We start from the raw sequence: 56,518 nt of genomic DNA on the forward strand, positions 1-56,518 counted from the left end.
AGCAATCACCTGAACGGGTCAAAAGTTACTTTCAGGATATCCACGTAAAATATGCCGCATGAAAAATTCAAACTTCATCTGGCCGGATCAATAGTACATGTAAAAGAATTTGCAGATTTATGTTTGATATAATGATTTGTCTGGACTTCCCATAGTTTCGTAGACGTTTTTCAACTTCGCGTATTCAAAACTGCCGGGAATGAGTTGCCGGTCACAATCGACCCTAACTGGATTTTTCCGCTACCTACGGTGGCCGTCTCTCGGCCTTTGTGGGTATTCACGATAAGACAAAAATGCGGACATGCTCCGAACTGGCCCGGTAGCCATTTAGACTTTCATTCGATTTTTTACGGTTTTCTACATACACGAAATTTCCTTAAAATACAGGGTTACAGCCTGTTTTTTACAGCTAAACATGTTGATAATTTATATTAAAACATGTAAATTAATCTTACTAAAACATGGAGAATATGCGATGGCGCGCCCAAGAATCAGCGCAAGACAACGTCTGGCTCGGGCTCTGAAAGAGTTGCACGATGTCTTGGGGGCAGACCGAGGAGTGGTCCGTGGTCCCCAGATCAGCAATGATACCCGGGTGCTGTTGCTGAAGACAGGCTACTTGAGGGAAATCCTCAAAGGTTGGTATTTCGTATCTGATCCGACGTCAGATGCCGGGGATACGACGCCTTTTTATGCTAACTTCTGGGAATACCTGGCACGCTACCTGAGTGATCGTTTTGGGGCTGACTACTGCCTCACAGCGGAACAATCCTTATTGCGTCACGCGCAGTACAATGTGATCCCGCCTACGGTCAACGTGATGCTGGCTGTCAACCAGAGCCAGGTGCAGGATCTGGCCTTTGGCCATACAGTGGCCCTGTATCCAGGCAAAGGTGGCTTCCCTGCGCCGGCGCATCAATACATGCTGCAGGGCCTGCGATGTATGTCTTTGCCATATTGCCTGGTGAACCTGCCACCCAGGTATTTCACCGCGCACGCACGGGAGGTGCAGATTGCCATGGCACAGATGAATGATCCCGGTGTGCTGGCGGTTTTGGTCGACGTAAATCGCGCCGGCCTCGCCCGGCTGCTATCGGGTTATCGCCAAGTTGGCAGAATTGATTTTGTGGATGCAGTGCTCAACCAGCTGAAAGGGCTGAATATCCAGATCCGCACAGATGATCACCCCTTTGATGCAGAGTCAGTGTATTCACTTGGACGTCCGGGACGGACACCGCTTTACGCTCGTATCCATATGCTATGGATGCAACATCGGGAGGCGGTGCTGACCTGCCGGCCGACAACTGCAATCATCACAGCCTCTCCGGACGAGTACCTTACGCAGGTGCAAGCCGTTCGAGTAGAGGATGCCTATCATAGCTTGTCGATTGAGCGGTATCGTGTAACCCTGGAGCTGATCCGCAAGATTGCCGAGGAGGGCTGGGATCCCCTTAACAACGAGGATGATATGAAGCAAGTGGCCGCCATGGCCGCCAAAGGTTATCTCGACGCCTTCGATCTAGTGAAAGACGATGTGGTGCAGGCTTACACCTCCCGGGAGACCGATACCCTGTTGGGTAGTCGTCTCTTCTCCGAACAGCACCAGGTTTGGTACCAAAAACTGTTTGGTCCTTCAGTGAATGCAGGCATCCTTGAGCGTGCTGACCTAGTGGGGTATCGCCGGCATATGGTGTTTCTACGGGGGTCGCTCCATTCGCCACCCCATTACGACTACGTGCTTGATGGCATGGAAGCCTTGCGTGAATGCTTCAGCCAGGAGCCAGATGCGTACGTACGTGCAGTGCTCGGGCATTGGCTGTTTGGTTTTATCCATCCTTACATGGACGGCAATGGCCGTATGGCTCGTTTCACCATGAATCTGATGCTGGCCTCTGGCGGCTATCCGTGGACCATCATCCGGGTTGAGGATCGGGATCGGTATATGGGTGCGTTGGAATCGGCAAGCGCCTCGGACGACATCACGCCTTTTGCAAAGTTTTTGTCTGAATGTGTGGTTCGGGGCTCAAATTCGACGGCAAATCTCTGAGCGTTGTTGATTGATTAAGGCGTATCTCAGTCTTGAGGAGAGCGTGTCCGCAGTTTAGACGCCCAACGTTCTGCATAACCGGAAAAATAAATCCGCAAAGCGAAGCGGCTTTATTTTGTCCGTGTTTATGAAATGTTAAGCTTTAATCGGTCCAAGTACTCATCCCCAAGTCTACCGCCAAGGGTTCAAGCAATTCACGCTGAAATGGCCAATTTTCGAGAAGTCTCCGTTTTCTATATATGAGCATCCAGTAAATAAATAAGATGGTGCTTTGTTGATAAAAAACATTTTCAGGGTATCGATTTTTGATTGTATCTGGCAAGTAACTGTATTTAGGGTTAGTCAATAGGATTTGTATGTTATCAAAAAGTTTATCATCTATAAACTGTTCATATTCATCCCATATAACTATGGATGATTTTTGAAGGTGGGACTTAATGCCGGTAAGACTTAAATAAAGACCATCGAGCCTTTCAATAACACCATATTCTTGAAGAGGCCCGTAGTTCAGCTGTTTTGTTACAGAAGTAAAAAATTCATCAGTTGTTTCAATTAGCGCCATACTTTTAGCAACAGTACGATGCACTTCAGGTCGTACAGTTTTTTTTGTTTTATAAATTGCATCATGAGTTAACTCGGCATGAGCATGCTGCAAAAGTGTTCTAACTTGAAGTTCACAGGCCGTTGTCGCGGGGACATTAATGCCATGTGTAATTAAATTATCTTTCGGCCTTAAAATGTAGTGAACTGACTGATAGGTAAAAAGAAGGGGGTCCCTCTTTTTATCATCTTCAAAATGTTTGCACTCATCAAAGGTCCATTCGCTATTTCCTTTTACAATTTCGCATATTTCTTTTATGTCCTCCAATAGAAGAACTACAAATCGAGCACCAACTTTATCTTCTATTTGATTATAAGGATCTGAATACTGCTTTCCTGGGCGATAGAATGCTTTATCTACTAAAGAAGAGTCCTCTTTCAAGCGACACTTTGAAGGTATCTTCAAAAAAGTATCGGAATTCTTACCCATTTTTTCTAGTTCATAACATATCGAGTTTACGACATAATTACCCCACGCCTCATAAATAGGCTTATCTAATTTCCACTGATTTATAAATTCTAATTCATTCATTCTTGCTTAATAATTCTGTCCTTGATTATCACCTTCGTCCATTCTGCAGGAGAGCCAGACGCATCAATATCACCATCTATAGATTCAATAATAACAAGATCCTTGAAAACATCGGAAGGAGCGGTAATCTTTACATTGCTACGAAAGTTCACTTTTCTGAATTGCAATTGTTTTTCTATATGTTCTATGTCTTTAGTAAACGCATTATCGGGCAAGCCTGTACTCTTCATATACGCCGTGAACGTGTCTTGAAGATCGATATCATCTAGGTATTTTTCAGCAAAATCAGATGAACTAATTGTAGAAGACGTTTCAACTTTTAGATATGTCGTTAGCGCATTCAAAAGACTGCTCTTCCTTTCCTCTGTAGCGTTCATTTCAGATATAAATAGGCGCGTAGATTCGTAAAATTGTTTTGTAGTTCTAGCACTTGTTTCTGGATAGCCACACCCTAAAAAATCTGAGTAGAAATAATGAGCAGCAGCTTTCCCTTCTGCTTTACTTATTTGGTAGTCAGAAACCATAACTATCCATTTGTCATTTAAATTTTCACTTATTCCATTGTGATCAAATTTCTCAAAAAATCCTGCAGTTTTATACAGCCTGGTCCCAGGAGTTAGTAACAGCTCTTCTACAAACTTTAATGAAATTTCATTTGTTTTTGGATTTATCTCTTTTTCGTATCCGCTATGTACTTCTGCCTTGATAATCCCAAGAAAGCGCTTTGAATGGCTTCCTTGTGTTCCTGAAAAAATAACGACTATTCCACCTGGAATTGATTTTGTTTGCTGCGCCTCAGTAAGTTTTTTTGCTATGTCATAGGAAGATACAGCAAAACCCACGTTATCTTTATCTATAAGTTGATCAACAAGTGTAGGTAAATCATTCGTTTCTTGATTTACAATTTCCATTTGAACCGCTTTCGATCCTTCACCAATCGCATCTTTAACACGTGACTTAAACTCTTGCATCGCACTTTGCTCAAAATTCGTGAACTCATGACTTTGAGTGGGTACTATTTTATTACCATCTGGGTCTCTGCGATATACCTGATGAATTATAATACGATCAACATTAAAGTTAAGTAGATGCATGTGCAATCCTATGTAATTTATATCTATTATTCAAGTTTGCTTTGAGCAGATAAGAGTTTTCTGAACTTGTCGCCTAACGAATAGCGTTTATCTGTCGCCCACCCCAACACAGCAGTAGCCGTGCCGAACTTGCGGCGGATAAACCTTGAACGTAAAGTTAGACTTTTTAGCACATCTCATTTACTTTCCTTGAGCCCGCGCAATAAGTTCTTTTAGATTTACACCAAAACCGAAGAAATTAGGCTTGAGCTCAAGAACAGACCAAGTTTTACTACCAAAAGATTCTTGGGTCTCAAATTTCTGGAGAAATTCAGGATTTCTTGTGCGCGCAAAATCGCTCAAGGCCTCAAAGAAGGCGGCTGTACCGCCAAAACGCTTGTGTGCATCCCGCAACGAGATAAGCAAGCGCATGCTTTTTTCGGTCAAGTTTTCAGGGTGAGAGTCCGTTATGAGTAAAGCTGGAAAAACGTCGTAAAGGGTTTTCACATTTTTGCCAAGGTATCTGTCGCATATTTGCGATGACCATGCTTCTGGCTCAAAACCTTTCGCAATTACAGCTTTTGGCCCAATTCGCCTAGCAAGCTCCATGAAGTTGGTTTCGATTGCTTCGTAGGTCTCATCTTTCCACGAAGAACCGACTACGAAAATATATAGATCGATCTCGTCCTGAATTGGAAGATTGCCGAGATTTGAAAGCGCATAACCCATAGCGAGCCTTTAATGTCTAACGAATAGGATTTTTTCCGTCGTGCGACAGCATGGCGTAAAAAATCTGTTGAACTGAATCGCTGTATTTAAGGCACTGTGCTATGGAAATTGAATGGTGCCGACGGTGCGTGGTGACGGTAAATTCCCTGTTTGGTAAGCGTTGGGCGCACATTTTTTTGATATTTTCCTGGCAAAACGCTCACAGCGAGCTGGCATGAGACTATGGCACAAGCATTATTTTGGGTCAACTTGATCTTGGTCGCAGCCGTACCGGCGAGCGGTGTCTGGCCGTTCGGTAGGACGTAGAATGCTGTAACAGGATAATTGTTCATGGTGGGCTGCGGGATCTCGGGTAAAAGGTTTCCATGAGGCGAAGCCGCTGCTCCCCGCAATGCGGACAGCGTGTGATATCGATGTGGCACACCCTCAGCAGAAAGGTGACTACGCTCTCTGGTTCCAGCTTGGGCGGAGCTGGTTGATCGAGCAGTTGCCGTAACCTGGGGAGCCGGTCGCCCTTATTGCGATTGGCAAGCCAGCCGTAATGGCGGATGCGCATGAAACCTGTCGGCAGCACATGCAGCAGGAAGCGGCGGATGAACTCTTCGGGAGCGAGTGTCATCACTTTGGTTGCGTTATCGTGGGCGTAGTCGCGCCAGCGAAAGCGCACCGCGGTCTCCGAGAGGCTCACCAGCCGCTGATTGCTGATCGCCACCCGGTGCGTATAGCGACCCAGATAGGCAAGCACCTGACGCGGTCCTGCGAATGGGCGCTTGGCATAGACCACCCAGTCAGACTGGCGCAGTTGCGCGACGAATGCAGCAAATGCCCGAGGCGCCTGCAACGCCTGTGTACCACCACCAAAGCGCAGTTGCTCATGAGCGAATGCGTATTCCAGTGCGGCGAGATACTTGCCACGGAACACGCGCGACAGAGCCTTTACCGGAAACAGGAAGCCTGGCCTGGCGAGTCTGAGTGCACCATCGGCGGCGAGTGCGGCGCCTGCCGCCAGCGCATGCACATGCAGGTGTTGTCCGAGATTCTGCCCCCAGGTATGCAGTACCAGCGTGGCGCCCAGTTCCCCACCTAGCCAGCGCGCGTTGTGTCCAAACGCCATCAGCGTCTCGGAGGCAGCCTGGAACAGCGCCGCGTAGATCGTGCGTGGATTCGCCTGTGCCAAGGAGTTCAGTGCATGCGGCAAAGTGAACACCAGGTGGAAGTACGGCACCGGCATTAATTCCGCTGCGCGTGCCGCAACCCAGCGCTCTTTTGCCAGCGTCTGGCATTTCGGGCAATGGCGATTGCGGCAGGAGTTGTAGCTGATGGTTATCGCCCCACAAGCGTCGCACTGGCGCGCGTGCCCACCCAAAGCTGCGGTACGGCACGTCTCAATGGCAGTAATCGCACGCCGCTGTACGGTGGCCATCGGGTGCGATTGCATATAGGTCGCCCCGTGGGCGCGTAACACCTGTGCTAATTCCAGACGCGCATGCGCCTGGCGGCCGTGGGCACAGCCGGCTGACATGATAGGTGGCTCCTAGCGACGGGTTGCTACACGTGCGGCCAACGACTCCAGTGGCGACTGGGTCTGCATAAGGTTACTCTGTGCCAGATGGAAATAACGCATTGTCGTGGACAGTTGGCCATGGCCGAGCAAACGCTGGATGCGATGGAGATCTGTTCCCTCTTCCAGCAGATGTGTGGCAAAGGCATGGCGCAAGCTGTGAATGCCACAGCGCTTGGTGATGCCGGCACGCTGCTTGCAGCGATAGAAGATCTTCTGTGCTGTTTCCGCATTCATCGGCTCGTCTGGTGTGTGCGTGGCAGGGAAGAGCCATATTGCTGGACGCTCGCGCTTCCAATACTTGCGCAACTCGACCAGCAGTTGTTTTGACAGGACCGTGTACCGATCCTTCGCCCCCTTGCCCTGTTCGACACGGATCGTCATCTGATTGGGATCGATATCTGTAATTCTCAAGCGCACCAGTTCGGATACCCGCAGACCAGCAGAGTAGGCAGTCATCAGTAGTAAGCGATGTTTGGGGTGTGTCGCAGCCTCGAACAGGGCAATAATCTCCTCACGCGAGAGCATTTCAGGTAACTTGGATGGTGCGCGGCGGCGCGGAATGATCAATGCCATGCGGTCACGTCGTAGCGTGGTGTAATAAAAGAACTTCAGTCCCTGCACGACGATGTTGCAACTGCTCCAGGCGAGCTTGCGCTCTTCAATCAGATACAGCAGGTAATTTTGGATATCCTGCTCACTCAAGGTGTCAGGACTCTTATGATAGTGCTTCGCCAAACCCTTTACTACATAAAGATAAGACTCGCGCGTACGTGGCGACATTCCACGCAACACCATGTCTTTGTCCATTTGTTCACGTAGTGCACCCATGACTGTCTCCTTGGCTCAATACGGGGAACATACCCCGCATAAACCGTATGACAACCACGGATTGTTGAGTTCCAGCAAAGAGGTCGACGATCATACCCATCAAAGAAAACGCGACGAGCGTCGCGCTTGTACCACCACCGCGAAGCGGTTTAGTTCGAACAGTTATTCATATGACAGATTCGTCCGGACATGTATTGATAATACGGAAACCGGAATCTCTTATTAACCTATTGATGACAAGTAGATTAACCATTTATTATTTAATATTCAAGCACAATCATACGGACAGGCAACCACTGTATATTATCCAGCGGTATCTTTCTCAATTTTCACTTTAAAAGGGAGTAACCTCACGGGGTACACAGACCACAGCAGCACCTGAATCCTCCCGCCTACTTGAACGTGTCACAATCGCTTGTCGGCGACGTCATTTCAGCCCGCGCACAGAAGAGAGTTATCGCTACTGGATCAAGCAGTATATTTATTTTCACGGTAACCGCCATCCTGACACCCTCGGCCAACCGTAAGTCGTTTTGTTTCTGAATCATCTTGCTGTCAAACGCCAAGTAGCCGCTTCAACCCAATCTCAAGCGGGTGCAGCACAGGCACCTTGTGCCAGTGGTATTGACCCGAGATGAAGTTAGAGCAGTTCTGGGCCAGATGCAGGGCACGCCAAAACTGATGGCAGAAATTCTATACGGCGCAGGTTTGAGGGTTACAGAATATCAGTCAATTGGAGTTACCTGACATGGAATAATAAAATCTAAGCAATTTATCACCACTACAATAATCAATAAAAAAGTAGCTCATGGCTGAAATAAAAGAGCTGATAATGGGATGTTCTTGGGTTCTTTGGGTAGATTCGGTAAGCTAGCTCTAGCTTGAGTTTCTTCGCATTCTATTAGATCGCGGTATTTCAGGTATTTTCCACATGTGCTACAGTGTCGGCGTTTAACCTACTTTATATTTACCGGGATACTGGATTTTACTGTGGGTGGTGGTCTTAGAGTGACAGCAAAGTAGTCCTCTATCCCAACGAGGCCTCACTACTTGCAAATGGCTGCTATGTGGAAAGGCTAACTGATAAGCTCAAGGTGTGCATGCCGAGCCTCATTTTGGCCATTTTAGCCGGTCGCCACCTTGCTAACCACGGTCCGCTCAATGCCATGTAATGGACGATCATTCTCAATGAATGCGCAGCTGATACAGATTTTGTTCAAAGGCATGTGTCGTTTGTAGCATATTAAAGGGGCAGCATTAATTTAATGCAAGTCTGTCCACTTGATTAACTCAGTAAAATGGCTGCCCAGCATGAAAAACATGCCAGGTCAAATAGGGTAGTGTGCCGAAATCGCCTTATGTTGTTAATTTAGACAGAATCGGTATAAAGGTGATACCTTCATGCTAGATAACTACAAGAAAAGATTAGCCCCCCTCAAATGGCCAGACTAGAAGACGCAATCAACGAAATACGGAACCAGGACCTTCGAAACCGGGTGCAGGAAGAAGTCAGGAAACTCAAATCCGACAAGAAGTTCGGTCTTGTATTCGAAGAGCACACGCCTGAAGTCGTTCCGCTCTATTCCGCTCCTATCAAGAAAGGGGCGCGGGTTGCTTTGAAGTCTGGCCCCCTCAGCGAAGTCTATCGGGTGGTAAAAGTCGGCCGGGAAAAAGTCACATGCATCCGCGATGGTGAGCAAACAGACGAGGAACAGACCTTCGGCAAATCCGAGGTAATAGCCGTCAAGCGCTTCGGGGAGCCCATATATCCAACTCTTGTTCCGGTGGACCGAGTCGAGCGTGCACCAGGTAAAGCAAGCCACACACTTATCGAGGCCGACAACTACCACGCCCTCCAGTTGCTGGAATATCTGTATGCCGGCCAGGTAGATTGCATCTACATTGACCCGCCTTACAACACGGGAGCAAGGGACTGGAAATACAACAACGACTATGTGGACAGTAATGATGGCTGGCGGCATAGCAAGTGGCTGGCCTTCATGGAAAAGCGAATTTCGCTATGTATGAGGTTACTAAAATCTACTGGCATTCTCGTTATCACTATTGATGACTATGAATTCCATCACCTCAGGTGCTTACTTGAATCACCCCAGTTCGGTGAAATAGTTGATTTAGGCATCGCCTGCATCAGGAACAACCCCGGTGGCCGTGCAACACAAAATGGCATGGCGGTTAACCACGAATATGCCCTTTTTATGGGCCGAAGTGGAGAGGCAAGCATAGGTCGTCTGCCAAGAACTGCAGAGCAACTTTCGAGATACAACTTGGGCGATAATGAGGGCCCGTTTGAATGGGTCAATTTTAGAAAACATGGTGCTGACTCAGAAAGAGAAGATAGGCCAAAACAGTTTTATCCAATCTATGTATCTGGATGTTCCATTCGGATACCCAAGATGGTCTGGGATGAGAAATGCAAATCTTGGGTAAATATAGAAGCACCTCGAAAATCTGAAATTGCCGTTTGGCCTATTGGCCAGCGAGGTGAAGAAAAAGCGTGGAGTTGGGGCTCTGAGCGTGTCAGTTCAGATGTAAGCCAATTAGAAGCACGGGCTACCAAAAGCAAGGGTGTTCAAGTTTACGTTAAATCCAGAGTTCCCATCGACGAGGGGCGACTTCCAGGAACTTGGTGGGACAGTACGCTATATTCGTCTAACGAAAGTGGGACTAAGGTTCTGCAAAAAATATTTGACGCCACAAACCCATTTGATTTTCCGAAAAGTCTATATGCAGTGAAGGACTGCTTACGCGCGGCAGGTCTTGACCGCAAGAAAAATGCGCTTATCCTAGACTTCTTTGCTGGCAGCGGCACCACTCTCAACGCCGTCAACCTACTCAACGCCGCCGATGGTGGCCAGCGGCGTTGCATCCTCGTCACCAACAACGAGGCGTCCGACAAAGAAACGCTAGCTCTCACCACTCAAGGCTTCCAACCGGGGCAGGACGAATGGGAGCGGCATGGTATTTGCCGCTCGGTGACCTGGCCCCGCAATAAATTCACCATTAACGGCCAACGCGATGACGGCACCCCGCTTCCCGGCGAGTATCTAACTGGACGCCCCATTACCAAAGAGAAGACTAGGAACATCCATCAGTTGAGTTTTGCAAATGGACAATCTCTTACTGTGGCCCAGCGCAAGCATGTCGCCAAACTGGTTTCCGGCGTCACGCAGTCAAGAATTACTGCCAATGCCTGGTTCCTAGACGACGACACTCCAGCGTCCATCCTTTGGGACATTACCCAGGCTGATACCTATTTGGAAGTCATCGAAGAGACCGTGCACCTTACCGATTTCTACGTGGTTACCACAGACACCCGGGGATTCAACGCCCTCAAGCCCAAAATAACCGCCGCCCTGCCGCCGATATTGGTCGAGGAAGAAGAGAAGCGTCCCCTAGCAGATGGTTTCGAGGCCAATTTGCAATATTTCAAGCTGGATTTTCTCGACCCGTTATCAGTTGAACTTGGGCGCGAGTTTTCCCGGCTTTTGCCTACACTTTGGATGATGGCCGGATGCCAGGGGCCACTCCCCTCTGCGACCGGCGAAGGGCCATACATCCTACCGACAGGAAATCCCTTTGCTGTGCTGCTGGAAGAAACCCAATTTGCAGATTTTGAGCAGGCATTGGCCCAACGGAGCGACATCACGCATGTTTTTCTGGTGACTGACAGCGCAGACGCCTTTTACGCCATGAAAGCCGAGTTGCCACATGCCCATGTGGTGCAGCTCTACAAAAACTATCTGGACAACTTCCGGATTAACACGGGAGAACGACAGTCATGAATCTGGCCCTGATTGATTTCCAGAAGGAATACGTCGCCGAGCTGCTGACGAAACTTCTCAAAGCCAAGCGCAACGTGCGGGAAGGAGACTTGGAAGCCGTTCTACTTTCTGCTCCTACCGGGTCCGGAAAAACCGTGATGATGACCGCCGTTGCTGAGCACATTTTATTTGGAGCGAAGGACTTTGAGCCGGAACCCGAGGCCGTGTTGCTTTGGTTGTCCGACCAGCCGGAACTGAACGAGCAATCCCGGAACCGCATTCTCTCAGCTTCCTCCATGCTGCGAGCCCACCAGCTTGTGGTGGTTGGACCGGACTTTGACCGGGAGACCCTGGAAGGCGGTAAGGTGTATTTCCTGAACACCCAGAAACTGGGCCGTGACAAGAACCTGACGACCAAAGGGGATAAGCGCACCTGGACGATGTGGGAAACCATCCGAAACACCGCCAAGAAGCTTGGCGGCCAATTCTATGTGGTGATTGATGAGGCCCATCGCGGCATGAACCAAGGCCCTATCCAGGAGCGGGACGCCCAAACCGTCATGCAAAAGTTCTTGCTGGGCTCGCCGGGGGAGCTGGAGCCCATGCCTATCGTGCTGGGCGTTACCGCAACCCCCGAGCGCTTTGAACGGCTAATCGGACGCAGCGACCGGCGCATGTATAAGGTCCTAGTGGACGTGGACAAGGTGCGTAATTCCGGCCTGCTGAAAGACCGGCTCGCCGTGCGCATCCCCGAGGACGACCAACCAAATGACTGGTCCCTGTTGGCAGCAGCAGTTCAGCGCTGGAAGGTCATGCGAGACGCTTGGAGGGATTATTGCCTGGCGCAGCAACTGGAAGTGGTGTCCCCCATCATGGTGATTCAAGTTGCCGATGGCAGCGGTGAACGTCTAACGGCCACGGACTTGGAAATTGCCGTTCGGACCATTGAAAGCGAAGTGGGTGCCTTAGACGATTTGGACCTGGCGCACGCTTTTATGGAGGAAAAGGAAATCTCAACGTCAGGGCATCGGATTCGGCGGCTGGACGCTTCCAAAATTAGCGCCGACCCGGACGTGAAGTTCGTCTTTTTCAAAATGGCCTTAACCACCGGCTGGGACTGTCCAAGGGCAGAGGTCATGATGTCGTTCCGGCCGGCCCAGGATGCCACATACATTGCCCAGCTTATCGGCCGCATGGTGCGCACACCGTTGGCGCGTCGCATCGAAGGCAGCGAAACGCTGAATGAGGTTCACCTTTATCTGCCCTATTTCGACCGGGAAAACCTGGACCGCGTCATCCAGAAGCTAAAAGGCGATCCGGAAACAGTCCCTGCCACCGAAGTCACCTTGGGGTCCGACCTGGTGGAACTGGGGCTTCCGCCGGCCCCAGTGGTAATAACCGAGGTGGATTCTGGAACAGTGCCGAGCACTACGGCAGCACCATCCGAACCCCCTGTACCAGCAATCCCCCTTGCTCCTTCTACGACAGCTACCAGCACAGAAGAACCACCTGCCGATGAATCGGCCGCTCCCTCCCTAGAAACGTCGGAAGCCGTTACCACGGCAGAAGTTGAAACGGCCGCCGAGCTCGAGCCTCCGGCTCCATCTCCACTCTTGGCGGCCCATCTTGCCATTCATGGTCTACCAACCTACACCTTCAGCCAAGGGAAGAAGCTTCCAGATTTCCGTCGGTTGCTGAAGTTCGCTCAGCTTCTGTCCATCCTGCATGGTGTCGATGCAGAAGCCCTGCCAGGGGTGAAAAAACTCGTCGTTGACACCCTGACGGCCCAGCGGGATGCCCTGCTGATATCCGATGCCGACTTCAAATCCGCCCTGGAAGGCTTGGCCGTCATTACTATCAAGCCAATAGTGGTGGACCACAGAACCTTCGAAATCACCGCCGGAGAGGAAGAATCTATCGAGGTTACAGAACAAAACGTGGAAGACCTGTTCCGGCAGTGCAAACAGCGCTTGAGTGACGACCTTTGTTTGGCCTACCTGAAGCAGAACCACCACGACGAAGAGCCACACCGCGCCAAACTGGAACTGTATCTACTGCTCCAGCAGGCGTCCATATGGCAGGCACTCGACACTGCGGCTAAAGACCGCCTTCAGTCACTTAAGACCAAGAACATGAGTGCCATACGAGGTTTGCCAAGCAATAAACGTCAACGCTATGATGAAGTGTGGGCGACGGCCCGTGTGCCTGAGGCTGGCTATCTGGAACTCCCTGATGTGGTCAATTTGCCTGTCTGCAAAGAATGCTCTGCGTATGACAAACACCTATTTCAAGAAGCTGACGGCAAGTTCCGCGCAGATTTTAACGGGTGGGAAAAACCTATAATTAACTCCGAGATTCCCGATTGTGTAGCGTGGCTTCGCAATGTGCCTAAAAAGCCATGGGCGCTTTGTTACCCCTACCGGATGGGCGGCGAATGGAAACCCGGCTACCCAGATTTCCTGGTTGTGCGCAAGGATGGAGATGGGCTGGTGGTGGATATTTTGGAGCCGCACGCCGGGAACCAGGCAGATGCCTGGTATAAGGCCCAAGGCTTGGCAGAGTTTGCCGACAGGCACGGCACGCACTTCGGCCGCATCGAAATGGAACGTGTGGATGGAACGAAGATTACCCGTCTGGACTTTAACGACCCTTCAATTCGAGCCCGAGGAATGACACTCGCCAACCATCAGGAACTCGACAATCTATTTCGGGACGCGGGTGTTTCGTCTTAGCCCACCGCAGTAGGCCTGAAAGGCCAGAATGCATGAGGGAACGAGACGAACCACAATACAGTTCGGAAGGTGAATTGTTTTCCGCTATTCTTTCGTCATAAGCTTGCAAATATTTCGCAATGCCTCCTTCACGCCATCATTCAAAATGTGGGTATAGCGCTCAAGCATCTGCACCAAGGGTAAGCTTTTCATACGTGCCACCAACCGTGAAGCGGCTTCATGTTGCAAGTCGTGAAAGTTGAAACCATTAAATCCAAGGGTTAGGTCCGTGGACTTGTTTCTCACAATTTTCCTCAAAAGTTTGCAAAATCCTGGGGCATGTCTAGATATGTACCCATCTTGTTCACATAATCAAAGAAACAAAGGATCGGATTGATTTGTTAGACTACTTTAAAGTTAGAATTATTTCTTAATATTCTCTGATGAATGACCGTTGTTATCCATCATGCGCGTTGCCTCCAAATGCAGACGTGAGCAAAATTAAACATTTGAGAATTAATTGCCAATTCGTAATCACACAATTCACATCATGATCTTTGATGAAATATGTTTGGTTCATGGTTGATTTCATCTCTCTTTCCCTTATGTATTTTATTTTACATTTTCTGAGGTTACCCCTGCATTGAGTTTTACTAATATTCATACAAACACTTACCTTCAGACAAAAATGCCCTGAAATGTATATTTCAGGGCATTTGTTATTTAATTTTGTTTCCTAAGGGTTTATACTGGCCACCATGAAACAAGGGAAAGCACCATACATTCCAGTCGAGGTACTTGAACGCACGCTGGCAGCCCAGTCTGGCTACCATGCGCCACGCAATCGAGCGGTCCTGCTCCTCTCCCATTACCTTGGTCTTCGTGCTAAAGAATTATCATTGCTGACAATTGGTGATGTTTTTGATCCGCATTCTGGTTCGGTCAAGGAAACGATTAGATTACTGGCTAGCATGACAAAGGGAGAGCGCTTCCGCGAAGTGTTCCTGGTCAATGAACAATCTCGTGAAAATGTACGTTTGTATTTACTCAGTAGAGGGATTCGTCACCTTGCTGCTCCCCTCTTTTTATCACAAAAAGGAGGCCAGTTTTCAGCCAATACTATGCAGCGACTTATTGCAAATATTTATAAAACAGCCAATGTAAAAGCATCTTCACATTCCGGAAGACGATCTTTTGCTACACGATTAATTGAAAGTGGCGCTGACATTTATTCGGTCAAAGAGCTGTTAGGACATTCCTCTATTGTCACCACCCAAGCTTATTTTGCCACCTCGCCTGAACGTCTGAAACGTATAGCTGGCGTGCTACGCTGATTATTTAATTCCTTTTAAACCTGCTTTATTTGCTAGCATGATAGCTTGATATCAATATATCATGACAGCTAGCTTGCTAGCTATAAAGCTATAATGCTTTGTAGTTTGATATGCAGCTATAAAGAAATAATGCAAGCAAGCTTACTAGTTTGCTTTAATGCAAACTATATAACTTGCTTACTTGTCTTAATGAAGGCTTGCATGCTATAAAGCTAAATAGCTTGTTTTATAGTTGGATTACGAACAGAGGTAAACCATGATTTACTTGGTTGGAAATACGAAAGGTGGGGTAGGTAAATCTACGCTTGCCGTTAATTTAGCTGCGTGGTTGTCAAAGACTGGCAAAACATTACTTGTTGATGCAGATCCTCAAATCACATCGTATTCATGGTCAGTTTGGAGAAAAGAGCAGGATGTTTCTGGCGATTTGACCGTTGAACGATTCCTGAATGAAGATGTTCCTGTCGAGGTTGCTGCAAGACTGTCCGAGTACCAGGATATCGTGATAGATGCAGGCGGAAAGGACAATCCAGGCCTACGTTACGCCATGCAAATGGCAGAGCGCCTTATCATACCTTTGTCCGATTCGAGCTTCGATAGTGCCGCATTTACGTTTATGAAGGCACTTATTGATGCCACACAAGTCACCAACAAAAATCTCGATGTAATCGCGGTCATTGCGAGAGTGGATACCCGAAGAAAGGCGCCCAAGGATTTACGTGAATTCATCCTGGGCAAAGGCATACGCGTCGCTGAGACGCAGATTCCAGAGCGCGTTGCCATCAAGGACGCATGTGACAATGGACTTGCAGCATTTGAACGCAGGCTATCAAGCCCAGAAGCGCGGGTATTTGAAAATCTGTTTGCTGAGATAATAGGGGATTGATATGGCTATTCGTGACACACCAAAACTTGAAGATGTACTCCCACCAGAAGCAATTGCCTTTGCTGAAGCTGCGAGCTTAAGAAAAGAGAAACCGCCAACACAGACAGCATCCATCGATGTATCAGAAAAGTACACGCCACAAGAGGGTAAAGTGGCAGCACCATTGCGACTCGCGCCGTCAGTCCAACAACGCATTCGCCGGCTTATCTTTATTCAGTCGGAAAGGGGAGGGCGCAGAGTAACCGCGCAAGACTTTATGGAGTCGGCTATTCTGGATCGCCTAGAACGCGAAGAAAAGAAGTTGTGATAAGTGACAAAAAGGTGGTGAAGTTAGTATGCACTAACCCAATAGTGACAAATAGGTGGTGGAGTTAGTAGGTACTGACGCAGAAGTGACAAAAAGGTGGTGAGGTTAGTGGTCGCTTACTTAAAGGTGACAAAAAGGTGGCATCAAAACCTACAATGTCAGTGGCTGCAGGCGGTCAGACTATAAATCTAACTTACCTTGAGCCGCTTCTTTAAATTTAAACTCTAAGGTCTTGACGCTACGGCCTTCTGTGATTGCCCGCCACTCTATCTCAAGGTTTGACTTCAATCTTAACTCTTCTACCGCCGGCCTGATTACCCTTCTTGCCATATCCGTATAGCGTGTATAAGGCGCTTCAAGCATATTGGTTAAATCCTCCAGATGAATACGTAAAATTCCCGTATCCTGGAACTGTGCAAACAACTCAAATAGCCGAATGCTATAAACGCTTCTAAGTCCTGACACCATACTTAATTTATACGACGTAAACTTGTCACGCAGCAGCGTGATAAACGGCAATACGTCGAGTGAAAAGGTCAAACTAACCCAGCCTTCACCATCGTGATATTCCGATTTTGATACCCATCGCATTTTTGAGACTTTTTTACCATCAATCTCAGTGATCTTGCGCTCAAATAACTCATTGGACGCTTCTCTAAGCTCTTCATAAGCCTTTTTAGGACTGATTCCCCACACTTCAGCAAAGTCTATAGCAGATATTCTCACTTTCATCTGATCATGTTTTGGATTAGGATGGGAGCCAATCTTACGTGAATCAAGCTTTGAGATAGCCAGTAGAACAAGGCGTTGTTCTTGCAGTGTTAATTTGTAACTGGCACGAACTAAGGAATTGGATTTACTAACTAGATTATCTAGCTGTTTAGATTTGCTGACAATATCTTCAGCAAGAGTTGGGATATTCAATTCCTGGGTCATAAGTGACTGCCATAATGAAGTGTCACCCATTATAGAGGTGGTTTATCTGTTGCCGCAATAACCACCTTTTTGTCACCTTTGGGGCATCACAACTAATGACCACCTTTTTGTCACCATGTGACACAAACCATTTTACCCAACAATAGCAAGCATTACGCCATATCTGGCTATAATGAAAAGCAATTCAAAATAACAAACAGTCCAAAAATTGAAAATTTGCAGATCAATTACACAACCCAATTGTATCTATAAACTAAACACATCGTCACAACGACTGTGGATAAATACCACCTTTTTGTCACTCAAACCTGTGGATTACACCACCCATCAGTCACCGTTAGCATCCTGGTTGTCACCATTGACCACCTTTTTGTACACCTAAACCACCTTTTTGTCCCTTGTGTGAATTTCAAAACCGTTCTAAACCCGCACCAGCAGTAGGATTCAAAAAAATAGTTTGTCGCTATAAACAAGTATTAAAAACAGGTATAAACAATATAAAAATACAAACCACCTTTTTGTCACCCATGCGATTTTTAAAACGTATAACCCAAATATTTAAATATGACGGGGCAACCTACGGTTTCCCCCACCTACGGCGGCTCCCCTTTCCCTTAAACTAATGAACCGGCTTGCCGGTTATATTTTTATTAAAACCACCAAAGATTTAAACAATAGCAATATAACCAGTCTAGGCTGCTATGCCGATAAAACTGGCATAACAACCAAGACCCGCACAAATCACCCTCAGTGCGCCGCTACGCGACACCCTGACGGCTCAGGCGGGCACGTGTGCGTGCTGGTTAATAACATTATTCTATAAATTAACCATCCAATTCGTTTTTAATATAAGGGGGTTTTCTTCAATGACTTCAAATAACCAACAGACGCGGTTTTAACAGGCCGTTAAGGCTTAATTTAATTATTCCTATGAATGGGCATACTGAATATGAAAAGAAGAGCCGTAAGTGGCATTTAAACAAGCCTGTTTTATAGAACGCATACCCCGTTTACCTATGTGCCAGATGAAACAGGGCTATCGTGCATTATATAAAATACGCAATACAGAGAAAAACTATTTTCTATACACTGACGGGCAGGCCATAAAGCGCAACTTTTCGGCTTCTTGGAGGCGGGTTAATCAGCTAGTTAAGGTGTGTTACGTGAGGTAACAAAAGTTAAGGTGTGTATATGACATCTTCACGGCGGCAGCTAAGTGTTATATGTACCAAGCGGTAGATACAGGGTCATCGGATTATCACGACATGCCGTAAATCCATAATGCTCGTAGAACGCCTTAGCTTTCTCTCCCTTCGCGTCGACCACAAGCGCATACGCGGCCACATGATTGCGGGCCTCCAGGCACCGCGCTACCGCACAGCCAACCAGGATCCGCCCCAGTCCTTGGCCATGATGAGCCGAATGTGCCGCCAAACGCCCCATACGAAAGCAAGGAACCGGATAGCGTGGTAATTTTTGCTGTGTATGCTCATCCAGCTGGATAGCATCGATTTGAGCAGCACTCAAACAGTAGTAACCCAATATGGTACCGGGGTTGTCGGTGTCGACCAATACCCGAACGACGGTAACGCCTTTCTTACTCTGCTGAACCGCAAAGCGCCGAAGATACTCATCTAGATCGCCAACACCAGAGGTGAATGCCTGTCGGTCATGGCGGCTTGGATCGAGAAATTGTTCTTCAAGCACGCTTTACACCGTGTGCGGCATTCATCGCGTTTTGCAAAGCTTCATTGGGCGTAAATGTCCCATTGAGTGCGGCTGTGAATGCGTGGAAATCCAGTGCTGTCATCGTGACGCGAGACTCACGATCCAATAGTTCGTGCGCTTTTTCTTTAACTGCCGTGCGAACGAACGCAGCCATCGTAGTACCCATTAAGGCAGCGGCACGAGAAACAAGTTCTTTTTCTTCTGCGTCCATTTTTAAATCAAATCGGGCAACGGCTGACATGATAATCTCCTTAATTTACGGTATATAACCGTATACGGCAATTTACCGTAATAAATATTGGCTGGCAAGTATAATATGGGTGCACTTAAAATTGGTCTGGTGCTGACCAATATATGTTGAATCCCACCAAAATACGCCTGGCCATGGATCAACAGGGGGCGATGATTATTAGTAAACTTTTCAAGAAATTAAGTTATCTCCGATAAACCCGGAGATTTATTGTTTTTGCGCCTCAAAGACACATTGGTGTATACCAGGTGCACTCAGATGTATCATCAATCTAAGTGTGAAACTCAGGAATTTTGTCGGAATTCGTTACATTGTTTGAAACGGGTTTGCAGCCTCATGCGGCAGTAGTGTGCCATGAACGGTCCTTCGCTGATCTCTGGCCAGTGTCTGATAGTGCAAACTGAACTGACGTTCAATGTCAGTATCACCCGTCGAAACTTCTATAAATGAAGCTCCTTCCACAACACTAAGGAGCTCAACATGGAAACCAATCCAAAAGCAAAATATGCTCATGTTCCCTGGAACAAAGGCAAGCTAACCGGCCAGAAACCACCGCTAAAGCTCAAGGAAATTTGGACAATCCGTACCCGCCTGCAACTGTCCCAGCAAACGCGGGAGTTGGCGCTGTTTAATCTGGCCATCGACAGTAAGTTGCGTGGGTGTGACCTCGTTGCGCTACGGGTGCTGGATGTTGCACATGGTAAGCATACGGGCAATCATTATGTAACGTAAGACACTGAGACCTGTCCAATTCGAGATCACAGAACAGACACGAGATGCCCTCGCCGCCTGGGTAGCCAATCAGTGGGTTGCGTCTATCGGCTTGGACCCAACAGTCTATGGAACTCACAAAATGCGCAGAACAAAAGCCACATTGATCTACCGTCGAACCAAAAACCTGCGTGCGGTTCAGTTGCTGCTCGGGCATACCAAACTGGAGAGCACCGTTCGGTATCTTGGCATTAAGGTTGATGATGCTTTAGAAATTGCTGAACAGACCGAGGTTTAGATACTCAAGTCTGTAGGTGCCAGATGAAAATTGATGCAATTCTTAGTTATTTACCGGCATAAATGGTCAATATTTGACCGGCACCCATGCTGTCAGCTATAGAATGCAATTCAGTTGAATATATGTAAGTTCATTTGCATTCCGAAAGCACCCCTTTACATTTCCCCGTCATAAATGCATGATGGCACTAAAATAAATTTTAAGTTTAGTTTTCGGTAAGCGTCACACCTTCATAACAAAAAACCGCCTGGCAATTGGGGAGGGGCAATGGGTTTCTTTCGTGCTGTGTTTACCTGCTTATTGTTACTGCTTTTAGTTGCAACACCAAAAGATGTATTTGCATTTTCAACCAGCGAATGCAAGCAGCAAGGTGGTGCACTTTCTTGTATAGATATCCAAGTTGGTAATTGGAAATTCAGAAATATCCTTAGATCTGGCGCATATCCCTTTGCCAGCGAACAAGAAGCAGTTGATGATTTAGTTTCAGGGGCACAAGTTGCTGGTTGTAGTGCGCCGATTTACATTCCAGGAACTTGGCCAACCCCGTCAAAGCCTGATTTACCGGGCGATCCGGTTCATGCCTATTGTTATGCTTTAAATGATAGCCTTCCTTCGATGTTTCAAAACATTATTGAAAGTTTTAATATTCGATTTGATAATTTTTATGGAGTTAGCAAAGATTATTTTGGGAATTGTATTGTTCAGAGTTTTGACAGTGGTAGTTGCATTACTAAAATTAGAGCGGTTGGATGTCCAGCGGGATACGCAATGACTAACGAGCAACCCTCTCTTTGCGCACCAACTGGAGCCGCAATTGTTAATAAAAATCTAGGCCAACCCAAAGTGTGTGTTGGAAACCCCATTCACGTAAACACGGGCAATAAGTTTCAAAGTGAGGAAGATTATCAAAGCTTAGGGTACTACCCTCTGAAGCTTACAAGGTATTACAATAGCATAACTGATGACGGCTCAATAACCCATGATTACGGACGTTCTTTTGGATCAAATTGGAGGCATGGCTTTGATCGGAGAGTTGTCCTTTCGACAATTGGTTCGACGGCTGAAGTATTCAGGCCCGATGGAAAGAGATATTACTTCTCTTATAACTCCTCCACGGGTAATTGGCTACCTGATTCCGATGTTAATGAAACGCTTGTTCAATATGTTTATGCCAATCTTCCTGGTTGGAAATACACAAATTCTATCGGTGAAACCGAAATATACAACTCCTCTGGTGTTTTAGTTTCAATTACTAATCGCACAGGTTTTACACAAATCTTAACCTATAGTGATGGAATTAATGGGTTTGTGGTAAATGCTGAAGGTATCCCAACAACCAAAGTACTTCCAGCCGATCTTTTGGTTAAAGTTGATGATCAGAGCGGGCGATTGATTACCTTTAATTACGACGTAAAAAATCGCATTGTTACTATGAAAGATGCGTCAGGTGGGTTGTATCTATATAGGTATGATGAGATTTTCTCAATCGTAAAGTCTAACAATGTTATCGGTAACAATTTAACTTCTGTAACTTACCCGGATGGGCATAAACGAATTTATTGGTATAACGAGCAAGATAAAACAAAGAACACAAATATTCCGCATGCTCTGACAGGCATCACCGATGAGAACAATGTTCGTTTTTCTAATTACTCATATACATATTCATATGCCTATTCCTCTGATGCGCAACCAGGTCTTGTTACTGGTGAATCACACGGCCCGGATATGTTAAAGCCTGCTGATGTTTATGGATTGGCTTATACCATTGACTCAAATACAGGTATTCCGACCAGCACTATAGTTACCGATCCACTTGGCACATCCCGCACCTATAGTTTTCAAACGGTGCTTGGTGTATTAAAGAATACTGGCCTCACACTACCCTGCACAAGTTGTGGTAGTGCAGCTTCCAATCTGACATACGATGCCAACGGCAACATTGCCAGCCGCACCGACTTTAATAATCATAAAATCTGCTACGCCTACGACAACCGCAACCTCGAAACCGCCCGCGTCGAAGGGCTGAACAGCGTTGACGTCTGTTTAGCCCAACTTAGCGCCACCACCCTTAGCGGTGACGCCCGCAAGATCAACACCCAATGGCACAACTATTGGCGCCTGCCGATTAAAGTGGCAGAACCCAAGCGTCTCACTACCTTGGTCTACAATGGCGACACTTATCAGAATGCCACGGTTAGCTGCGCCCCGACCAATGCCTTGATCGGCACCCAACCCATTGGCGTGCTGTGCAAGGAAATCATCCAAGCCACCACCGACAGTAGCGGTACCCAAGGTATTAACGCCACGCTAGACAGCACCATTGCCGCACGCACCTGGAACTACACCTATAATGGCAGCGGCCAAGTCCTTACCGCAGATGGCCCTCGCACTGATGTTGCCGACATTACAACCTACACCTACTATACCTCCGACGACACCGCCACCCCATCCAAATATCGCCGTGGCGATCTCTGGACAATCACCAACGCCCTCAGCCAGACCACCACCATCACGTCCTACGACGGCAATGGCCGCCCGCTCACGATTGTTGACGCCAATGTGAATCCCAATGCCGTCACCACCACGTTCAGCTACTGGCCACGCGGCTGGCTCAAAAGTAAAACAGTTGGCAGCAAGACCACCAGCTACGACTACGACAATGTCGGCCAGCTTAAGCGCATCACCCTGGCTGACGGCAGTCATCTCGACTACACCTATGATGACGCCCATCGCCTCACCGACATCTTCGACACTCAGCTCAACCATATCAAATATACCCTTGACGCCATAGGCAATCGGGTCAAGGAAGAAGTGTATGACGCCAACAACAAACTCACCACCCAAAAAGGTCGTGCATTCGACACCCTCAACCACCTTCAGGACGACATAGCTTACTTCAATGACCCCAGCCCTAACTCCGGCATCAAAACACACTACACGTATTTCACCAACGGCAATCTTTTTACCGCAACCGGGCCGAAGAACAGTACTACTGATATTACCAATCGCAGCACCACCTTCCAATATGATACGCTCGACCGCCTCCAGTACGTAATCGACCCAATCAACCTGACCCCCACTACTTACGGCTTCGATGCCCTTGACCAGCTAAAAAGCGTGTCCGATACCCGGTCAGTCACCACGACCTATACCGTCAATGCCCTGGGCAACGCCACTCAGGTAGCCAGCTTGGACAGCGGCACCACCAACCGCACTTTTGACGATGCAGGGAATGTGAAAACAGAAACAGACGCAAAAAGCGTCCAGGCAACCTATTCTTACGACGCACTCAACCGTCTGGCCACCGTGAGTTACCCCACCACAGGAGAAAACATTACATATACCTGGGATACAGGAACTGGCTGCACATATGGGATAGGTCACGTCTGCCAAGCCACCAGCAGCAGCGGCACAGCAACCTTTGCCTATGATGACCAAGGCAACTTGCTCAAGAAAACCCGCGTGATATCAGGCGTGAGCCTCACCACGCAGTTTGGCTATGATGGTGCTAACCGCTTGACCAGTCTGATTAACCCTGCTGGCGAAACCGTCTTGCTAGTGCGCGATACTGCCGGGCAAATCAACAACGCATCCACCACTAAGGGCACGACCACCACGCTGGCCAAGCAAATCAGCTACGACGGCAGCGGGCAAATTACCTCCAAGTTGCTGGGCAACAGTGTGAAACAAGGCTCAGGCTTCGACCTGAGCGGCCAGCCAGCGTCCTTGGCTTCCAACCGGGTAGACGGTGACCTCAACGGCGACGGCGTGGTCAACATCATCGATGTGCTGTTCGCTGCACGAATTGCCGAGGGACTGATGACCCCGACGCCAGATCAGTTAATGCATGGCGACGTTGCGCCAGCGGGCAATCCAGACGGTAAAATCAATGCCATTGATGTGCTGCGCATCCTCAGAAAACACGAGAAGCTGGAAAATTTTTAAGGCGAACGCACAGTGAGAAACCACCCCATCCCGCAAAGATACAGCCTGGCCAAAATTCTCGCTGTTGTTCTGCTCGTCCTTGCCCAGGTGATCGCTTCTGCTGCCCACGGCGAGACTATCACCTACCAGCACGACAACAATGGCAACATCACCCAGCGCGGTGCCACCACCTATACCTATGACCCGCTCAACCGCGTTGAGACCGAATCCGGCCCAGCCAAGACACAGACATTCAAATACGATGCTAACGGCAACAGGTTAAGCGACGGTGCAGGCACCTACACCTATGCGCTCACCTCAAACCGCATGCTGACTCGGCGGGGGCTGTCTGTCACGACGGATGCGGTGGGCAACATCACGGCTGACGGCACAGGCAGGGAGTATGTCTACAACCAAGCCAGGCAGCTTGCCCAAGTAAAGCAGGGCGGTATCCTCATTGCCACGTACACTTATGACCACGCAGGACTGCGTATTACTAAGGTCACCACAGCCAGCGCGCCGCAGGGTGCGCAGACTGTCATTTACGAATATGATGAGCAGGGGCACTTGATCGCCGAGTTTTCCGGTACTGGTACGCCAATCCGTTCCTATATCTGGCTGGACAACGCGCCTTTATCACAAATCGAGTATATCCCCAGCCGCAAGATTTATTATTTCAATGTGGATCATCTCAACACCCCGCGCTCGTTGATGGACGATACGGGAAAAGTGGTATGGCGCTGGGAGTCGGATGCCTTTGGTTCCACCCAAGCCGACGAAGACCCGGATGGGGATGGCATCAAAATGACATCAAATCTGCGTTTTCCAGGGCAGTATTATGACAAGGAAACGGGATTACATTACAACTGGCACAGGTATTATGATCCGACGATGGGGCAGTATATTCAGGCTGATCCAGTGGGGCTGGCAGCCGGGACTAACTTGTATACCTATGTTAAAGACAACCCTCTAAATTACGTTGACCCCACAGGGTGGGATATAGTGCTTCCCGGCCCTGTGCCATTAATTGCCCCTCCTGTTCAGAGTACCCCTAACGGTTCCAAAACTGGCCAAATTGAATGGCCAGAAGGGTTTTCTCCTGATCCCAAAGCAAAGGGGATTCCTACAGTAAAAACACCTGCGAACTTTCCAACTAAAAATCCTGTAGACTGTGACGAACAACTGAAAAAAAATTACGAACAGTGCCGCAATACCTGTGAAAGCGTTTTAAGTGGGGCTGCTTGCAGATTGAAAGCAGAATTCAAATATTTTCTTTGTAAAAAACAAACGCCAGGTAGCGGATTAAGTGGCATGGGTGGCGGTCTAGGTGGCGATGCGGGACTCTAATAACATGATAGATAAAATCATCTCTTACAATGAGATTTTGCAATATGCAGGAAAAGTTGATACTAACAAACAAGTAAAAGTTCTTTTGTCGAAATATCAAGCATTTCTTTTTCGAAAAAAAACAAAAATGATGCAACACGTCACTAGGAAGTCACTCATTGGTAATATGTTTGATATTATAGTGTTTATAGCAACAACGCTGGCCATTTTTACAACATGCCCGAAAGTTGCATTTCTATCGGATTTTCATGGAGCTGACAAGGGGTGGCCTGAAAGAATTGTGTTTCAAGATCATAACAAAAAAGTTTTGGTTATTTTTAATCCGCCAGATCTACGAACTTAACTAGTAATCAGAATTGTTATAAAAGAAAAAAATCCCTCCCCAGTCCGGCGTGCCGGGCATTTTCACACCTATTCTTATCAAAATCCTTTAATTTATTCTGTGCAGCATGAAAATAGCCTACGCTTAGGCTAGTCGCCAGTGGTGTAATTCTATTTTGCGTTACAAAGTGCCATAATATTCCCACTCAATATAGTCGAGTTGTGCGATGGCAAGACCAGCGACGGGACATGAATTTATAGAGGCTGCGAAAGAACAGATCGCAGCGGCCAAGACAGCCGATGCATTGCGCGCTGCGCAAGCGCTACCCCTGCCGCTGGAGTTCGGACTGTCGCTGGAACAGCAGACAGCCACAGCCATTGGGCTATCCAAGAGCTGGGCGGGTAAACTGCGCAGGCGGTTTCAGCGCGCCGAGACAAGTGTTGAACAGGTCAAGACTAAAAAAGAACTGCGCAACCATGCACGGATGACCTTGGATGAGGAGGAGAAATTTCTCGCGCCGTTCATTGATCAGGCCCAAAATGCAGGCATTATTATTGTGCCGCCTCTGAAGGTTGAGCTTGAGCGGCACTTGGGTAGATCAATGACGCTCTCGACGGTTTATCGATTGCTCCACCGGCACGGATGGCGAACTCGCTCCCGACAAGCAGCACCCACGATCAGACCCAGTGGCTCAGCAGGAGTGGGGGAAAACTCCCCGAAGAAATCAAAGCGGCGCAATCCCGTTTCAAATACGTAGCACCCCTAATGCTGATGTTCCAGGACGAGGCCCGTTTTGGCCGGATCTCCGATACCCGTCACTGCTGGTGTCCCAAGCCCATGCGCCCCATGGCAAAAGCAATGGTCACCCAAGATACACCTATGCCTATGCCACCGTTTCGCCTCTCGATGGCACGCTCGATACTTTGTACTGCCTTGTGTGAACGGCTCGTGCATGGAGATATTCCTGCAAGAAGTGAGTGAGCGGCATTCGCAGAAAAATATCTTGATGGTGCTTGACGGCGCAGGGTGGCACAAAAACCAGTCAGTCCCTTTGCCAAGCAACTTACAGCTCTTGTTCTTACCGCCGTACTCGCCAGAACTCAATTCTGTTGAACATCTCTGGGATGACTTGCGTGAAAAGTCTTTCCACAATTGCGTGTTCGACAGCATTGGTGCGCTCGAAAGTCATTTAGAGCATGTACTCGCTACATTTGAAAAAGATTTGCAGCGCGCTAAATCCATCACCTATTGGCCCTGGATCGTTAACGCATTATCTAACGCAAATTAAAATAAAACAGGTGGCTGTTTTATTAGACTGAACGGACCTTCGTCGATAAGGCCATGACCGACCGAAAGGGGTCGAAAACAGGCGGATGCCTTCTGGGATTTTCTGATATCCAATCAGAGGCAATGATTCGGGAAAATCTCGTTACCCCCATATTTTGCACATAGCATTAAAATGCTACTTCTGACACTAAGTTCAGCTTTTCTGCATTTGGAAAACCTTTTACCCGATAACGTACTGGATATCCTTCAACCTCCGACAAAAATTCATCACCGATTGATATCGCATCATTCCACGTCACAATTTTGACCTTTTGTTCCTCAGCGGCGTCAGTAACTACGAATGCCACAAAATCAGTTCGCGGTAATAGCGTATCCACGTCTTTTGTCCAGGTGCAGAATGAGGAAAGCTTATTGTTTTCCTTTCCCCTAACCAGCGAGTATGTGGCAACAAAAATATCAACTCCCGTTGCCTCATGTATTTTCTCTAGGAGCTCTTTCTGAGAAACATAATCTTCTGCCGTATTGTGATACTTTAGCTCTTCAAGCTTGACCTTAACATCTTCGTTATTTGGTTGGTATTGGCTTATTTTCCCATCGCACAATTGATACATGGCTGAAGATACAAACCGACCATCCTTCTCAATACTTTCAAATGCGTAGTCAACCATCCTCAATTGACCCGCTATATTCGACGAGGATGTCAATAAAATACATCCTCGTGAGGGAATCATAATAATCGGATCATTCTTCACGTTAGACCGATAGATGACATCTGAAAGCAGCACTCTTGATGTGTCGTATGAATCATTCCATTGGCCAACTAATACACCGTTATCCAAATCACCAAAATTATCAACTGTTCGGTCACGAAGGTTAGATAACGCTATTTCTATGGCATCTTCTAATGAAATTCCCCAGTTCTGCAGTTCTGTATGGCCAATTGAAGTCATAGTGTGTTCCGTGTCATAGGCAAGCATAACAACGGCGTCATCACTAAAGGTCATAGAGGCATCAAAATTGGAAGTATTGCTCTCTTGATTATTCAGTCTATTCAGTAAGCGAACGTACTCCATCTGCCCCATTCCCTTTATGGTGGGCATAATGTTCTTTTTTGCTTCTTCGAAGTTCGTCGGAAGGGTTGGGGAATTCAAACCGGACGTATATTTTATTAAAACAGTCTCCCGTTCAATCTTGGGAACTTTGCAATAATCTCTGTAGGCATTTCCAAGATTAAAGATTTGGTTTGTTCCATTATCCACAAGGAGGCGAAACTCCGCCGCTTCATATGTCATTGATTTACTGAAACCCTGTTTTTTGGCGTGTGCAATAAAGATTGCAGCAAACTTTTCTTGCGAAGGTTTTTTGCTAAAGAAGTCGAGTATTCCCATTATTGTCCCAGTGATAATAGTATTGTGGCTCTCAGAAGCACATTAATAATATACGAACCCATCGGTCAGGACTATTTAAAAAGAGGAAGCATATTGTTAATTATTAACAATATTATTTTAAAGTAATATTGTTGTATATTGTATCCGCATACTTATCAACACTGCATATCAATAACGCCAGTGTGTAGTTGGTAGACGCTTTTTTCGCATATGCGAATATCTTGTATTGAATGTTTCGTGTTTATAAATTGTTTAATTCGTTATAATGAATCATGTGTTTCATTGATTAAACCTTATGAAAATCAAACAAGCTAAAGAGTATTACTCACTTGGAATTCTTACCGGCTTTGATGCTGTGCGCGATCCGCTTAAACCAGGTAACTGGATGCTGGTTGTGATTGGTGAAGAAGGGCGTAGCTGGACATTGGCTACGGCCACGGGCGAGGTTAAAAGCTTTGCTAAGTTGGATACATTGGTTGGTGAAGTGGAAAGCATTGCTGGTCATATTGGTAGCTTGCATATATCTATCTGATTTTGAGTTGTGATAAACGTTAATTCTCTTTTGTGTCGCTTTGTTTTAGGTCATAAGTGGCGTTATCACAATACTTCTCCTGAAGCCGGGAAAGTCTTTGTTTGTAAGCGTTGCGGCATGATGATTGGTCAGAAAACCGGTTTTATGGGGAAAATCTGAATTGAAAGTTATCACTCTATCAATCATGGTAGGCATATTTGTAACGCTTGTGCTGTTTGGTATCTCATACGTTGCCACTTCGTTTGGCTTCACCCAATTAGCACATGTGTTTTACTGGCAAGGCTGGGGATTACATTTTTTTAGTACCTTGCCATAACATCGGAACAATACAAAAACCATTTTGCGAAGGCACCCCGTGGGATGTTGTCGAATTTTTTGCAGGCGTTCCGCTCGGTTTTGTTCTTTACTCTACGGCAACTTATTTCACCTTCTTCAAGGCGTGTAGGTCCGTTGATTAATTGTTAGGAGGCTCCGAATGCATGAACCCCATTTTTTTATCGCACTTACACTTGCAGGGGTTGGAATGGCGATAATGGCGCAAGCTAAAACTCTTGCTGCTGAAACCGTCTTGGAGTGCCCCACTGTAATGGAACACACGGTAGACAAGACAAAATACGCAGGTTGGTTGATATATAGCAACATGCCAGTTCGACTCACTGGAGCAGATATTCAATATATTGTAGACCAGCAATACGAAGCAACGCTTGAACCAGATCTGGTCAACCGTTGGAATGACGACAACCTTTCAACAGCACAAGTCTTTCAACTTACGAAGCACAAAGACGCTAAAGACTTGTCGTTAGTGTGCCACTACGGAGTTCACGCGCAGCTATCAAGGCCAATTCCAATGAAAATCCGCGAATGCACCATTGTTCACCACGGACGTTTCAAGGAAACGGAAGTTGAGGGCGAGTTCAAGGTGTTCTGCAAATGACGACTTCTAACCCTTTCATCGAGTGAAAAGTCAAAGGGCTGCACCCGTCACTTGCCCTCTCTTGTCGAACGTTGCGCAATTTAAATCCACCTAAAACCCACTTTATTGATACCCCACCGGGCGCAAGCCACGCGCCAGCATAACCCCGCTGTCACGCAGCTTGCGTGTTTTACCGCTGAGGTGTGATGAATACTGTGCGCCCGGCGCACACATCATGCCAGGTTAAAACATTCTGTCATGCCGTGTGCTGTTATCCGTTCGCACCTAAAGAACCGACGCACTTCATAAGCTAATACACCCCGTTTAAATCCCCCCACAAGCCCCCGATCCCCTGCGAGGGGGACTTGTGGGGGGATAACAACAAACGGGCTGAAATGCACGTTATTTTCATGCTTATTACCCCACCCACTTCCAACCTTCGCCCGTGAGGGCAAAGGCTTTCCCCACTTTCCGTTCGCCCCAGGGCGAAGACGAGGAAGGTTCAAGCAGAAGGATTTTTTTTAAACAACTGCGAGGGCTACAAAATGAAAACAGATATTTACCAGCAAGTAACAGATGCGATTATTGCCAATATTGAAGCAGGTCAACTGGATAAAGGGATTAACTGGGCAAAGGAAACCGCAACAGGTATGCCGATTAATTATAAAACCAAGGCGAGTTATAACGGTATCAATGTGCTTTTGCTTTGGAATGCTGCGCGTGAAGCAGGATTTAGCAATAACCAATGGTTAACCTTTAAACAAGCCGCAGAGCTGGGCGGCAGTGTTAAAAAAGGGGAGAAAGGGCAACTTTGCGTATTCTTTAAAATGCTGGATATTAAGGACAAGATCAGCGACGAGAAAAAGGCTGTTCCAATGGCTTCCCCTTTCTGGTTGTTTAATCTTGATCAAATTGAAGGTATAGAAACAGGGATAGAAGTTGCACTCCGCAGCGATTTTCAGCAGATCGAGAGCGCAGAACATATATTAAAAGCTTCTCAGGCCATCATTAGGGAAGAAGGGCAACGAGCCTTTTACCACACGGCCACCGATGAAATTTATCTTCCAGAACGTACCCGATTTTCTGATGTAAAAGAATTTTACAGTGTTGCACTGCATGAATTAACCCATTGGACAGGCGCTAAAACCCGTTTAGATCGTGATTTCGCGGGCCGATTTGGTTCAGAAGCTTACGCTTTTGAAGAACTGATTGCAGAGCTTGGCAGCGCTTTTCTCAATGCAGAACTAGGGTTTACTGCAACAATGATTCCCAATCATGCTCAATATATTAACAATTGGCTGACAGTCTTGAAAAATGACAAGCGCGCTATTTTTACGGCTGCAAGTCAGGCAGGAAAAGCCCACAGTTTTATTATGAATCTGGTTGCCGTAGCGGAGGCAAAACAAAAAGCCGCTTGAAATAAACAACAATAATCCCACTTTATGCGCCAATGGCGCATAAAGGGAATTGTTCTGATGCTGGCTAATATTAATTTCAGGAAGCAGTGTCGAGGAAAAGCAAAGTTGTGAAAATTGACTATGTTTAATAAGATTAATTCGTAAAAAATATGATTAACCGTACCAATAGTAGGTTTTATAGCGGGTGAATTGACGCTTGCACACGTTAGCGAAATAACTAATGCTGAGTTAATGAAAACCAAGGAGCTCATATGAATATGACTATTCAACAAGTTGAAGCGGCATTAAATCGCTGTAGTGCCATGCACCCACCCATTAATCACCAGATACAGAAAGAACCGCGATTGCTTTGTGATGTATGGGGGCAGATGATTTACGAACAGGCAAAGACTATTGATCTGGATGAACTGGATTTGATTCACAGGGAAGTATTAATGGAATGGAGTGCCTTTTAAAATAAGTCATTCCCCGTTGTGGTTTGGCTTAAATATTGGAGACTACATGAAAACAGTTGTTATATCGAATCAGAAAGGCGGTGTGGGAAAAACCGCGATTTCCGTTCACCAGGCCCACTATTTAGAAGAGCAGGGTAAATCTGTTCTATTGTTAGATCTTGATCCACAAGCTAACGCCAGTAAAACTTTAGCCGCTTACAAATCAGGTGTATTGGCAAGCGCACTTTTCGACGGAACCTTGACAGCAATAGAAAACAAAGGGGGTATTACGGTTGTAGAGGCAGACAATGCTTTGATGAATATAGAACGCGCTGAACCGAAGCTGATCATTCCGGCATTTAAAAAAACACTGGATGCAGTGAGCGCGGATTTTGATTATTGTGTCATAGATACGCCACCGCAATTTGGCATGCGATTGAGCTGCGCTTTGATTGCAGCTGATTATGTTTTGAGTCCCATTGAACTGGATGAATATGCGATTGATGGCATCGTAAAAATGCTTCAAACCATTTTCGGTATTAAACAAAAATACAATCCTGAACTGACTTTCTTGGGCATCTTGCCCAACAGATTGAATGCCCATTCGGTTGCGCAAAAAGCGGCGCTTGAAGGATTGTTGGCGCAATATGCTCAATATATGATTCCTGCCAAGATAGGCAATCGATCCAGTATTCCCGAAGCATTGAGAGCGGGTGTTCCTGTGTGGAAACTTAAGAAAAGTTCAGCAAAAGAAGCGGGTATCGAAATGCTCAAAGCTTTCAAAATTATTCAAGAGAGGATGGGAATATGAAGAATCCCGTAAGAGGCATTGATTTGTCGGGTTTAGATGACTTTGATGTAAATTCGTTGATGACGTCAGGAAAACCCGAACACAAAGAATCATTGGGTAAACCCCTGGAAATAGTACTTGACGCAATTATTGAAGATCCTGCACAACCACGAACAGAGAATAATCCTGGTTTTTCAGAAGAGAGCTTGAAAGAATTGGCGGCAAGTATCGCGCAGAGCAAAGGGGTTAAGGTGCCCATTTCTGTTAGACCAGTTAATGCTGAGGGTCAGTATGTCATCAATCATGGGGCCCGACGATTTCGTGCTTCAAAGCTTGCCAATATGCCAACCATTAAGGCTTTTATCGATGATACACACGATGATTATGATCAAGCCATTGAAAATATTCAGCGCGAAAACTTTACACCAATGGAAATTGCACTGTTTATAGCCAAGCGTGAGAGGCTTAACGATAGTCGTGTTGTGATAGCAGGTCGCCTGGGTAAATCAAAAGGATTTGTAACGCAGCACGCCGCCTTGTTAACATTGCCTGATGTAATGCGTTCAATTTACGATAAGGGGGCATGTCGTGATGTACTGGCACTTTACGAGTTAAATAATTTACACAAAAAAATGCCGGAAACTGTTTTGGATTTTCTGGAGAATAATACTGACATTTCTAGAGTTGCAGTTGAAGCATTAAAAAAAGCAATTAAAGAAACGAACTTATCAAATAACGAACAAAAACTCCCTGAAGTTGTAAAGTCAGCCAATACTGAAAAGCCGTCAATTAGTAAAACCGATAAAGCTGATAAATTGACAATAATGGTCATGTGGAAAAATCAACTTTATGTTTTACGTAATGATATTAAGCCAACGATGAATAGTTTGGGGTGGATTGAAAAACCGGGTGCAGGTAAGAAAATTGAAGTATCCCTTTCGGATTTGCAAATTGATTCTATTATTGAATGAAATGTCCAATGGAACAATCCTATTTGGCAGTACGCACTGCAATGTGTGAAAAGCCAGGGGCTCCCGACTGGTTACGTGATGTGTTAATTTCGATGGAAAAACGTGACCCGATTGATGCCTTAAAGATGCTGAAACATTAGCCTTATTGTCATTGTTGCGAGCCGTTTGGGTGTTTAGTACATCAATATCACTTCGAGTAGGCTGATGAAAAACCATCTTAGACTAGTTTCAAGCAATGATGAAACTTTGAATGAACCAAAAACTAAATCGTTCGGTTTGATTTTTAAAAGTCTTATTTTGGTTGTCTTCAGTGTTATTCCAATTATTCGTTACACCCTCTTTTTGATTCTGGTGTTTTTAAGGATTCCCGTTAACTTCATTAGCCATTTGGTTGTTGGGCCCTTAATCTTTGGGGCTATTGCCTGGGGTTTTATTGCTGGGTGGACTAGCACAGCTGCTGTAGCATTAGGCGGTGCCGCATTCATTTGTTTTGCCATTGGCTTTGCTTTTGATTCTATCGTTCTGCTTTTAGCTCCTGAAGGCTATTTTCTAGAAATGTAATCATTTTCAGTATTCAGTTTTAGCCGAATATGCCGATTATTAAAACATGTTTCCAGCCCCTAAAATTAATCACTTAAATACACGTGACCGCTGGTTGTTGTATTTTGTCCTTACATCCCTGCCGGGGTTGAATATATTTATTTGGTTTGGATTCACCGCTGCTGTTGTTTTTGAATTACTTATGTGGATACCGCAACAAAGATTGTTTGATGTACTCGAACTGTCAAAAACCCTCCCGTTTTATACAAAATAACAAGGTTTTCTTCGATTGAGCGTAGGCTTTAGCCGAAGCTATAGACCAGACCACATACCTGATTTATTGCCCACTTGTTTCAACTCACATTATGTTTTGCAATTTCATTTACCCCTTACAGACGAATTTTGTTTTTGAATTGTGGTGGGGTTAAAAAATGGACAAATAGTTTAACGGTTAAACAAATTGGAGGTGTATAATTCTATGGCAGGATAGCGTTACCGCGCGAATGTATCGTAAATAGTTTAACTGTTAAACTTTATCTATGAAAACTGCGTTTCTAAAAACACCGGTAGAGCCAGAATTGTTAGCGGGCTTTATGGCATTTTCAGCCAGTAACGACCTTAGCCCCTCGGTCGCTCTGCGTCGTGTAATCTTTCATGTTCTGACGCAAGCCGGCTACACAATCAACGATTACGATCCCACAAAAGAACGGTCAAATGACTACGCACAATGGGCACGCAGACGCCGTGAAAAAATTGATTCATATGGCGCGCAGCCCATCCTGATTGCGCGTGTAACACCCGGCATGAAAGACGTATTCGACACCTACGCGAAGGCAAACGCTGAAACGACGCCTGTCAGGCTGAAAAATCTCGTGCAAAAAGTGGTGCAATCAGCAAACTTGAATACGGCTGAAATGGTGCCAGTTAAAATTCCAGAACCGCGTACTGAAAGGGTAACAACAGGGTTTTCAAAATCGGAAATGAAGGAAATGCGTTTGCACGCTGAAAACTTCGGCAGTGTGCGTGAGTGGTTGGTTGCGTTAGCCAGGTCACGCATTTTGCCCGAGGTTCCCCAATTTTCGACCAAAGAAATCCAGGTGCTTTATGCGTCCAACCGCGAACTGTGGGCCATTGGACGCAATCTCAATCAGATTGCCCATGCAATCAATTTGGACATTAAACAAACGGGGCGTTTGGAAAGTAGTGTATCCCGTTTAAAAGAGTTGGATGAACTCAAGGCGGCGATTGATATTCACACTTCACATGTTATGAAGGTTTGTAATGCTTCACTTGACCGATGGAAAAGTTGATGAGCAAACTAAATATTCTTTCAGTACCAGGATTAGGCATCGCGTTAGACGGTCCTGTGCGTCCGAAAAAGCGTAAAACGCCCAATATTAAAGATTATTCAAAGGCAGGCGGATCAAAAAAAACTTCTCACACGGCAAAATTAATCAGGGTCTTAAACAAAGCCCCTGAAGTCATGGTAAAGGTCAGCGGAAGTGGAAAAGGTCAGGGGCATGTCCTGGCTCATATGACTTACATTACCCGGAACGGCAAGATTGAAGCTGAAAATGAGCGGGGCGAAACCATTGCAGGACTGGATGAAGTTCAAGAGTTATTTGAACAATGGGGCTTTGATGCAAATAACAGCGAAAGAAACCGTGCCAAGAGTGTGCACATTGTTTTATCCATGCCTAACGGAACAGACCCCAATGCGGTGCTGTGGGCAGCGCGTAAGTTTGCGCAGGAGGCATTTTCACAAAACCATCAATACTTAATGGCGTTACATACCGATACCGATCACCCGCATGTTCACCTGGCTGTTAAAACACAGGGTTTTGACATGACTTATTTAAAACGCTCTAAGGCTGATTTACAAGAATGGCGTGAAATGTTTGCTGGTAAATTGCGTGAACAAGGTATTCAAGCAGAAGCTACGCCTCGCCGGGCACGAGGTGTTGCAGTGAAGGGAAAAAGTCAATCAATGCACCATTTGACGTTTGATAAAGACAAACACGGGAATCCACGCTCGAAGGGGTCAACCGTATTAAAGGAAAAGGTAGAGGGATTGATTCGCGAAATTGATGGACAAACTGTATCTAAAGATCGTCCATGGGAAAAAGCGATGGCAGACAAACAGATGGAAGTGCGCGAAGCTTACATTAACATTGAAAAGAATTTAAGGGCTTCTGCAGATAACGAATCGCATAAAGTGGCGGACAAACTGGCACTATTTTTAAAGCAAATGCCGCCAATTGAAACTGAACGTATGAAGTTGCAACGTCAACTTGCCCAGGTTATGTCAGTGCAACAAGAGGTAGCAAGCGTTGGAAAACAAGATCCGACTAAATCCCGATAATATTGGATTCTGGGTTTAACTGTGGGTGAACGTTTTGTGAGACAGAACTCTTCTGCAAATAAATTTCAACGTCGGTTAATGGCAATGACGATTGAGTACTCCCGACCCACACTTGCTTGATGATGTTTTCATGGGCGATGGCGGCTTATAGATCATAAAGCTGCCGGTTGGTGGGATCTGATATCGGCCTGCTAATCGGCCAAAGGAGCCCCCCCGCAGTTTACAAATATCCGCTTCGAGGAACCATGGCAAAACGGGCGCTATGTGCAAATTTTGAACTTTTGCTGTTATCTAGACAAGGTTTGAATATGTTGGAATAGGAGACGTTAAACGTTAAGTTCAAGGACGGACAAAAAACGCAGAATTTTGGACATCCATCTCGATCGCAATAATAGGTTCGGCGGCCCAAATGCTTGTTGCGCCAAGCACAGCACCCAGAAGCCCAAGACCAACACTGATAAGACCGAGCCAAGCTGCTACACGAACTATAGTTTGTGGATGATGGGCGCAGGCCATGAAGCGTCCCCACCAGTTATTGCTAGGCTTCACTATAAGTGAGACATCTTCTTGAGTAGAAAGTCCACCAAGTGCGGCCCGATACCAACTTCCAATCACAATTGCAGATTGCGGTCTATTGATTGAGATACGGGGCGATAAGTTATATGCGGAGAGGAAGTTTTTGTCGATTTGCAGAGCTTCGCAGTAGACAATCTTTCCGTTTGCGGGGTTGATGATTTTGACGATAGAACGAGGTGAAAGGCTTGAATCCATCAACCAAACCCATCCTTGCTGTGAATCTTCGCGCAATGTCGCAAATAGCTTCATCTTTTCTTCGGCCTCTTATTCGCAAAATCACAAACTGCCTTAATCAAATTATCGGCATTTGTTCCCGGCACAGCTGGTTCCATTTTAATTTCGGAGTCCTTAATATTTGTGCTTGGCGACGTCGGGGCGCCGCGAGAATTGAAATTATTGATACTTACAAATCCGTGAGTTTGTTTCCCGCAATCAAGTTGATGAAGGTTGATACTATAAGAATAATCAACATACTCGTTTGCTAGGCCTTTCATTCTTGCATAATCCAAGGCTTCATCAACCAGAATGGATCGTTCCCAAACACGGATGACCGATGGCGACACGCGCGTTACTCGTGAGGAATCAAACGTCGAATTAGAATTTGCTACAGGACGCCAGTCTTCAGCGTACACGGATTGCTGGCCAATGCCAATCAGCAACATGCTTAGGGCGAAAATTCGAACAACTATTTGCATATATTGAGAACCTAATAGTTAAACAAGTGAATCATAGAGGAGGACTTTTATTAATATAGGGACAGCATATGTAATTCTAAAATTTTGATTGTAAACATAATATTAAATTTTCCCGTCGGTCTGTTCATTACGTTATTAAAAATTTGATTGGTGACTGATATATTATGCTCCTGTTCTTGGCAAGTCCACTATTGGCGTGACGCTAAATTGTAGTGCAGGAGACTGGGCGTGGCCGAGAAGTGCAGGTCAGATACCTGATGGCCAGATTTTGCTGCCGATCTGATATTTGATGGCAGGTGATGACTAGTTGGTTTGGGTTGATAGCACCAATCCAGTTACCCCGAAAGCAGGCATTTCTATATTTGGATTCCGACTTGCCTGCGACCGGCTACTTTGGCCGAATTTCTGTCCGTCACATGCTCGGCCTTTGTGGTCGCTGGCAACTTATGTACTATGGAAGCAGTGCAACAGGTTTGAACGTCGGCTTAACGAAATGCTGAACTAGCTCAGTCAAAAGCATTCGTTGAAAGAACGGTAGTTTGTAATCAACTCCATACCTTTCTCACCTTCAGCGGCAATATTTAAGGACGTAATATGAAAAATCTCAAGATTAGCCTTAAAAACTGCTATGGAATCCAATCTTTGGAGCACGAGTTCGGCTTTGAGGTTTCCACGCAAAAAGCCAATAGAGCCTTCGCTATCTACGCACCTAATGGGTTGATGAAGACTTCCTTTTCACGGGTTTTTGAAACTCTCGCCAAAGGCGATACCCCAAGAGAAGAACGTTACAATCGCCCCTCAACATATGTGGTCGAATCGGACGGCAACGCCGTCTCAAAAGATGCAATCTATGTCCTTAAGTCGGAACTTGACATCAGCGCAGACAGCCCTGCCATCACTAATATACTTGTCGACCCCGAGAACAAGGCAAGATACGACAAACTTCTTGTTAATCTAGACAATCTGAAAAACAAGCTCATCGGATCTCTTCAGAAACTATCGAAAGTCAAAAAGGCAGAGGTTGAGAAGTCCATTTTGACGGACTGGGATGAGGAGAATTTCCCCAGTTGCATTGAAAAAATCAAGGGGAGCTCGACTGAGGATGACTTGAGCCCATATGAATATGTAACTATTTTCGATCCTAAAGCCATCGAAGTTCTAAAAAGCCAGGAATTCATTGCCAAAGCAAGTGAGTTCAACGAACGCTACCAGGAACTCTTCAATCAAGCCGGAACGATTTACCAAAAGGGGATATTCAACCCCACGAAGGCAGAAACATCATTTGGAACATTGGATAAACAAGGATTCTTTGCCGGGGGGCATCGTGTCCACCTGAGGGGCGAACCAGACTCTATCGACAAGGCTGAACTGGATCGCAAACTTCAAACGATCCACGCAAACATCGATGGCGACGAGGCTCTAAAAAAACTTAGATCTAGTCTTGCCAAAAACGCACAGACACAGGCATTGACAGAGCTTATTGAAAACCTGTCGCCAACCCAGGTTGAATTTCTTTTGGAGAAACTCAAACCCGAAAATCAGTCTCAATTTCGCAAGGATCTTTGGACTAGTTACATCCAAAGCAACACGGATGCAACAGCTTATTTAGAATCGTTTACGGATAACAAAAAAGAAATTGAGAGTATTGAAGCAGCTGCTGCGCTGGCTGCGCCCAGATGGACCAAAGCTGTAGAGCTTTTCAATGACCGTTTTGTGGATATGCCATTTACGCTCTCGGTAGCCAACCAGACACAGGCGACACTTGGCAAAGAGCAGGCCAAACTCAAGTTTACTTTTACAGACGGTACCGACACCGTCGAATGCTTGCGCGACGAGGTAAAAACAACTCTCAGCCAAGGCGAAAAACGCGCACTTTATCTCCTCAACTTTATTTTCGAGGTGGAGGCCAGAAGACTGGCTAACCAAGAGACACTTTTTATCATTGATGATGTTGCCGATTCATTTGACTATAAGAACAAGCATGCTATCGTCCAATATTTAGAGGACCTAAGCGACACAAATTATTTCCACCAGATCATTCTGACCCACAACTTTGATTTCTTCCGGACGCTTGCCAACAACTTTGTTCCTCGCGACAGATGTCTCATGGCCAACCGAAACAGTTCCTCCATAACGCTTACTAAAGCCGAAGGGGTTAAAAACTACTTCATCGGCATATGGAAAAAAAAGGTGACCACCAATGACCGCATTCTTTGTGCCACCATACCGTTCGCTCGGAATTTGGTTGAATACACAAGGGAAGAAACTGATCCTGATTACTTGAAGCTCACCAGTCTGCTGCATTGGAAGGATGACACAGACAAAATAACTGTTGGGAACTACCTCGATATATACAATCGTCTTTTTGGTACACGCTACGACGCTACTAACACTCAACCGGTTAAGGATTTACTCTTCACCAAGGCACAAGAAATCTGTGCTAGCACCACTCATGACGGTTTGAATCTTGAAGACAAGGTTCTTCTGTCCATTGCGATACGAATGCAATCTGAGATTTTCATAACTAACGAGCTCCGCAAACTCAAGGGCGATGCAAACTACTGGTGCCAATCCGAGAGTCAGTTTGGTAATCTTATAAAAGAATTCTCAACTTTAGATCCATCATCACCTGCATTGCGCAGCTTGGAAAAGGTCAGCATCACAGTAAGTTCTAACATCCACCTAAACTCGTTTATGTATGAGCCGATTCTTGACCTGACAATTGATCATCTCATCAACCTTTACAATGAAGTCTGCGATCTAAATACGTAACCTGCTGCAGTAATAGCTTGATCCTCAAGCTACCAGATTTATCCAAATCGGCGAACCATTTCAGGCTCGCACAAATAACTGTATAGGGTCAAAAAGGCATGCTGGGTAGCGCGCCCACATGGCGGTCATCGACAAATCATCAAGAGCTCCCCGCCAACGGCAGCTTCGGCCGAAAATGTGACTATCGGCGCGCACACCCTGAACTTCCGATTGGGGTCGATCAGAGATCGATCATGGTGAACATTATTCTAAACCAACATGCCTTCACATGCTTAGGCCACTCTTATCATCAGTGCTTCGCCTCACCTATCCCACTACACACATTTCCCAACAACCCGACAAATATTTCCATGCCATCAGCCAGCATTTTGGCTTGTTCATCGTTAGGCACGCCCGCGCCCAACGTAGCCAGCGTTTCCTCCAACGGTATTTCTCCGAATTTGCCTTGGTAGTGTGCTAAATTCAACGCAAGGAGTTGCGCGCATTCTGCGAGTTGGTCTTTAGTAGCTTGTTCTATGAGTTGGATTGCCAGCTTGTTGTACTGGTCGAATAGGGAAAGGTCAGCCATAGTTATTATCTATTATGAAATAGAATCACTTTAACCCAGCCTCTGGTATTACTGCCACATTTTTTATGTTTTACCAAAACCAATTAGAAAGCCCACTGGCTGTGGATTTGTGGACAATGCGCCAGAGGAGCAACGCGCTTCAGCGCTTTGACCACAATCCCACAACCACAAACCCGCTGCTTGCCGTGGACAATACGCCTGCGGCGCTTTTACCACCGCGCACCGGCCTAACCAGTGATATTTATTTCAATGCAGAAAAACTAACAGCCCTTGAAAACTTTGGGCTGTTGCGGATCGGCAAACGCTATAAAAGTGTCAGTTGCTGCCAAACGAATGACTAAGCATAGCTCCACGGCCAATTGCGAGGCGTTTTGCGACAAGCTTATTCCACTGTGTTTTTACACGACCTGGGTTGGTTATCCGATTGGTGAAGTGTACCGGTGGCACCCGTCAAGCTACATTCACCTTCGGTGACCGTTTGTGAGTCTTCATAACCGGTTTCTTCTGCCGCACCCCGTTGCCGGGCTTGGTAGGGTGAGTAGTGGGTGCGGCAGTGTGGCGCCGAACGCTTTTCTCAGGCACCACCGCTCGATTTATAGATGTAAGAGAAATCTCAAGTTCGTTGAGCTCATCCCACTGAGACTCGGTTCGCAGACTTTCTTTAATGGCTTGAAGTTCTTTCAGTCGCAGAGGTGGGGAAATGAGTTCTGGTTCATTCATGGCAATATTAATTTCATTCCTGAGTTGGCTCAATTAAATCTGACGAGTCATGTTGTGGGCTATTGACCTTGCGGCTAACAGGGTAGGCTTCCATTAATCGGTCGGGATAAGGCTGGGCCATTGCTTGGATTTTGGTGACATCAGTGAGGTTCGTGTCGATCCAGGCGATGTAATCTTTTGGCCGGATAATGACCGGCATACGGGTATGAATTTTGGCCATTAATGAATTGGCTTCTGTGGTAAGAATGGTGAAAGTTTTTACCTCTCCCTCAGGGCCTTGCCAGTGTTCCAGCAGACCTCCCATCCCCATCGGTTCACCATCCCGCAGCCTGATCAAGTAAGGTTGTTTTCCGTTCTTTGGCACCCATTCATAAAACGCATCCGCGGGAACCAGCACGCGACTATTGCGGTAGGCATGACGGAACATCGGTTTGATGGCAGCTGTCTCTGCTTTCGCATTAATCGGATGCTGAATTTCTTCAGAGTCTTTGACCCAGGAGGGAATCAGTCCCCAACGGGCCAGCGTAAATACCCGATTGCCGGTCTCGTCGAGACGAACCACCGGCGCCGCCTGAGTCGGCGCGATATTGTAGCGCGGCTTAAAGTCCAGTTCGCCTGTTGTGGCGAAATGTTCCTTGAGCTTGGCGGGTGATCCATAAAGGGTGTAGCGTCCACACATGCTTGTATCTTAGCTGATGGTCACTATGCTGTCGAAACGTTTGTTGGCATTACCCAAATGCCAGTTAAACTCTCTGAAGCTATCGTAAAAATTTGTTGTGCCGTTATTGAAACAACTGTAAAAATAACGTTTTCTATTGTTTAAAGCAGCGTATGTCTGAAGAAACCCTACAAGATGCTGATTACCCATCCTTGGCAAAACGGCTTGAAGAACATCCAGATTACAGAGTGCTGAGACGACTTCCGATCAGAGATGCATATGCTCTACCAGATGGAAAGGTGCTCAAAAAAGGGTTGGTGCTTGATACAGAATGCACAGGGCTGAGTCATGACAAGGATGAGGTGATTGAACTCGCCATGGTCGTGTTTGAATATGATCCTGATACTGGCAAGGTTTACCGTATTGTTGAAGCATTCGGTGCACTAGAAGAACCCAGCTTCCTCATTCCACCAGAATCAACAGCAATACACGGTATTACGGATGAAATGGTGAGTGGTCATAAAATCGATGATGCAGAAGTAGCGCGGATCGTATCGGATGTCGCAATTATCATTGCGCACAATGCGGGATATGATCGGCCCATGGTAGAGAAACGGTTCCCGTTTTTCTGCGATCTGCCATGGCTTTGCTCGCTTAAAGAAATCGATTGGGCAGGGGAAGGGTTTGCATCAGGCAAGCTTGAATTTCTGGCGCAGCAGAGCGGTTTTTTTTATGATGCGCATCGTGCCGAAATGGACTGTCGTGCTGTACTTGAGCTGCTGCAGAAAACAGCAAAAGACGGCGACCCCTTTCTTAAACGCCTCCTGATGCGAATGGATGCAACCGATATTCGGTTTTGGGCGCTGAATGCGCCATTCGATCAAAAGGATCTGCTTAAAGAACGCGGTTACCGATGGCATGCCGAAAATCCCAAAGCGTGGCACATCACCGTGTCTAAGGAAACTGCGCGGGAAGAATCCAATTGGTTGTATGAACGGGTCTATAACAGTAAGCCAGCCACTATTCGAATCGATGTACTGAATTCGTTAACACGGTACACAGACCGTGTTGCCAAAACTCAAAGCTACCAGATCAAACCTGAAAGTAGCTAATGGTACTAAATCAACGACAAACCTCCCAAGACAACTGATTCCTATCGAGTCGGGTTAGGCCCATCGATGCTGAGGTCACAAACTAATCAATGTCATGAATTCTGACAACTGAACTATTTTTTGATTAAAAACAGAATGGCTAAATGTGCTGGGTAATAAATATAAAACACATACCGAATGCGCGGCACATTTAATTTGAAATGGGGTGCCATGAAAATGAAGGGTAGGGCGGCAAATGCCCAAAAATTACCATTAATAAAAAATAAGGACGCAGTGGCCACTAATCCCATTAACAACGCGGACCAATTAGGGGTTTTGCAATACCACCATGCAGCCAAACAAAACGTCAGCGCATTCCACCAGAATTCAACAAACATGCCGCCGAAAAATGAAAGCAGGGCGGCAGCAACCAAATGAGCTATGCCGCCTTTTTCTATTAGATAGATTGTGCCGGTTGCAACCAACAGGGTAAACATGATGTTGAGCGGCCACCATCCCGATACCAGGCCGCCTAATCCTGCGATGAAAGGGGTTGCAATGGTTCCAAAAATAGCCAGCCGCTTCATTGCGTGCAAATGCGTTCCTCGTAGCATTGCACCAGGGCGCGCTAGATTATAGGCTAATACAAAACCAAATATAGGCATGCAAATTCGCCCAGCCTCAAAAACACCTGGGAGTTTTGCATCAAATAAATGTTTATTGATATGATCTAGCGTCATTAAAACCAGCCCCATCCATTTCAATGCTTCAAGGGTGCCACTAGACACTGCCAGACGAGGCAAAACTGACCTGGCTGGCAGGGTGGTGACTCCTTGAATGGGTGGGCGAGCGGTAGTCATACGCTGCGTCCACGACCTTTGCTTTGCATGGGTGCTTGTATCTGCTCCCGGCCTACAATTTCGGCTTGCCATTCATTGCGATGAGAATCAACCGTTTTGGTGCCAATTATCTGGTTATTTGCATCCCGAATGTTCGCTTCAACCACAACCCCTTTTGATTCAGCCACTTTAAGCCTGAGTTTGTCACCAGGCTTGGCATCTGCTTTTATCATGGCGTTTTTCAACCCCACACCCCATAAAATTCGTTCTTTGCCCGAATTGTCTTTGAGTTTGACAAAATAACTATTTTTTTCGTCTTTATCAAAATTGTAATTGGCCTGCCCGTGCTCGATCAGCGTACCTTCGGGCACGCGTAATTGCACTTTTCCAACAGTCTGGTTAGTTTCTATTTTTTGTGTAACTGCTTGTTTCACTGAATTAACAAATGAGGATTTGCTTGCATCGTCGTGAATTTTTTCTTTTGCAAATGCTTTCGCAGCGGCAATAGTCGCATAGGCATTCACTAGCGTTGGGTCCTGGCGCACTCCCTCAGACGGCGAAAGGCGTTCAAAAGCATTGGACCTGACTTCGATAGAATTTTCTTCGCGAATAAACGTGCTTCGGCGTTCCAGCTCTGCTTTGTCAAGTTCGGATGGCTTAAATCCATCTACATGAATACCCCGGACAGAGGCTTCAAGCCAAACTTCACGCTTGAAGGCGTCTGTTCCCCTCACACGCAATTCGTCCCAGCCTCGCGCATCAGCAATTTTTACCAAATCTTCCGCAACTTGCGGGCTACTGGAAGAGGTTTGCAGTTTGTCACCGCGATCAATAAAAGCAACGGTCTTTGCCGAGTCAAGATTGTGATACTTATCACCGACATGTAAATATTTTTTATTGATCTCTGGAGGAACAAACTTATATCGGGTGTTGGGTGCGGCAAACACATCCTCTCGTTCAATACTGTCGCCTGGTTTTACTTCCGGTGTTTTGTGGTTATTTACAGCCGCAACTGGCTCATTATCCGTTTCTATCTGCTTTGATATTTTTGCGGCTTTTTCGGCACGAAGGCGTTTCTGGCGCTCAACCCATGCATGTATTTCCGTGTTGGTTTTTTTAACTTCATCCCGAATACGGCCTTTCTCGTTTTCGCGCTCGATGATGTTAAGCGCATCATCAGGCGATTTTTGCACAACCTGGGTACCTAGCGATTGCTTTACAACATCACGTTCATTTGCGTCAAGATGACGCACTGTTACAAGTTTGTTCAGGGTGTCTCGATCTCTTTCAGAAAGGTTTTTTTTCTGCGCAAAATCTTCCACTGATTCAGGGCTATCAAAACGCTCAATAACACGACCAGTGCGACGAATAACCACATCGCGGGTTTTGCTGTCTATATCCGCGACAGACTTGCCTTTGCCTAAACTCTCCAGGGGTACACCTTGGGCATTTCTAATGGGCTCAGCCTTATCCGGGGAATCTTGGGTAACGTTCGTTGATTTAATCAGATCGATGCTGCTGACGTTTTCAGTATTAGCCATTTGGAAACCCCTCTGTTTGTTGAACCCATTAAAATATAGGCAGGCCGGTAATTCGTGTGCCTTTTTTGACAGCCATTACTTGAAATACGCCTTGATTTACTTCAATTGCGAAGCGTGATGATTCACCAGTGCAGTATTGCTGTTTACTATTTGGTTGCATGTCATCAATTTGCATGACGTACCCGCGATGATTAATAAATGCGATAGAAAGAGGTATTAAAGTGTTCTTCATCCAAAAACAATGTTGTGTTGCTTGCGGTAATACGAAAAGCATTCCACTGTTTTTTGCTAATGCCTGTCGATGCATTAACCCTTTGTGAATGTCAGTACCATCGCGTGCAACGTCCAACTGCAAAAAATTATTGCCCATGCGTAATGTCATGCGCTCCATGGGTTTGGATGCGTTCTGGCTGATTGCAACCCCCCACATGCCCATTAATGCTAAAACGGCATATATGATTAAACGACGGCCCACTACACGGATCGGACTAAGGTATTTAAGAACACATCCCGCAGATGCTCAATTTCGGTTTCCGTCATCTTGCCCTTCGGGGCCTCAATGGCTGAAAAGTCGCAAGAAAAATCCTCCAGGGACAACTCTTCAATAGTGCTCATGTCGGCAACCTCTGCGACACGTGTTGCCACTGCTGCCGTTTCTTCAATAGCGTTGGGTAGCGATACGGGTGTTTCAACGGTGCCCATTTTTGGTGCAATAGGCGCAACCCCGTTTCGACTTAAAAAGGCTTTTTCTTTCCAGGCAATGATTTTGTTGCAAAATATGGGATGCTGACCGCTAATAAGCACAATCTGTTTAGTCAGCGACATACGGCTGATTTCTTGCGGCATCATTAATGGACGGCCCTGTTCACTATGGGTTTCTGAATCATTATTCGTATCGAAGCCATTGCGCTTTGATTGGGATTTTGATTTCACGGTTTCCATGCCCAGCAGATCGGATAATTCTTTAGGGGTCTGACTGTCGCGTGCAGCTGGTGTGAAAAATACGGAACAATCAAATGATTCGAGGAAGGTTTTCGTGCTTTCGATAGAATAGGTTTCGCGTAACTGCGAAACACTTTGCACGATAGCAAGCAAACGAATTCCGAAACTTCGGAAATAAGTAATGCCATGAAAGATGGCTTCAAGCCTGCCTATTTGGGCAAACTCATCCATCGCCAGGAGCACTTCGTGCTTGTGCGAAGGATGCTTGCCAAATTCTTTCATTGAATTGAGATCAACCAGGTGTTGAAAAAACAGGTTGATAATGGGGCGTAAGGCAATTAAATCCGGACGTGCTGCCGTTATGTAAATCGATATGGGTTGGTTTCGAATTTCACAAATATTAAAGGTATTGGCGCTTGTGGCAAATCGTACAATCGGGTTTTTGAGCGGTGCCAACGCATTCGTGATCTGATCTTTTACGCCGCTATGGGTGTTTTCAGCGCGATTGCCTATAGTCGCAAAATCACGCACTGTTGCTGAATCAAGGGCAATGATGCCCTCTTGTGCGTCTTTGACCATGCGCTTGGCAAATTTCTGAATCCCTTCGGGTATCTCAATAACATCGAGAATTGCACCCAGCGTACATTGTTGACCCGTTTCAAAAAGAAAGAGCGCAATCGAACGAAACATTTCACGTGCGCCAGTGGCCCAAAACGTATCACCGTGAGAAGGATCCGGACATAAATAGCGGGCAATTTTTTCAATATCCGACACTCGAAAATGCCTGTCTTCTGAAACATAGGCAAATGGATCATATTGATGGGTGTGGTAATCACGCGCCAAAAAGTTTAACTGATAAACTTTTTGCCCCATTGACTGCCGAAAACCACTGGTACGTTCGTAACATTCCCCTTTCATGTCCAGAGCTACCAGACTTCCCGGCCAGTTCAGACAATTTGGGATCATGAGCCCTTGCGTTTTACCCGAACCAGGGGAAGCGGAAACGATGACATTTTTTCCTTGTTCGGCACCATCAAATAACAAAAACTTACCCCGGCGTTTTCCCATGATGATGCCATCATGGTCTAATAAACCAGCGCCTCGAATTTCGCTGCTGCTCGCCCATCGCGCATCACCATGAAGCTTGCGCGGAGTCGGTTTAAAAATGAGTGCAAGGGGCAGGAGTAATGCTGAAAAACTTAATACAGAAGACGTGATTAAATCATCACGCCACTGGGTGTGACTGCCGTACCAATACCAATATTGATAAATAGTGTAGGGTCTTATGTCTTCTAGGCGGGCTGCATGCGTGAAAGAACTAAAAAGAATACCGGCCAATTGCATCACAGCGAGCACCAGCACGCCAAGAAGCAAAACTAAAAAGGCTGGCTTAGCCCAGGGATTTGCGCTTGCTGGCCGGGTCATAATATATTTCCGTTATTCTTCGTACCTTGCGCATATTGCCTGCACCATCGTCGCGTATTAACTGATGCACTTGAATAATAATATCTACTTCGGCACGTAATAATCCCAGAATATCCTCACGTGCTAACGTTCGGCCTTCTTCGGATTCTTTCACTCGTAAAGACAGCATTTCAAATGCGCCAGCGGCACTACCAGCATGAATCGTGGTAATCGAACCGGGATGGCCGGAACTGATATTGACGATGTAATCGTAAGCGACTCCGGAGCGTAGTTCGGCTAAAAGCACTCTGTCCGGCTTCATACGAAGGCACGCTTGTAATAGAGATTTACCGGTTACATCTGAGGTGCCTTTCCCGCCCTCACTGTATAAAAGGTGTACGCGATTAGGGTGATTCTCAAAGAACATTTCGCGTACGTCTTCGATGGTTAGTAAACGTTCGTTTTCAGGGATTAAATTAACAAGTGCCCTGCCAAACGTTGTTTTTCCAGAACCTGTTGCCCCACTAATGACGATGTTTTTGCGTTCAGCAATGGCCAGTTTGTAAAAATCCCAATAACGCCTTGCTTCAAGCAATTTTAATAACTGCATTTCGACATTAACCAACCTGGAATAACCCGCTTGATTAGTATTGACTTTAAAGTCGGGTACTTCATTATGGAAGCCACTTGCTTCGTACTGTTCTTGCGTCATCGCTGTTAACGATGGTTTGCGGATCGTGATTGATATCGTGCCTATTTCACAAGCAGGCGGTATGACGATTTGCACGCGTTCCCCGTCAGGGAGCGCCCCTGACAGAACCGGCCCTTGTTCATTGATTTTGTCACCGGAAAAAGTGGCGATTAAGGTTGCAAGCTTTCTGCACCAAGGCATCGTGATATTTGGATCGGTATATTTTACCCATCCATACGGGCCTTCTGTAAACACTTCTCCAGGCCGATTGATACAGATCTCCGTGAGCGTCTTGTCATCCAGCAGCGCTTTCAGCGGTTGCAAATATTCGCGTAAAGCAATATCACGCCCAGGGGCGACAGCTTCCACAGGCTGAATTGGCGTAGCGTTACTGACCATTGGCAACCTTCAGAGAATAAACTGTGCGGAAATCTAAATCGCGAGCAACAAATACGCTGACTTGTTCGCCTTGGTTTTTATTCAAGGTTGGTGGAATATGAATGTTGTTTTCAACTGCGATGGATGCTGCATCTTTTGAGGTAGAAGCGGTACTTGAAGGATAAAAAACATTATTGCCGCCATTGCCGCCTTGGTTTGCATAACGCTGTGCTACTGCCCCGGCAACGTCATCGACAATAGACAGCAGCATGGCAGAACCGAAACGCTCGAAGAAATGACTGTCTACTTCACCGTCAAATCCACTTCTGCCCAGTGTATCTGTACCAGGCGAGGCTAAATCAATAATGACGCCTTTTGTTGTTTTGGCGCGTGTCCATAAAACAAATATGCGTGATTGCCCTTGTTTTAATCCTGCTTGATACTGACCGGTCAATTCAGTACCGCGATCCAATAGAATGACTTTCCCATCATCACCGTATACATGACGCGTCGTTGTGCATTTTGTCATGCCAGGATGATCTGAGGAAATAGCGGTATCAAGTGTGCAATGCACCATTGCGCCTTGGGCAATGGTAAATGTTCTGTCCGGTATTTGCGTCGCAGACACCGCTTTGAACTTGGAAGGGGTGAGCGCCTTATCCAGCGGCGAACTATTGGTTTCTGATTGTGAAAGCGATGGCATTCCCAGGGTGGTTTTGGCAACAGCATCATTCACAGCGGGTGATGTTGTACCAGAGCTTGTCAATGCAGCAGGCGTTGCTGCCGGTGACGGTGCTGAAGAAGGCGTGCTATTGCCACCAGGTATGCTAATGGTGGCATGTGATAATTGCCTTAATTCAAATTGACTTAATTCTTTTTTTTGCCCACTAACGGCATGGCCTGTTGCAGCCATTTTACCGTTCGGTGCAGGTATGACATTAATTGGCGATGCATTAGTAGCTGGTGGACTGGGCTTGGGCGGAGCCAGAACATTGGTACCGGCAACTTCATCAAAACGTTGATTGATGCTTGATTTTGGATCGTTCACATCACTCTTTGGCGCCACTTGAGGACCGGGAATTAGCCACATCACACCAGCCACCAGCAAGGCCACTGCCAATAGTGATATAGGCATGGCTTTGGCTTTGAAGTTTCTTTGATTCACCGATGGAATACCGCGCTCATCGTCAATAATCGGGGTGGCTTTGGTATTGTCAATCTTCTCAGGGCCGTCGGTTATGTCTTCCTTGCCGTTTTGGTCGTCCTGCTTGATTTCGCTACGCTCTAACCAGCTCTTCATTGATTTTCTCCTTTGATGATGCGCTGAATCTGTTCAGAAGATGTGGCTGTTGGGCTGGATGGCGAAAAGACCTCTGGGTTATCGTTATAGATACACGTGATAGTCCCGCCGAGACGCAAAACAAATTGTTTTGCAACCCGTTGCACGACCATAACGTCACCGGCATCTCCATCAACAAATTTATTCACTATGCTTTCTGTTGCGTCTTCATTCACAACGAATACGGTGGGTAAATCCTGTTGGGCGTAAAATTTGAAATAAGTAAACGTACCGTCATCCCAAACCTCATACGGCTTGATTACTTCAGATCCCATATAGGAATAATCGTAATTTTTGAGTCGCTTGCTTGAGGCGTTTTTAGCGTCTTTGAGTTTGCGGGCTTGCGCTTCCTGAATAGAAGAAAGTGCGTCTTTCGCAGCTTGTAATTTCGCCCTTACCTCACCCGCTTGTATTTTTAATGCCGCTTGAGCTGCTTCATCTTCTGGGTAGGTAAAGCGTAATCCGAAAGTTTGATCTCGATCCTGCGCCTGGCTCTTGTATGTTTCTTTCGGAAATGGCCGAACATTCAAATCAAAGTAATAAATGCGTTTGGTGGTAATGACCGTTAAATTGGCATCTGCATTTTCAACTCTTGGTTGTATGACAACCTTGTTGTCTGCTACGTTTTCAATATTCCAGCCTAAATCAAATCCAACCAGTTTAACGATTGCTTCGTCGTTATTAAGGCTAACGGTGGTTGGGAAACCAAAAAACCCGGTAATTTTGTAAACCTGATTTTCGTGATATTCAGCCGTTCTGACCCGAAAATCCGCATCACCGCGTGCAGGGGTTTTTAAGGCGTTAGCGCTGTTAATCACACTTAAAAGCGCTATGGCTATGATAGTGCGCTTCATCATGGATTTTCCCTTACAATCGGTTTGGGTGCGGCTAGTGGCGCAGGTACTTCTATGGCTTGAGGTGGTTCAAATAAAGGTTTTTGTGGTTCAGGCGATCTTACCGTCTCTGCAATTTTTGCCTGGGCTTCTGTTGTGGAATCATCCACAACGTATTCAGGATCATTGCGGTAATGCGTTACTTGAAATCCAATAGGATTGACGCCCCGCGCTTCTTCGCCTGCCGGTTGTGATACATACCGGAATTCAATGGTTGCAATCCAATGCGTGGGGATTTTTGCACCGGCTTTTTGTTCAAAGCGAACATATCGCACTTGTGCAACATTCTTACTAACAAAACTGGTGTTTTTTATATGTATGGTCGCTGTTCCCAATTCACCATAATGCTTATAAGGACCGTTGGGATTCTCAAATGAGAAGTCTTGTTTTAATTCAATTCTGGCTTTGGGTGCAGTAAAAAGTACCGCTTCCTTGTAATTGTTATCAAGTTGGGCGCGCGTGTAAGTTTCCCGCAGTGTGACCACCTTTCGTAAAAAATACTTAGACATGGTTTCATCGTAAGTGCTTTTCGCATCTTTGATCTTAACTACTTGATCTACGATACCCGTTGATGCATCCACTCTCACCAAATAGGGTTCAATGCTGTGTAACGGGATTAACGCTGCCAAAGCCCCACCCAGCGTCAATGCCAGTACACCGGCTGCACCTGCAACAATCCAGGCTGTGCGCCGTGACTTTTTAAGCTCGATGAATCTGTCTTCATCCCAGGATTTTGCTTCCTTGTAATAGGCTTCTTCTTCTTTTTTTGTCACAGGTGTGTTCGCTTTTTTCACAGACCATCCTCCGTCCAGGTATATACAGACTTTGCAGGAGAAGTTTTTGTATTTGATGCATCAGTTGTATTGGCTTTTGCGGTCGGACTTTTCAAGGCAGGTTGTACAACGTCCTGGGTAATAGGATGATCTACGCGCGCCGTGTTAATGGGCTTTTTGTTTGAACCGTCGCATCGTGGAGGTCTGGTTGTTGCACAACCAGATAAAGCCATAAGTGCGAACACTACAATCAGGCCCATAACTATACTTGTACGGTTTGACATATTATCCTTGCCCAGAAACATGTAAATAACAATTATTGTTATAATATATACCATATATAGGTATTTACAATAACAGGAATAGTTTTATTTTGTGGAAACTGAATTGCCACTTGAAAAACGATTTTTAACCGCTTTGTAAGCTTTCGTGGCGGTGCGTGATGCAGCGGGAACGGCTCCCCGCCATTCTGTTCCGCGTGAACCATCTGCACGTCTGAATTCTTCGCGGCGTAAGGTGCCGCGTCTTGCTGCGCCTGCACCACGGCCTAGTTTATTACCAGTCCAGCCAATTGCACCGAGCGTACCTACTTGTACGCCTCCAGCAAGGCCTGAGGCGATGCCAGTGACTTGCATTAATATGACGAAACATGCGCCTCCTACGATCATCATAGGAATAATTGCACTAAAGCCTGCGCCTGAATTTTTAATTGCAATATCAAGAGAGGGCAACCATAAAGCAAACATAATCATCACTACAGCAGCAACTAATGCGTAAATGAATAGATAATTTAAAGCTTGGCTTATCCAAGATTGAAAGAAGCTTTTGGTCGAATCAAATAACAACATTGCAATAAATAATGGACCTAAAGCTATGATAATTCCCAAGGCAATTTTAGAAAGAAGAATGAGGGCTGCACCATAAAGTACTATTATTCCTGTAAAAATCCAGGTAACTAGCGCTGCAAGTGAATCAGCAAATGCTTGGCTTATAGATAGGCTGGTAATTGACATAAAAGCATTAGCGATGTCATTACCTTTATTGAGAGCAACATCCATAACGGCTTGAGGGCTGGTGGTTGCTCCAATTAATGTACTCGCCAATTGGGCGGGGGTATTGTAAAGAAAGTTAGCAATAACTGGGCCGTATACGCCCGTACCAAGTGCAATTACACCAATTAAAACAATGCGAAAAATTCTACTTACTGCGTCACTCATAGGCTCATCGATTAATCCACGCCACATCGCAAGTCCCCATAAAAAAATATAGACAGTAACAAGCGTTTTAAACGGGACTATGGATGCAGCAGATACTCTGCTTGCAGCACTAAGCATAAATCCAGTAATTGCCGTATCAACATCAACAAATAATGGAGCGACAATAGTAGGTAAGGACATTGTTTTAACCTAAAAATATACTGATATATTTTTTAACAATATTAAAATTTAAATAATGGTATTGCTCTTTGTAATAGCATTATTCTATTTAACCCATTTATGGTTAGCTCTTGCTTGTAAGGCAGCTTGCGATGCGTTGATACAATCTGGATCATCTTTATATTTACCTAGATTGTTCATGCATTTAGCCATTAAGCTATTTCTTTCTGAATCATTTTTTAAGTAATAATCAACAGTTTTTGGCTCAACTTTTGGTGTGCAAGCAGAAAGCGCAAAAAAAATCATCATTAAAATATTTATAAGTTTAATTTTCATATTTGAATCCTCCATTAAGGTATCCACACCCAGTTTTTGCGATTTGCAACCATATCGTTTCCAGCTTGTACTTGCTTTGCTTTTTCCACTTCCTGCATGTAGCTTAATGTGTGCACCCTGACAGCTTCGTTTTCTACTAACGCTTGTTCTGCGCCAATGCGGGCTTGCATTTCTGCTATTGCTTTAGGATCAGTGGCCAAGGATGTGGTGGCAATAAGATTCTCGATATTCGTTGTTCGCCCTTCTACAGCGCCATATGCACTTTCTCCCAGTGCTTGTTGTGTTGAAATTGAATTAATCTGACTCTGATATAAGGCGCCAGCTTCCGGATTGCCGCTATATGTGGAAGCGGGAATTTTCGTCATTCCCGCTTTGATGCTACTTACAGAACTTTGCAAACCACCATAACCAGAAACAGCCGATGAGCCTGAAAGAGCCGTTACATCGCTATATCCAGCCGGTATATATCGTCTTGCTGCTTGTTCTGATGAGCCATTTAAAAGCGTTCCCAGACCACGATTTCCAGTTACTGCTTTATACGTATTAGTCAGCTGATTAACCGTATTGATAGCTTCATTTAGCTCATTTAATTGCGTTGTATACTGCACAACCTGTTTTGCGTATTGCAGCATTAAATTGACTTGGGTTGCTGCATCAATAACCGGAATTCCTGCAGTGGCACTACCTGCAGTAAAAGAAAGAACAGCTGCAAAAATCAGTGAGTATAATTTTTTCATGATGTGCTCCTGTGTTCATAAAAGTGTGGAAGCCAGACTGTCGGATCATTACCGACCTTTTTAATGATGCTTTCAGCCAGATTAATATTGGCTGTCGTTCCTGATAAAACCGCCAGTTCGTCTTCAAAACCCTGTAAATCAAGCTCACAAATAACCGCATTCTGACCTTGCTTCACCAAAAATTGTCGTGAAGTTTCAGGAAGGGTTTTGATGATTTGATATTCGCGATCCGTTAAATTAAAGCCCTCGGTATAATCTGTTTCCTTGGCTTGTGGGTTCGGTAAATAGATGAAAGTTGCAGTTTGCTCAATGACAGTATGTGCAATCTTTGAACGAAGCGCGTCAGCAGGACTTTGCGTTGCACATATGAGAAACCAGTTTTGTTTGCGTATCGTCTTATAACGATTCTGCAACTCATCCTGAAAGTATTCATCTTCCAATGCCTTCCAAAACTCATCAATAAACATATACAAACGACGGCCATCAATTAATTCTGCAAATCGTGACCACAAATACATCATGATGGGCGTGCGCACTTCCGGATTATCAAGAAAATCTGTGTAGTCAAACCCGAAAAGCCGCCCTTCCTTTACATCAAGCAGATCTACAGGATTATCAAAAACCCAGGCCAAGGGCCCGGTTCCTAGATCTGAATGACACCATTTCAAAAGACGTGAAGCAATATTGTCGCCTTCCGGAGGTTCTAAAAAAGAAAGGATCTGATTAAAACGACGTACTCCATGTGATAAACCAAATACGCCTTCTATTGCCTGGGTGATATCGCGCTCTTCGCGCGAAGTAAATGGAAGGTCATCACGCCGGGTACACGCCATTATGATTCGTCGTAGTGTGTCTACCCAACGCGGTGTCTTTGGCAGCGCGAAAGGATTAAACCCGGTTGGAATGCCTGTTTGCAGAGAAAAATACTTTCCACCATTGGCTAAAATGAAAATTTCGCTTCCGCGATCTTTATCGAAGTAAATGCCTGTGGCTTGAAATTTTTCAGCCATGCAGGACAAGAAGTTTTGCGTGGCTGTTTTTCCCGTACCGGATTGGCCACATAAAAACGTAATGCCTAAGTCGCGCCGGTGGTAATTGAAGAAGTAGGGCGCGCCCGAAGTGGTTTTCAGCAGTGCTACTGCATCACCCCAGTGGTTACCGGTTCGTTTACCGGTTGGGTAGTTATGAAAGGCCGACATGCCAACAAAGTTATACGATGTTATTGGCGCGGGACGCGGCCGATAATTAAAATTGCCGGGTAACTGCGACCAGAATGCCGCTTCCAGTGCTAAATCCTCCCGCGCGACAACACACCCTGAATCGGCTAATGCGGCTCTCGCCTCACCGATGTTATTTGAAAGTGCTTTGACGTTATCCGCTTTAATGAGCAAGGTTAAATGATGCTCGCCCATTGTGAATTTGTTTGATTGTAAATCGTTAAGCGCATCTGCCAGCTCATCGACTTGTTGCGTTGCATCATCTTCGGTACTTTCAAGGCGATCACGCTGACGTTTAAGCGTGGTGCGTGCCGATGCCTTATCCAGGCAAATAAAGGATTGAGAGAGTACAAACTCGTAATTTGCATGCAACAGCTCATTAAACAAACCGGGAACTGTCGGATGGGGATACTCTTTAATTCCTA

General features: G+C 46.0%; 59 protein-coding genes (1 of these 59 cut by a window edge). 28 read left to right on the forward strand and 31 right to left on the reverse strand.

Annotation, left to right across the window (positions count from 1 at the left end):
• Nucleotides 1–415 precede the first annotated feature (415 nt).
• Nucleotides 416–2,047 carry a Fic family protein gene (locus tag EDC63_RS14765; RefSeq protein WP_124944882.1) on the forward strand — a complete coding sequence of 544 codons (1,632 nt, stop codon included), beginning with the start codon at nt 416–418 and terminating at the stop codon, nt 2,045–2,047.
• A 142-nt stretch (nt 2,048–2,189) separates the two neighbouring features.
• Here EDC63_RS14765 and EDC63_RS14770 read toward each other — a convergent pair whose 3' ends face one another.
• The 7 genes from EDC63_RS14770 to EDC63_RS14795 all read right to left on the reverse strand — a co-directional run bounded on the left by EDC63_RS14770 (nt 2,190) and on the right by EDC63_RS14795 (nt 7,373).
• Nucleotides 2,190–3,179 (reverse strand): GTP pyrophosphokinase, encoded by a 990-nt coding sequence (locus EDC63_RS14770; protein ID WP_124944883.1) that lies wholly within the window; start codon nt 3,177–3,179, stop codon nt 2,190–2,192.
• On the reverse strand, nt 3,176–4,273 hold the full coding sequence (locus EDC63_RS14775; protein WP_124944884.1) for a nucleoid-associated protein: 1,098 nt from the start codon (nt 4,271–4,273) through the stop codon (nt 3,176–3,178). Before EDC63_RS14775 ends, EDC63_RS14770 begins: the two co-directional genes overlap by 4 nt.
• Before the next feature lie 26 nt (nt 4,274–4,299).
• Nucleotides 4,300–4,446: a hypothetical protein gene (locus EDC63_RS18580; RefSeq protein WP_165923008.1), complete on the reverse strand. Its 147-nt coding sequence runs from the start codon at nt 4,444–4,446 to the stop codon at nt 4,300–4,302.
• Between the two features lie 7 nt (nt 4,447–4,453).
• The gene (locus tag EDC63_RS14780; RefSeq protein ID WP_124944885.1) at nt 4,454–4,981 is read right to left on the reverse strand and encodes a hypothetical protein; all 528 of its coding nucleotides are present in this window, start codon (nt 4,979–4,981) and stop codon (nt 4,454–4,456) included.
• Nucleotides 4,982–5,067: 86 nt separating this feature from the next.
• Nucleotides 5,068–5,313 (reverse strand): hypothetical protein, encoded by a 246-nt coding sequence (locus tag EDC63_RS14785; protein ID WP_124944886.1) that lies wholly within the window; start codon nt 5,311–5,313, stop codon nt 5,068–5,070.
• The gene (locus EDC63_RS14790; protein WP_124944887.1) at nt 5,310–6,503 is read right to left on the reverse strand and encodes an IS91 family transposase; all 1,194 of its coding nucleotides are present in this window, start codon (nt 6,501–6,503) and stop codon (nt 5,310–5,312) included. The genes EDC63_RS14785 and EDC63_RS14790 overlap by 4 nt, the downstream gene beginning before the upstream one ends.
• Before the next feature lie 12 nt (nt 6,504–6,515).
• Nucleotides 6,516–7,373: a tyrosine-type recombinase/integrase gene (locus EDC63_RS14795; protein WP_124944888.1), complete on the reverse strand. Its 858-nt coding sequence runs from the start codon at nt 7,371–7,373 to the stop codon at nt 6,516–6,518.
• A 410-nt stretch (nt 7,374–7,783) separates the two neighbouring features.
• On the opposite strand from EDC63_RS14795, the gene EDC63_RS18855 reads away from it, so the two are divergent.
• From EDC63_RS18855 to EDC63_RS14810, 3 genes are all read left to right on the forward strand, one after another.
• Nucleotides 7,784–7,900 (forward strand): phage integrase N-terminal SAM-like domain-containing protein, encoded by a 117-nt coding sequence (locus EDC63_RS18855; RefSeq protein ID WP_223248146.1) that lies wholly within the window; start codon nt 7,784–7,786, stop codon nt 7,898–7,900.
• A gap of 912 nt (nt 7,901–8,812) precedes the next feature.
• On the forward strand, nt 8,813–11,176 hold the full coding sequence (locus tag EDC63_RS14805; protein WP_124944889.1) for a site-specific DNA-methyltransferase: 2,364 nt from the start codon (nt 8,813–8,815) through the stop codon (nt 11,174–11,176).
• Entirely contained in the window at nt 11,173–13,887 is a 2,715-nt protein-coding gene (locus EDC63_RS14810) for a DEAD/DEAH box helicase family protein (protein ID WP_124944890.1), read from the forward strand. Before EDC63_RS14805 ends, EDC63_RS14810 begins: the two co-directional genes overlap by 4 nt.
• 84 nt (nt 13,888–13,971) lie before the next feature.
• Here the strand turns inward: EDC63_RS14810 and EDC63_RS14815 are convergent, their stop codons facing one another.
• Nucleotides 13,972–14,172, reverse strand: coding sequence for a site-specific integrase (locus EDC63_RS14815; RefSeq protein ID WP_124944891.1), 201 nt, complete (start codon nt 14,170–14,172; stop codon nt 13,972–13,974).
• A gap of 452 nt (nt 14,173–14,624) precedes the next feature.
• Here EDC63_RS14815 and EDC63_RS14820 point away from each other — a divergent pair, with 452 nt between their 5' ends.
• The 3 genes from EDC63_RS14820 to EDC63_RS14830 all read left to right on the forward strand — a co-directional run bounded on the left by EDC63_RS14820 (nt 14,625) and on the right by EDC63_RS14830 (nt 16,393).
• Nucleotides 14,625–15,200 carry a tyrosine-type recombinase/integrase gene (locus EDC63_RS14820; RefSeq protein ID WP_124944892.1) on the forward strand — a complete coding sequence of 192 codons (576 nt, stop codon included), beginning with the start codon at nt 14,625–14,627 and terminating at the stop codon, nt 15,198–15,200.
• Between the two features lie 256 nt (nt 15,201–15,456).
• Complete coding sequence (locus EDC63_RS14825; RefSeq protein ID WP_124944893.1) at nt 15,457–16,086, forward strand: ParA family protein; 630 nt, start codon at nt 15,457–15,459, stop codon at nt 16,084–16,086.
• 1 nt (nt 16,087) lies between these two features.
• Nucleotides 16,088–16,393, forward strand: a complete 306-nt coding sequence (locus tag EDC63_RS14830) for a hypothetical protein (RefSeq protein WP_124944894.1) — start codon at nt 16,088–16,090, stop codon at nt 16,391–16,393.
• A gap of 180 nt (nt 16,394–16,573) precedes the next feature.
• Here the strand turns inward: EDC63_RS14830 and EDC63_RS14835 are convergent, their stop codons facing one another.
• From EDC63_RS14835 to EDC63_RS14845, 3 genes are all read right to left on the reverse strand, one after another.
• Complete coding sequence (locus tag EDC63_RS14835) at nt 16,574–17,329, reverse strand: replication initiation protein (RefSeq protein ID WP_165923009.1); 756 nt, start codon at nt 17,327–17,329, stop codon at nt 16,574–16,576.
• A gap of 1,212 nt (nt 17,330–18,541) precedes the next feature.
• Nucleotides 18,542–19,036: a GNAT family N-acetyltransferase gene (locus EDC63_RS14840; protein WP_124944896.1), complete on the reverse strand. Its 495-nt coding sequence runs from the start codon at nt 19,034–19,036 to the stop codon at nt 18,542–18,544.
• Nucleotides 19,029–19,298: a type II toxin-antitoxin system TacA family antitoxin gene (locus tag EDC63_RS14845; protein WP_124944897.1), complete on the reverse strand. Its 270-nt coding sequence runs from the start codon at nt 19,296–19,298 to the stop codon at nt 19,029–19,031. The genes EDC63_RS14840 and EDC63_RS14845 overlap by 8 nt, the downstream gene beginning before the upstream one ends.
• Nucleotides 19,299–19,787: 489 nt before the next feature.
• Here EDC63_RS14845 and EDC63_RS18860 point away from each other — a divergent pair, with 489 nt between their 5' ends.
• The 8 genes from EDC63_RS18860 (at nt 19,788) to EDC63_RS14875 (ending at nt 27,200) form a co-directional block, all read left to right on the forward strand.
• Nucleotides 19,788–20,039: a site-specific integrase gene (locus EDC63_RS18860; RefSeq protein ID WP_223248143.1), complete on the forward strand. Its 252-nt coding sequence runs from the start codon at nt 19,788–19,790 to the stop codon at nt 20,037–20,039.
• Between the two features lie 121 nt (nt 20,040–20,160).
• On the forward strand, nt 20,161–20,316 hold the full coding sequence (locus EDC63_RS18990) for a site-specific integrase (RefSeq protein WP_262982217.1): 156 nt from the start codon (nt 20,161–20,163) through the stop codon (nt 20,314–20,316).
• Between the two features lie 267 nt (nt 20,317–20,583).
• Nucleotides 20,584–24,264 carry a DUF6531 domain-containing protein gene (locus EDC63_RS14855; protein WP_124944898.1) on the forward strand — a complete coding sequence of 1,227 codons (3,681 nt, stop codon included), beginning with the start codon at nt 20,584–20,586 and terminating at the stop codon, nt 24,262–24,264.
• A gap of 12 nt (nt 24,265–24,276) precedes the next feature.
• A complete protein-coding gene (locus EDC63_RS14860; protein WP_124944899.1) occupies nt 24,277–25,590 on the forward strand; it encodes an RHS repeat domain-containing protein in 1,314 nt (437 codons plus the stop codon).
• Nucleotides 25,591–25,594: 4 nt separating this feature from the next.
• Entirely contained in the window at nt 25,595–25,933 is a 339-nt protein-coding gene (locus tag EDC63_RS14865; RefSeq protein ID WP_124944900.1) for a hypothetical protein, read from the forward strand.
• A gap of 205 nt (nt 25,934–26,138) precedes the next feature.
• Entirely contained in the window at nt 26,139–26,669 is a 531-nt protein-coding gene (locus tag EDC63_RS14870; RefSeq protein WP_223248144.1) for a winged helix-turn-helix domain-containing protein, read from the forward strand.
• Between the two features lie 14 nt (nt 26,670–26,683).
• Nucleotides 26,684–26,893, forward strand: a complete 210-nt coding sequence (locus tag EDC63_RS18585) for a hypothetical protein (RefSeq protein WP_165923007.1) — start codon at nt 26,684–26,686, stop codon at nt 26,891–26,893.
• On the forward strand, nt 26,865–27,200 hold the full coding sequence (locus EDC63_RS14875) for a transposase (protein ID WP_124944901.1): 336 nt from the start codon (nt 26,865–26,867) through the stop codon (nt 27,198–27,200). Before EDC63_RS18585 ends, EDC63_RS14875 begins: the two co-directional genes overlap by 29 nt.
• Before the next feature lie 166 nt (nt 27,201–27,366).
• On the opposite strand, the gene EDC63_RS14880 is transcribed toward EDC63_RS14875, so the two are convergent.
• Nucleotides 27,367–28,587 (reverse strand): hypothetical protein, encoded by a 1,221-nt coding sequence (locus EDC63_RS14880; RefSeq protein WP_124944902.1) that lies wholly within the window; start codon nt 28,585–28,587, stop codon nt 27,367–27,369.
• Between the two features lie 295 nt (nt 28,588–28,882).
• Here EDC63_RS14880 and EDC63_RS14885 point away from each other — a divergent pair, with 295 nt between their 5' ends.
• A complete protein-coding gene (locus tag EDC63_RS14885) occupies nt 28,883–29,119 on the forward strand; it encodes a hypothetical protein (RefSeq protein WP_124944903.1) in 237 nt (78 codons plus the stop codon).
• Between the two features lie 475 nt (nt 29,120–29,594).
• Entirely contained in the window at nt 29,595–30,053 is a 459-nt protein-coding gene (locus tag EDC63_RS14890; RefSeq protein WP_124944904.1) for an STY0301 family protein, read from the forward strand.
• Between the two features lie 212 nt (nt 30,054–30,265).
• Here the strand turns inward: EDC63_RS14890 and EDC63_RS18590 are convergent, their stop codons facing one another.
• The gene (locus EDC63_RS18590) at nt 30,266–30,538 is read right to left on the reverse strand and encodes a hypothetical protein (RefSeq protein WP_165923010.1); all 273 of its coding nucleotides are present in this window, start codon (nt 30,536–30,538) and stop codon (nt 30,266–30,268) included.
• A 39-nt stretch (nt 30,539–30,577) separates the two neighbouring features.
• Between EDC63_RS18590 and EDC63_RS14895 the strand changes: the two genes are divergently transcribed.
• The 8 genes from EDC63_RS14895 to EDC63_RS14925 all read left to right on the forward strand — a co-directional run bounded on the left by EDC63_RS14895 (nt 30,578) and on the right by EDC63_RS14925 (nt 36,547).
• Nucleotides 30,578–31,450: an ArdC family protein gene (locus tag EDC63_RS14895; protein ID WP_124944905.1), complete on the forward strand. Its 873-nt coding sequence runs from the start codon at nt 30,578–30,580 to the stop codon at nt 31,448–31,450.
• A gap of 251 nt (nt 31,451–31,701) precedes the next feature.
• The gene (locus EDC63_RS14900; protein WP_124944906.1) at nt 31,702–31,905 is read left to right on the forward strand and encodes a DUF3717 domain-containing protein; all 204 of its coding nucleotides are present in this window, start codon (nt 31,702–31,704) and stop codon (nt 31,903–31,905) included.
• A gap of 46 nt (nt 31,906–31,951) precedes the next feature.
• The gene (locus EDC63_RS14905; protein ID WP_124944907.1) at nt 31,952–32,695 is read left to right on the forward strand and encodes a ParA family protein; all 744 of its coding nucleotides are present in this window, start codon (nt 31,952–31,954) and stop codon (nt 32,693–32,695) included.
• Nucleotides 32,692–33,645, forward strand: a complete 954-nt coding sequence (locus EDC63_RS14910; RefSeq protein WP_124944908.1) for a ParB/RepB/Spo0J family partition protein — start codon at nt 32,692–32,694, stop codon at nt 33,643–33,645. The genes EDC63_RS14905 and EDC63_RS14910 overlap by 4 nt, the downstream gene beginning before the upstream one ends.
• An 8-nt stretch (nt 33,646–33,653) precedes the next feature.
• A complete protein-coding gene (locus EDC63_RS18995) occupies nt 33,654–33,785 on the forward strand; it encodes a hypothetical protein (RefSeq protein ID WP_262982218.1) in 132 nt (43 codons plus the stop codon).
• Between the two features lie 64 nt (nt 33,786–33,849).
• Nucleotides 33,850–34,206 (forward strand): hypothetical protein, encoded by a 357-nt coding sequence (locus tag EDC63_RS14915; protein ID WP_124944909.1) that lies wholly within the window; start codon nt 33,850–33,852, stop codon nt 34,204–34,206.
• Nucleotides 34,207–34,724: 518 nt separating this feature from the next.
• Nucleotides 34,725–35,495 carry a plasmid mobilization relaxosome protein MobC gene (gene mobC / locus EDC63_RS14920; protein WP_124944910.1) on the forward strand — a complete coding sequence of 257 codons (771 nt, stop codon included), beginning with the start codon at nt 34,725–34,727 and terminating at the stop codon, nt 35,493–35,495.
• Nucleotides 35,495–36,547 (forward strand): relaxase/mobilization nuclease domain-containing protein, encoded by a 1,053-nt coding sequence (locus EDC63_RS14925; protein WP_165923011.1) that lies wholly within the window; start codon nt 35,495–35,497, stop codon nt 36,545–36,547. The genes mobC and EDC63_RS14925 overlap by 1 nt, the downstream gene beginning before the upstream one ends.
• Before the next feature lie 339 nt (nt 36,548–36,886).
• Here the strand turns inward: EDC63_RS14925 and EDC63_RS14930 are convergent, their stop codons facing one another.
• Entirely contained in the window at nt 36,887–37,372 is a 486-nt protein-coding gene (locus EDC63_RS14930; protein WP_124944912.1) for a hypothetical protein, read from the reverse strand.
• Nucleotides 37,369–37,818 carry a surface-adhesin E family protein gene (locus EDC63_RS14935; protein ID WP_124944913.1) on the reverse strand — a complete coding sequence of 150 codons (450 nt, stop codon included), beginning with the start codon at nt 37,816–37,818 and terminating at the stop codon, nt 37,369–37,371. Before EDC63_RS14935 ends, EDC63_RS14930 begins: the two co-directional genes overlap by 4 nt.
• Before the next feature lie 594 nt (nt 37,819–38,412).
• Here EDC63_RS14935 and EDC63_RS14940 point away from each other — a divergent pair.
• Nucleotides 38,413–40,590: an AAA family ATPase gene (locus EDC63_RS14940; RefSeq protein WP_124944914.1), complete on the forward strand. Its 2,178-nt coding sequence runs from the start codon at nt 38,413–38,415 to the stop codon at nt 40,588–40,590.
• A gap of 289 nt (nt 40,591–40,879) precedes the next feature.
• Here the strand turns inward: EDC63_RS14940 and EDC63_RS14945 are convergent, their stop codons facing one another.
• Nucleotides 40,880–41,158, reverse strand: coding sequence for a hypothetical protein (locus EDC63_RS14945; RefSeq protein WP_124944915.1), 279 nt, complete (start codon nt 41,156–41,158; stop codon nt 40,880–40,882).
• A gap of 65 nt (nt 41,159–41,223) precedes the next feature.
• On the opposite strand from EDC63_RS14945, the gene EDC63_RS14950 reads away from it, so the two are divergent.
• Nucleotides 41,224–41,499 (forward strand): hypothetical protein, encoded by a 276-nt coding sequence (locus EDC63_RS14950; RefSeq protein ID WP_124944916.1) that lies wholly within the window; start codon nt 41,224–41,226, stop codon nt 41,497–41,499.
• A 109-nt stretch (nt 41,500–41,608) separates the two neighbouring features.
• Here EDC63_RS14950 and EDC63_RS14955 read toward each other — a convergent pair whose 3' ends face one another.
• Complete coding sequence (locus EDC63_RS14955; RefSeq protein WP_124944917.1) at nt 41,609–41,878, reverse strand: hypothetical protein; 270 nt, start codon at nt 41,876–41,878, stop codon at nt 41,609–41,611.
• A 13-nt stretch (nt 41,879–41,891) separates the two neighbouring features.
• The gene (locus tag EDC63_RS14960; protein ID WP_124944918.1) at nt 41,892–42,557 is read right to left on the reverse strand and encodes an SOS response-associated peptidase; all 666 of its coding nucleotides are present in this window, start codon (nt 42,555–42,557) and stop codon (nt 41,892–41,894) included.
• 152 nt (nt 42,558–42,709) lie between these two features.
• On the opposite strand from EDC63_RS14960, the gene EDC63_RS14965 reads away from it, so the two are divergent.
• Nucleotides 42,710–43,648 carry a 3'-5' exonuclease gene (locus EDC63_RS14965; RefSeq protein WP_124944919.1) on the forward strand — a complete coding sequence of 313 codons (939 nt, stop codon included), beginning with the start codon at nt 42,710–42,712 and terminating at the stop codon, nt 43,646–43,648.
• Nucleotides 43,649–43,761: 113 nt separating this feature from the next.
• On the opposite strand, the gene EDC63_RS14970 is transcribed toward EDC63_RS14965, so the two are convergent.
• The 13 genes from EDC63_RS14970 to EDC63_RS15030 all read right to left on the reverse strand — a co-directional run.
• The gene (locus tag EDC63_RS14970) at nt 43,762–44,487 is read right to left on the reverse strand and encodes a TraX family protein (RefSeq protein WP_124944920.1); all 726 of its coding nucleotides are present in this window, start codon (nt 44,485–44,487) and stop codon (nt 43,762–43,764) included.
• On the reverse strand, nt 44,484–46,007 hold the full coding sequence (locus tag EDC63_RS14975) for an LPD7 domain-containing protein (protein WP_124944921.1): 1,524 nt from the start codon (nt 46,005–46,007) through the stop codon (nt 44,484–44,486). The genes EDC63_RS14970 and EDC63_RS14975 overlap by 4 nt, the downstream gene beginning before the upstream one ends.
• A gap of 28 nt (nt 46,008–46,035) precedes the next feature.
• Entirely contained in the window at nt 46,036–46,389 is a 354-nt protein-coding gene (locus EDC63_RS14980) for a DUF192 domain-containing protein (protein ID WP_165923012.1), read from the reverse strand.
• A gap of 92 nt (nt 46,390–46,481) precedes the next feature.
• Nucleotides 46,482–48,374, reverse strand: coding sequence for a type IV secretory system conjugative DNA transfer family protein (locus tag EDC63_RS14985; protein ID WP_124944923.1), 1,893 nt, complete (start codon nt 48,372–48,374; stop codon nt 46,482–46,484).
• Nucleotides 48,340–49,443 (reverse strand): P-type DNA transfer ATPase VirB11, encoded by a 1,104-nt coding sequence (gene virB11 / locus EDC63_RS14990; protein ID WP_124944924.1) that lies wholly within the window; start codon nt 49,441–49,443, stop codon nt 48,340–48,342. The genes EDC63_RS14985 and virB11 overlap by 35 nt, the downstream gene beginning before the upstream one ends.
• Nucleotides 49,433–50,722 carry a type IV secretion system protein VirB10 gene (virB10, locus tag EDC63_RS14995; RefSeq protein WP_124944925.1) on the reverse strand — a complete coding sequence of 430 codons (1,290 nt, stop codon included), beginning with the start codon at nt 50,720–50,722 and terminating at the stop codon, nt 49,433–49,435. Before virB10 ends, virB11 begins: the two co-directional genes overlap by 11 nt.
• Nucleotides 50,719–51,618 carry a TrbG/VirB9 family P-type conjugative transfer protein gene (locus tag EDC63_RS15000; protein WP_124944926.1) on the reverse strand — a complete coding sequence of 300 codons (900 nt, stop codon included), beginning with the start codon at nt 51,616–51,618 and terminating at the stop codon, nt 50,719–50,721. The genes virB10 and EDC63_RS15000 overlap by 4 nt, the downstream gene beginning before the upstream one ends.
• Nucleotides 51,615–52,448 (reverse strand): virB8 family protein, encoded by an 834-nt coding sequence (locus tag EDC63_RS15005; protein WP_165923013.1) that lies wholly within the window; start codon nt 52,446–52,448, stop codon nt 51,615–51,617. The genes EDC63_RS15000 and EDC63_RS15005 overlap by 4 nt, the downstream gene beginning before the upstream one ends.
• Nucleotides 52,445–52,711, reverse strand: coding sequence for a hypothetical protein (locus EDC63_RS15010; protein WP_124944928.1), 267 nt, complete (start codon nt 52,709–52,711; stop codon nt 52,445–52,447). Before EDC63_RS15010 ends, EDC63_RS15005 begins: the two co-directional genes overlap by 4 nt.
• An 84-nt stretch (nt 52,712–52,795) precedes the next feature.
• Entirely contained in the window at nt 52,796–53,824 is a 1,029-nt protein-coding gene (locus EDC63_RS15015) for a type IV secretion system protein (RefSeq protein ID WP_124944929.1), read from the reverse strand.
• Between the two features lie 84 nt (nt 53,825–53,908).
• Nucleotides 53,909–54,139 (reverse strand): EexN family lipoprotein, encoded by a 231-nt coding sequence (locus tag EDC63_RS15020; RefSeq protein WP_124944930.1) that lies wholly within the window; start codon nt 54,137–54,139, stop codon nt 53,909–53,911.
• Between the two features lie 14 nt (nt 54,140–54,153).
• Nucleotides 54,154–54,876, reverse strand: coding sequence for a type IV secretion system protein (locus EDC63_RS15025; RefSeq protein ID WP_124944931.1), 723 nt, complete (start codon nt 54,874–54,876; stop codon nt 54,154–54,156).
• Nucleotides 54,873–56,518: the 3' portion of a VirB4 family type IV secretion/conjugal transfer ATPase gene (locus tag EDC63_RS15030; RefSeq protein WP_124944932.1), read on the reverse strand. The gene runs 733 nt beyond the window's last position; the window shows 1,646 of its 2,379 coding nt (coding positions 734–2,379); the start codon falls outside the window, past its right edge; it ends in the stop codon at nt 54,873–54,875. Before EDC63_RS15030 ends, EDC63_RS15025 begins: the two co-directional genes overlap by 4 nt.

The sequence above is a fragment of the Sulfurirhabdus autotrophica genome, assembly GCF_004346685.1.
Lineage (GTDB): Bacteria > Pseudomonadota > Gammaproteobacteria > Burkholderiales > SMCO01 > Sulfurirhabdus > Sulfurirhabdus autotrophica.

What these genes read in the sequence shown, in the direction of transcription:
- virB11 (WP_124944924.1), bottom strand. Translation starts at nt 49,443, where the DNA reads ATGGTCAGTAACGCTACGCCAATTCAGCCTGTGGAAGCTGTCGCCCCT.
- EDC63_RS14830 (WP_124944894.1), top strand. Translation starts at nt 16,088, where the DNA reads ATGGCTATTCGTGACACACCAAAACTTGAAGATGTACTCCCACCAGAA.
- EDC63_RS14955 (WP_124944917.1), bottom strand. Translation starts at nt 41,878, where the DNA reads ATGAATGAACCAGAACTCATTTCCCCACCTCTGCGACTGAAAGAACTT.
- EDC63_RS14890 (WP_124944904.1), top strand. Translation starts at nt 29,595, where the DNA reads ATGCATGAACCCCATTTTTTTATCGCACTTACACTTGCAGGGGTTGGA.
- EDC63_RS14970 (WP_124944920.1), bottom strand. Translation starts at nt 44,487, where the DNA reads ATGACTACCGCTCGCCCACCCATTCAAGGAGTCACCACCCTGCCAGCC.
- EDC63_RS14905 (WP_124944907.1), top strand. Translation starts at nt 31,952, where the DNA reads ATGAAAACAGTTGTTATATCGAATCAGAAAGGCGGTGTGGGAAAAACC.
- EDC63_RS15020 (WP_124944930.1), bottom strand. Translation starts at nt 54,139, where the DNA reads ATGAAAATTAAACTTATAAATATTTTAATGATGATTTTTTTTGCGCTT.
- EDC63_RS14765 (WP_124944882.1), top strand. Translation starts at nt 416, where the DNA reads ATGTTGATAATTTATATTAAAACATGTAAATTAATCTTACTAAAACAT.
- EDC63_RS14790 (WP_124944887.1), bottom strand. Translation starts at nt 6,503, where the DNA reads ATGTCAGCCGGCTGTGCCCACGGCCGCCAGGCGCATGCGCGTCTGGAA.
- EDC63_RS14770 (WP_124944883.1), bottom strand. Translation starts at nt 3,179, where the DNA reads ATGAATGAATTAGAATTTATAAATCAGTGGAAATTAGATAAGCCTATT.
- EDC63_RS14965 (WP_124944919.1), top strand. Translation starts at nt 42,710, where the DNA reads ATGTCTGAAGAAACCCTACAAGATGCTGATTACCCATCCTTGGCAAAA.
- EDC63_RS14930 (WP_124944912.1), bottom strand. Translation starts at nt 37,372, where the DNA reads ATGAAGCTATTTGCGACATTGCGCGAAGATTCACAGCAAGGATGGGTT.
- EDC63_RS14945 (WP_124944915.1), bottom strand. Translation starts at nt 41,158, where the DNA reads ATGGCTGACCTTTCCCTATTCGACCAGTACAACAAGCTGGCAATCCAA.
- EDC63_RS14870 (WP_223248144.1), top strand. Translation starts at nt 26,139, where the DNA reads ATGGCAAGACCAGCGACGGGACATGAATTTATAGAGGCTGCGAAAGAA.
- virB10 (WP_124944925.1), bottom strand. Translation starts at nt 50,722, where the DNA reads ATGAAGAGCTGGTTAGAGCGTAGCGAAATCAAGCAGGACGACCAAAAC.
- EDC63_RS14880 (WP_124944902.1), bottom strand. Translation starts at nt 28,587, where the DNA reads ATGGGAATACTCGACTTCTTTAGCAAAAAACCTTCGCAAGAAAAGTTT.
- EDC63_RS14810 (WP_124944890.1), top strand. Translation starts at nt 11,173, where the DNA reads ATGAATCTGGCCCTGATTGATTTCCAGAAGGAATACGTCGCCGAGCTG.
- EDC63_RS14820 (WP_124944892.1), top strand. Translation starts at nt 14,625, where the DNA reads ATGAAACAAGGGAAAGCACCATACATTCCAGTCGAGGTACTTGAACGC.
- mobC (WP_124944910.1), top strand. Translation starts at nt 34,725, where the DNA reads ATGAAAACTGCGTTTCTAAAAACACCGGTAGAGCCAGAATTGTTAGCG.
- EDC63_RS14950 (WP_124944916.1), top strand. Translation starts at nt 41,224, where the DNA reads ATGTTTTACCAAAACCAATTAGAAAGCCCACTGGCTGTGGATTTGTGG.
- EDC63_RS14910 (WP_124944908.1), top strand. Translation starts at nt 32,692, where the DNA reads ATGAAGAATCCCGTAAGAGGCATTGATTTGTCGGGTTTAGATGACTTT.
- EDC63_RS14885 (WP_124944903.1), top strand. Translation starts at nt 28,883, where the DNA reads ATGAAAATCAAACAAGCTAAAGAGTATTACTCACTTGGAATTCTTACC.
- EDC63_RS14925 (WP_165923011.1), top strand. Translation starts at nt 35,495, where the DNA reads ATGAGCAAACTAAATATTCTTTCAGTACCAGGATTAGGCATCGCGTTA.
- EDC63_RS15015 (WP_124944929.1), bottom strand. Translation starts at nt 53,824, where the DNA reads ATGTCCTTACCTACTATTGTCGCTCCATTATTTGTTGATGTTGATACG.
- EDC63_RS14915 (WP_124944909.1), top strand. Translation starts at nt 33,850, where the DNA reads ATGAAAAACCATCTTAGACTAGTTTCAAGCAATGATGAAACTTTGAAT.
- EDC63_RS14900 (WP_124944906.1), top strand. Translation starts at nt 31,702, where the DNA reads ATGAATATGACTATTCAACAAGTTGAAGCGGCATTAAATCGCTGTAGT.
- EDC63_RS14785 (WP_124944886.1), bottom strand. Translation starts at nt 5,313, where the DNA reads ATGAACAATTATCCTGTTACAGCATTCTACGTCCTACCGAACGGCCAG.
- EDC63_RS14940 (WP_124944914.1), top strand. Translation starts at nt 38,413, where the DNA reads ATGAAAAATCTCAAGATTAGCCTTAAAAACTGCTATGGAATCCAATCT.
- EDC63_RS14780 (WP_124944885.1), bottom strand. Translation starts at nt 4,981, where the DNA reads ATGGGTTATGCGCTTTCAAATCTCGGCAATCTTCCAATTCAGGACGAG.
- EDC63_RS18995 (WP_262982218.1), top strand. Translation starts at nt 33,654, where the DNA reads ATGGAACAATCCTATTTGGCAGTACGCACTGCAATGTGTGAAAAGCCA.
- EDC63_RS14775 (WP_124944884.1), bottom strand. Translation starts at nt 4,273, where the DNA reads ATGCATCTACTTAACTTTAATGTTGATCGTATTATAATTCATCAGGTA.
- EDC63_RS14865 (WP_124944900.1), top strand. Translation starts at nt 25,595, where the DNA reads ATGATAGATAAAATCATCTCTTACAATGAGATTTTGCAATATGCAGGA.
- EDC63_RS14855 (WP_124944898.1), top strand. Translation starts at nt 20,584, where the DNA reads ATGGGTTTCTTTCGTGCTGTGTTTACCTGCTTATTGTTACTGCTTTTA.
- EDC63_RS15010 (WP_124944928.1), bottom strand. Translation starts at nt 52,711, where the DNA reads ATGTCAAACCGTACAAGTATAGTTATGGGCCTGATTGTAGTGTTCGCA.
- EDC63_RS14835 (WP_165923009.1), bottom strand. Translation starts at nt 17,329, where the DNA reads ATGACCCAGGAATTGAATATCCCAACTCTTGCTGAAGATATTGTCAGC.
- EDC63_RS14795 (WP_124944888.1), bottom strand. Translation starts at nt 7,373, where the DNA reads ATGGGTGCACTACGTGAACAAATGGACAAAGACATGGTGTTGCGTGGA.
- EDC63_RS15000 (WP_124944926.1), bottom strand. Translation starts at nt 51,618, where the DNA reads ATGATGAAGCGCACTATCATAGCCATAGCGCTTTTAAGTGTGATTAAC.
- EDC63_RS14805 (WP_124944889.1), top strand. Translation starts at nt 8,813, where the DNA reads ATGGCCAGACTAGAAGACGCAATCAACGAAATACGGAACCAGGACCTT.
- EDC63_RS18990 (WP_262982217.1), top strand. Translation starts at nt 20,161, where the DNA reads ATGCGCAGAACAAAAGCCACATTGATCTACCGTCGAACCAAAAACCTG.
- EDC63_RS14985 (WP_124944923.1), bottom strand. Translation starts at nt 48,374, where the DNA reads ATGACCCGGCCAGCAAGCGCAAATCCCTGGGCTAAGCCAGCCTTTTTA.
- EDC63_RS14975 (WP_124944921.1), bottom strand. Translation starts at nt 46,007, where the DNA reads ATGGCTAATACTGAAAACGTCAGCAGCATCGATCTGATTAAATCAACG.
- EDC63_RS14960 (WP_124944918.1), bottom strand. Translation starts at nt 42,557, where the DNA reads ATGTGTGGACGCTACACCCTTTATGGATCACCCGCCAAGCTCAAGGAA.
- EDC63_RS14825 (WP_124944893.1), top strand. Translation starts at nt 15,457, where the DNA reads ATGATTTACTTGGTTGGAAATACGAAAGGTGGGGTAGGTAAATCTACG.
- EDC63_RS15025 (WP_124944931.1), bottom strand. Translation starts at nt 54,876, where the DNA reads ATGAAAAAATTATACTCACTGATTTTTGCAGCTGTTCTTTCTTTTACT.
- EDC63_RS14980 (WP_165923012.1), bottom strand. Translation starts at nt 46,389, where the DNA reads ATGACATTACGCATGGGCAATAATTTTTTGCAGTTGGACGTTGCACGC.
- EDC63_RS18860 (WP_223248143.1), top strand. Translation starts at nt 19,788, where the DNA reads ATGGAAACCAATCCAAAAGCAAAATATGCTCATGTTCCCTGGAACAAA.
- EDC63_RS14875 (WP_124944901.1), top strand. Translation starts at nt 26,865, where the DNA reads ATGGAGATATTCCTGCAAGAAGTGAGTGAGCGGCATTCGCAGAAAAAT.
- EDC63_RS18585 (WP_165923007.1), top strand. Translation starts at nt 26,684, where the DNA reads ATGTTCCAGGACGAGGCCCGTTTTGGCCGGATCTCCGATACCCGTCAC.
- EDC63_RS14935 (WP_124944913.1), bottom strand. Translation starts at nt 37,818, where the DNA reads ATGCAAATAGTTGTTCGAATTTTCGCCCTAAGCATGTTGCTGATTGGC.
- EDC63_RS14845 (WP_124944897.1), bottom strand. Translation starts at nt 19,298, where the DNA reads ATGTCAGCCGTTGCCCGATTTGATTTAAAAATGGACGCAGAAGAAAAA.
- EDC63_RS14895 (WP_124944905.1), top strand. Translation starts at nt 30,578, where the DNA reads ATGAAAACAGATATTTACCAGCAAGTAACAGATGCGATTATTGCCAAT.